This window comes from Pseudovibrio sp. W74, from assembly GCF_001623085.1.
In the GTDB taxonomy this organism is placed as follows: Bacteria; Pseudomonadota; Alphaproteobacteria; order Rhizobiales; family Stappiaceae; genus Pseudovibrio.
On sequence record NZ_LMCJ01000025.1, the window covers coordinates 1 to 52,843 of the forward strand.

A 52,843-nucleotide genomic window follows, 5' to 3' on the forward strand; every position below is an offset into this window, starting at 1 on the left:
GCGACCTTCAGAATTTTTTGGATCTCAGCATCGTGCTGCGAGTAGGTTTCCCGGACGGCTTGAGTCAGGGCTGTGGTGGATTTGACCACCTCATTCAGGCTTTGTGTCAGGCTCATTGCAACTGATCCTTTTCAATAGTGTGGCGTTGAATGGTGAGAAGTGAGGATGCAAGAGACGCACCCAAAATAAGCTGCTCGGTGCGGGTGTTCGTTTGGTGGTCAGCCATGCCTTCCAGCACCTCAATCCGGCGCAGCAACTCGGCCTGACCAGTCTGAGCAATGGAAAGCGCCTTGCTCAGACTGCGCACGGTATGATTGAGCTGAAAGTTTTCGTGTTGCAGAGCAATCATAGAGGTGGCTGTGCCCGCAAACTCCTCGCCAAAGAAGAGCTGAAGGTCCACATCACCGGATACTTGAATGACGTTTTGCGGAAGCCCAGTGAGGGCAAGCACAAAGGAAAAAACAATCGGTACGCCTGGGGTGTATTGAGCTAATGGCGTGTCAGGGTCTGACCATACGGCCAGCAAGGTGCCGTCCTCTAACATCACACCAAGCTCAGCCAGTGTGAGCCCGGTGTTCCCGTCAATCTTGGCCGTGATCTCCATCTGAAAATCATCCAGATAACGAGATCCAATTATCTCGGTACGGGCTTTCTCTGATTTTAGACTGTTCTCATTGCCTGTTGGCGTATAACGCGAAGTGCCAAAGGCCAGGTGTGTGATCCTGGCATGAAGGCCAGCGTCTGAGGCATCAAAGATGGATCGCATGCCAGCGCGCGTAAGTGTTGGATTAATGGCCTTAAGGCTCATGTCAAAAGCTCTCCATGAAGTGAAAGAAAGGAATGCCCGCGACCAGTTGCGGCACAACCAAGAACGGCCCCTATTTGCGGGAGAACCGGCTCAGCTGTTTGCGCCACGAAAGCAACACCACGCGCCATTGTGCCTGCGCTCAGCGTTGCACCGCTTTCGGGCAAAACCGTTGCGCCCATCGGTTGTGTGAAGGCGTTGGAACGGCCCGCTAATCCAAGATTGAGCGTACTTTCAAATTCCGCACCAAGCTCAAAGGTGGTGCCCTGTGACCAGCGCTTGGTAGCGTCCACCATGGTCAGAGCAGCCCTCTGGACCTTCTCATTGAGCAGCACTGCTTCATCTTCAAACAGATGCTCATTGGCGTAGACGGTCAGGTTGTGGGTATCGTGCGGGCCTTCCGGCTCTTGTTGCCACCAGTGTTCAAAGTGCGGGCGAATGCCAATCAGTGACAGGCCGAGGGCCACACCATCGTCGGTGCCTTTGTCCTCGTGCAGCTTCCACACTTCATCAATCAGGCGGCGCACCGCTTCCTCCGGCAGACCGTCTTCTGCAATGAACTCGTCCAGTGAGCGGTCATGGATTGCCAACGGCAAGGCTTCTGTTGAGACCTCATCGGAGTTGCGCTGCATCAGGACAGAAAAGTCGAATTCCGCCGCCATGGCCTCCAATGCATCCACAAAGGCACGGGAGCGCTCTTCATTGATACTGGAGGAAATCAGCGTGTGCGGGAAACGGCGATCCGTCATGATGCCTCCGCCACAAGGTCCACATCGCCAATCACGGCAAACTGGGTTTTGCCAAGCTGGCGAGAGGCCAAATTGCTCACATGCAGATCCACATCCACCACGCCTTCTATGAGCCGAACGGCAGGTGTTAAAGCAGACAAAGCCAGATAGTCACCCAAACGCTGCGACCAGATGAGACCGGCCTTACGAATGGCCTCCTCTGAGGCAGCGTGGGCGGCTTCAAAATCTCCATTGACCTTGAGTGGGCCGGTGATGTGAATCCTTACCAGCTCGGCTGGATGAACGCTCAGTTCATCGCCTTGCGGGCGTTTGCTTTGTGGGTCCAGATAGGCTTTAAGGTCCGCGCAAAACTGGACACCAGGCACGCCGGAGGTCAGCAGCACATAAAGCGCAATGCGTCCCGGTTCTGGTCGGATCACTTCCACATCTGCAATGTCCGGAGAAAAGGCGCGGGCCTGCTGACGATAGCTTTCCTTTGGTCCGGCCTTGGAGATACGATCATGAGCTTTAGCGGCGCGGTAGAGTAACGAGCTGTCGTCTTCTGCTGTTGTGCCGCCTGCGCTGGTCGTCGTGTTGGTCACGCTCACATCGGGATAGCCTGCAGAGATTTGCGTGATCTGGCCGGGGAGCAGGCCATTGGCCTCCGGCCCCGGTTGTGTTGCCGTGGCGCGGCCACTTAATGCGACTTTGCCTGCCTTCAATACCTGCTGGTCATCCAGCGCAAATGAAACTTCTCCGGCGCTGATTTCCAGCCCACGGGGCAAGATAAGGTCGGTTCCTCGTGGGGTCTCCAGTGTGAAGGCAAGCTCCACCCGTGCAGGTTTGGATTTGAGACGAAACGTGCCGTTGTTGGCGGCGGCCACATCCAGTGAGTGCCCCTTGGCAAACAGCAGCCAGCGCTTGTCGGCGGCATCCTGGCCTTCTTTGCCCAGCAGCGACAGGCCGTAGGAAAGTAGGTTGATGAGCAGCATCTCATAGTGAGCCGGATAGAGCTTGCGCTGTGGCCCGTCCGGGTGGGTTTCCCACCACGCCACCAGCTTTTCCTTCCAGGCTTTGGCCGAGGTGGTGAAGTGCTGCGGTGGTCCGCGCCGGATCAGCTCATCAGTGGTTAGGGTTTTGATGAGGTTTACCATCACTCAGCCCTCATCAGATCAACATCTGTGCGCTGAATATCGGAAAGTACATCAGAACGTGGACGCCAGAAAATGGAGGCTGCGAAATAAGCAAGGCCGAGTTGTTCAACGTCTACGCGGTCAAGCAGAACACGCGGCTCCCAGCGGGTAATGCCCTCCCAGATCTCTTTGGAAATGCCCGGAATGGCTTTTGCTGGCACGCGGTCAATATAGCTCAGAGCATCGCAGAATTGCTCAGGCTCAGTAGGCACAGAGAGCTTGGGCGTCAGGCAGATAATGCGGATGGCCTGGGCCAGATCATCAAGCCCTTCGACCGCTTCATTCCACGGCGCATCGTCTTCCTGCGCTAACTTAATCTGCCAATGGAGGGGATCTAAAACCATCGCCCGCAAACATCCTTGCTAAAACTTCTCGTTGTAGGCAAGGTATCGTGCGGGCGTGGATCAGGTTACGGAAGTGTTCCGTAAATGGAATAGAATTAGTTAGCTGAATTACTAAGACAAAGATTAGCCAGCAGACTGAGCAAAACCGCCTACGAACCCACCGATTAGCGCTCCAAATTTTCCATATTTTTCTGCACTAATATCGCCATTGCTATTATCAATTTCTTCTTCAATAGTGCTTTTATCTAATGCATCAAACTTCTGGGTTTGGATCAACGATATTCCATATGATGTCAGTTGCACACCGATATGATGAAATGAGCCGCTTAGCGTTTTATTGTTCGAGCTCATAGAGATTAACCCCTCTCGTTCCATCCAATCGAGAACATCAGAAAAGATTTGAAATTTCGCTTCACCCTCAAGAGAGGTACCTTTGTAAAAATCCTGAGCTTGGTTAGATGAAATATCGGTCTTTGAAAGGCCTTTTTCATAAAGAAAATGGAGTATTTTACCAACCAATTGCTGATGTAACTTCAGGTTTGACATAATAATTCCCCTATAACAAAATATTTACTCTTTTAGCACGTTAACTTTAGAGATAATCGCAATGGAACTCAAAGAATTTGTGACACAAAGTCTTCAGCAAATACTAGAGGGGGTTCGAGAAGCCCAAACTGTAGAAGGCGGTGACAACATCAATGCAGGACTTCAGGGTATCAAGCTCGACGGTAATTTGATTAACGGAGGTACATACGGTGTCTTTTCGGTGGTTGAGTTTGATGTTGCAGTTAGTGCTGAGCATAGTGGAAGTGGAAAAGCAGCCCTAAAAGTTTTTGGAGTTGGTGTCGAAGGTGGTGGGCAAACCGCCGCAAGCTACGCAAATAAGATCAAATTTAGTGTGCCCGTGAGATTACCAGATGGTGATCCATCGAGAGTGCAGCAACAAACCGCAAAACGGGCTGCGCTACCACGACAAACAAAAGCACTAAGCGGCAGAAATAGGTAGATTAAACCACCACTCCCGTCTGCGCAGGCCCCGGCGTAATATCCTTATGCTTATGCGTCTCACCCACTTCTTTGCCGTTGTGGGTGACGCTGTCACCTTCCATCTTTATCGTGCCCTTAAGTTCAATCAGATCCGCCTCAAAAGTGATCTTAGGCGCCCCTTTGACCCTCATCTCACCAGTGGTCTTGTTGTAAAAAATCTCCAGCGGCCCGAATACTTCATGGACGACATTCGGATCATTTGAAGGTGGGGCATCTTCATCAGACCAGACAGCCCCACCAATCACGCCATCCTCACCATAGGCATCCAGCAGGCACCAGACTTGAGTGCCGACTGCGGGCATATCGTAGCTCTTCTGCCCTTTGGTATTGCGCTGGCTGACAGAAAGCCAGGCAGATGCATTGCCGTCTTCGTCCTGAAACTCAACCTGTGCCCGCCCGTCTTTTCCGTGCTTGGTTAGCGTGCCACGCTTAAACGGGCTGGAGCTTTCACCGTCAGTTATCCTCGACATCGAAATTTACACCTTTGTCTTTTCTTCGAAAAAATCGTCTTAAGTCAGGTACTAAGAGCACGCCGATAACTGCACCAATTGCCGCGAATAATGCTGTGCCAGCGAAGGCGGTCCCAAGCATTGCTACTCCAATGCTGCTTCCTAACCATGCTCCGACACCACCACCGATAGACCCGCCCGCAATTCGCCCCTTGGACTGATAAGCTTTAGATTGGAGCGGTCGGGCAAAACGGCTTTTAAAATACTCCATTTTCAGGAATCCTCTCTGGCTATAGGTTGCACTTAGACCTCTTGCATATCTGGATTCCTGAAACTGCGAACTACTCAAAACAGGGTTGGCGAGAGTGTCACAGAAACCTAAAATGTCTGTCCTTGCGGTTTCGAAAGATCCTGCACCGGCTCATCAAACAGCCCTGAATCACTACCGGACTTCGTGCCTTTAGCAGAAGCCTTGCGCACCTTGCCGTCCTGGCGGATCGCCTTCAGTTCCAGCTGGGTCGTGTACTTGCCGCGTGAGATCTTGTGCACGGCTTTGTGCACCAAATAAAGGGCCGCGTATTTTCCAAAGGTTGCACCCAGAGCGACAACTTGTCCGGCAATCATCAGAGGATCACCTACCACAGTGAGGCCTGCTACCAGGCCATCTTCATTGGCTTTGGCAAGGCGAGACTTTGCGATGGTTTTAGCTTCTGTCTCATCTTCCACGCGTTCATCTATGGTGAGCGTATCGCCGGACTTGATGGAAAGATCCTGCGCCTCTCCCGTGATCAGTTTCTTTTTTTGGCCGTGAGTATAGGCAACCTTGGCTTTGCTGTAGGTCTGGTGCGTTTTATCGGTGGCCTTCCAATTGATTATGGTTGTGCCATCCGCCAGCTCGAAAGTGATTGTTGCCTCACGCTTTTCCAGATCATCGCGTTTATAAAATACCAGCTGCTTGTCTTTGATGGCAAAGAAATAGCCGTAGTCTTCAGCAAGGCGCTTGAGGAACTGGAGGTCGCGCTCACGGCGCTGGCGCTTATAGCGAAACTGAATCTCTTCGATCTTGCCTGAGACCGTGTAGCCAAGCCCCTTGGCAATGTCTTCAATCACCTTCTTGAGCGTGGTTTTCTCAAAGGCCTTTGATTTTTTGGTGCGCTGCTCGGAGCTGTAATAAGCTGAGGTGGCTTTAAAACTGAGACGGTCATTCAGCCGTGAGCCTTGCGCTTCAGGAATGTCCACCTCAAACTCGCCGCAGGGCATGGGTGGAAACCCTTGATAACCAATACTTGCGATGACCTTATCGCCTTTCTCCGGTCGCCATGGACCACGCCACAACCCGCTGTCGTCGCGCAAAGTGACGGATACCTCATCCGCTTTGCCATGTAGGTTATCTGTCCAGGCAAAATCAATCAGATGCGGGGCAAGACTGTCTGCCACTTCCACGCCGTTGATCTTGAGAGAAAGAAATGGTTCACGCAGATCCATAACCTAGCCCTGCGCGGTGCCGCGCTTCCAGGGCGGCAACAGGTTTGTGTCCAGCGGATCTTGTTCAATCACTGGAATACGCAAGGTCAGACGCGGGGGCAGGATTGCAGGGATCTTTGCGATTTCCTCCGGGAATAAGTGACGGTTCTCTGTGATCAGAAGGTCCATCATTTCCGGGTCACGATAATAAACCCAGGCGATGGTATCCCAGCGCTCTCCAGGCTCGCTCACATGCTCCAGATAATCACCGGTTGTTATTGCCATCACCTGAGCCTCTTAATCAATGGGTTCAGCAAGGCAACGGCTGCACCGGCAATGCCAACACCACCAAGGCTTAAGGCGCTGCCGGGAACTTCCACCAGCTGAATACTGGCAGAGATCCGCACAATGCGCCCGCTCTGAGTGGTCTTATGGGTGGTGCCTTTTAGCTCCTTGATAAAGTAGTGCTTACCCAGAAACCCTCTGCCGCCTGGAATAAACGGCAAGATATTGCCAGCGACTTTAGCAGCAACTAAACGAGCATACTCAGCTTCAGGCCTACAGAAACTCTCATCAAAGAAGAAGGAGAACGAACGGCGGTCTAAGGCTTCTCCGCCCTTCTGTGGTACGGGTTTGCCCCGTACCACTTTGTGCTCGTGGAAATCATTGGCAAGGGTTTCATCTGCCGCCGTGGGGCCTGTCATCACGCTGGTAGTACCCAACTGAAAATCTCCAAGGCTGGCAAAAATCATCTAAAACTCAAGCCTCTTTTTCTCGTCCATCTTGCGCAAAAGAAGGTCCATGAATTCTTCCGCTTTATCTTCCATCACCTCGGCAATTTCTTCTTTGGTAATGGATGCTCCTGAACCTACTGTGATCTGAGGGGCAAAGGTGACGGATATGGTTCCGCCAAAGCCTGAAGCGCCAGACCCGCCCGAACCACCCGCCGCTTGCAGAGCTTGAGCGGGCGGAATGATCGCTTGCGGAGCAGAGGCAGCCAGAGAAGGTGAAACGGTTGCCGTGCTGAGTGTGGCGGCCGCCATGGTGGCAGCGGCGGCCTTGCGCATTGCCTTGACCATAGGCGCGGGTTTGATAGATCCTGCAATGGTCTCACCAAACTTGAGGCGGTGAATATCAGAAAGCGGCCCCATCTTTGCCGGAGAGGATGGCAGATGGTCGCGCAGGATCTGTGTGACCTGGCGCATCTCGTCCACCAGCAGATGAGCCCGTGAGCGCATCCCTTTAGCAATCGTCTCCATCATGCGCTGGCCGTGATAGGCAAAGTCCACACCGCCAAGCATGTTGTCGACTTGGGCAATGGCAGCTTTGCTGGATGCGTGAAGCGCTTCGACTGCCGCGCTGGCCTTTTCCACCTCCGCAAGACCCATGGGCGATTGCTCCTGCTGGCTAAACCCGGAGTGGCCCTCAAGTTGTCGCGATAGGTCCATCATCTTTTGTGCATGAGAGGCAAATTCACCGCTACCAGAGGCAATCGCAGCAAGTTTTTGCTGATAGGTCTCAAGATTCATCTGACCGGACTGCAGGGCCTCTGTGAGCGCCAGACCTTCTACAAAGTCATCAGACCAGCCGTTTTCGGCAACTTCGGTCAGCTGATCAATAAAGCGATCGGCACCCTCCGGGCCGGTCACTGCCGACCAGAGCGAACTTGCCATATCAGCGAGGGATTTAAGGGTCTCTCCAACAGTGGTCGCAAGCGTTTCACCTGCACTGCCGATAGCATCAAAAATGACAGACAATTTCTTCCAGGCAGTGTCTGCAAAGCCTGTCAGTTTGCTCCAGAAGTTTGAGAAGACATCCATCTTTGGCAGCCATGCCCCAGTAAAGAAGGAGATAAGCCCTTCTTTCATCTCCGCAAAACTGGGGAGCTTGAATTCTGGCAGGTTGGGCCAGACCCAATCTGGCAGCCAGCCCAGCTTGAAGAAATCAATGAACGCCTGTTTGATTTCAGTGAAACTTGGCAGCTTCAGGTCTGGAAACTTCGGCCACTTCCAACCTGTAAACGTGGCCTTGATTTCAGCCCACTTGCCCGAGATTTTGGTTTTAAGACCTGTCCAGAACTCGTCAAACCATGCCGTGATCTTGCTCCAGTTGGTGATGATCAACCCAAGAGGCGTCCACTTAAACAGCTGCTTCAGCCCCTCCCATGCGTCTGAGGCTGTTTGCTTGATGCCTTCCCAAAGTTTGCTGAGCCAGCTTTTAATGGTGCTCCAGTTGGAAATGATCATGCCTAACGGCGTCCAGGAAAAGACAGTTTTAAAATGCTCCCAAAGGATGCTTGCTTTGTCTTTAATCCACTCCCAAGCATCCACCAGCCAAACAGAGACCACGTCCCAGTTGTCATAGATAAGCCACGCGGCTGCAGCCAGAGCGGCTACCACAGCCACGACTATCAATATAGGCCAGCCAACGGCGGCAATACCGCTCCCCAACGCAACCAATCCAGCTCCCAGTTGTACAAAACCGGTCACAATCCCTGTAAGCGTTGAAATAATTGGAATGGCAATCATAACAGCTGCGAGATTATTCCAACCGCCCAACATATCTGAAGCCCACTTAAGACCGCGACCAATACTTTTAAGAACACCCCAGAGGGCCACGCCAAAGGTCCACAAGGCTTCCAAAGTTGTAATTATGTTAGCGCTGACTTCATCGGCTAGATCCTGCATAGACCCGCCCGATTTCATAGTCTCGAACCCGTCCAGAAACCCTTGTAGTTTCTCTTTGGCCCAGTCAAATACCCCTGCGTCTGCAATCATAAGCCGGAAATCCAACCAACGCCCCATCAGGTTAGAAACCGTGCCATCCCATGTTTTGGAGAGTTTTTCTGAAGAACCTGAAGCTCTGGTTCCCATCAATTCAACGAGTTTTGAAATCGCCTCTCGGCCAAGTTCTCCATTGGAGGCCATTTCCATTAGAGTAGCAGAGCTTTTGCCGGTTGCTTTGGAGAACATATCCCAGACTGGAACACCACGCTCCATCAACTGATTGACTTCTTCGGCTTGTAGCTTTCCCTTAGCCCATGCTTGACCAATAGCAGTAACAATGCCTTGCAACTGCTCAGCGCCACCGCCACTCATAGCCATAGTATCTGTTAACGCCTGAAGGCTTCCGTTGGTGGGCTCAATTCCAAAGTTTTTAAGCTGCTTATAGGATTCAACAACATCGGGAAGCAATAAGGGGGTTTTATCTGCGAAGGTTCTAATCCACCCCAAGGCCTGTTCAGCTTTGGCCTCAGAACCCTCCAACCCCTCAAGCTGAACCATGTAATTTTCCATCTGTGCAGCTGGTCCAACCACAGTCCCGGCAGCTGCTCCTGCAATCGCACTCGCCCCGGCAAACAAGCCGGTCCCGACCGCTGCCCCACGCGCAATCTTCCCACCGCCGCCTTTGACAAGCGCACCACCTTTTTGAAGACTGGCACTCGCTGTTCTTACTTTTTTGATTGCACGGCTTAAAAACCCGACCTTGCGCACCGCTTCACTTGTCTTACCAACAAAGCGACCCATGGCATCTCTGGCTCGGTTTGTTTGCCCAGCCATGACACCGGCACCTTTAGCAACCGCGTCAGTGGCGCGGGCGGCTTTCTGGGTTGCCTGAGCGACTTTATCTGCTGCCTTAGCGGTTTTGCCCGTCGCTTTTTCTAGTTTTTGGGTGGCTTTGGCTTGTTTGCTCGCAGACTTAACCTGACCCTTTTGCAGTTTGTCCTGGGCTTTAAGTTGCTTTGCCATAAGCGTGTTAAAACGCAGAAGCTTGCGCATCTTTTTCGATGCACGGTCCTTAAATTCAGCGGTAATTCCAAGGCGCATAGCTGTTCCCCGACATCACCGCCGAGAGGCAGCCTCGACGGCTTTGCGCTCAGCCTCAGCCCGCGCCTCATCCAGCGCTACCTGCTGGTCAAAGTGAGATAGGAATTCAATTTCCAGAAGGTCATCAAGGTAACCGGGGGACCATCCCCGGTTGACCATGTAGGTGTGGCACTCAAGCGTTGACAGCGCTAAGCCGCTGCCGTGCTCCCGTTTCCCTCATCATCCTCTTCAAGCTCCTCATCTGAGCCGCCAAAGATTTCGCCCATAAGCTCATTGGCATCTTCCATGGGGATGTAAGTTCGCCAGTCGGCTTCAGAAAGCTTCTCGCCGTCAAAGGTACAGACCTTGCAGATGTAAAGAATTTGCGCCTTGGCGATCTTGTTCTTCGCCATAGCAAGAACCTGCGTCCATGCACCATGCTTGCGGAACTTTGGGAACTCTACGATCACTTGAGTTTGCGGCAGCGTGAACGTTGCATCACCCTGATTGGCTGCCCGGTAGGCCTTTAATTTGCCAATAACACCGGTGTCTTTTGCTGCCTCAGGCTGGGCCGTTTTCTTATCGCTCTGGTTGTCCATGGTGCACCTCTTTCTAAAATCAGGGATCAGTCCTTAAAACGCAAAAAGCCCCCGCGCGATTAAGCAACGGGGGCTTTCAGGTCGCGGTCTATGAAGACCGTTATGAACTTATCTGCGCCACATCTCGCCGGAAGAGTTCCGCACTGAACTGGCAAACACGTCCACCTCAAACAGCGGCTTGTTGCTGTCGTGGATACGCTGGACCAGACGCGAGATAGACAGCTCATGGGTCATCTCTTCTGGATCGCCGTTCTTGCTCTCGCCCAGCTCATGAGCAAAGAAACGAACCTGCAAGATAGTGACCAACGTATAGGATTGCTCCAAATCCGCCCCGTCCGCACTGTTCACGTCCACATACTTGTGCAGCTGGATAGTCTGTGTCTTCGTGGGGTTTAAGAAGGCTTCCTGCAACTCCGGATCCACACTGCTCATGGTGATTTCACCGGTAAGCGCTTCCAGCGTTCTGGTTGGAGCCTTATAAACGGCCACCTGACCCAGTGTTTCAATATCTACCGTCTTCCATTCAATCTTGGGCATTTTGAAAGACTTGGCGAGCCCCACAAGGGTGTTGTCGCCCAGATAAATATCAGAGTTGGTAATCTGCCCAAAGCGACCGCGATAATCAGCCATTGATCATCCCTTTCTTTGCTTAAGCCGCGTCTGACTGGGAAAGCCCCAGTGCATCGGCCAGAAGGTTGATGTTGAGGGAGCGGCGCACGGTGATGGTCTCCATGATGCCGGTCGGGGCAAACTCAAGCGTATAGTGGAACCAGCCGTCAGCTGCATAAGCAGCGCTCATCTTCTCCCGGTCAAAGGCAAACCGGAAACCGGAAAGCTCAGGATCACGACTGCCCGTCTTGCCAATCCCCCAGGCATTGATGGCATCTTCTATCTGCTCAATACGGGGCAGAGAGCCCACGCGATCCTTTTTCTCATCAAGGAAATGCAGAACCGCTTCGTCCAGGACGTCTTGCGTGTACTGGGCGTGGAAGAAGGTCAGCATAGAAGTCTTGGTGGGATAGCCAGCATTGCGGTTACCAGAGGTATGCGGGCCTTTACCAAAGCGCTCTTCAACGGAGATAATCCCGTTAGAACGGGTGACCTGCGTATCGCTGGTGCCGTCACCGGGTACATAAAGCACCTCTTGTGCAGCGCCCTCAATGCCTTTGACAGGCCGGTTGGAGGGGCTGTGGTGATAGCCGTATTCCATCACACTCATGAGCACGGTACCCATCAAGTAAGCAGAGTAATGATCTGCAATTACTTCACCGGCTTGAGCCGAGGTATCATCCAGGTTGACCGTTTCCATCATTGGCCAACACAGGTTGACGCGGGTGTCGTTGGTCTGGAAATCAAACGACCCGCTCGGCCCGCGTGCTTCCACAAGCTGCTGCAAGGTTGCTCCAAAAGGCGCGTCCCAATAACAGCGGGCGCGAATGCGTGCACAAATTGCCGCCATCTCAGCGCGTACACCCGTTAGACCGTCAAAGCCGGGAGCCCCAATGTTCTTCGGGAACCAGCCAAAACGCTGATAACAGGAATAAGCCAGCTTCAATCCGCTTGGATTGCCCATGGCATCAAAAGCACCAATGATATCCAGTGCACCAACCTTGCTTGGGTCGGGCTTGCCTGCCTCATCTTTATGGGTAGCCGGATCAAACACATTGACCACGCAAATGGTGCCGATACCGCGTGTTTGGGACTGCTTGAACATTGCCCGCAGTTTTTGCGGCAGCGTATAGCCATCGCGAAACGGGCCGAAATGCTTAGCAATATCCTTCTCACGCCGAATGATAATAGGCTTGTTGATGTACTTGGCCTGCTTCTCGGGAGCGTCATGCACTTCGTGAATGGGAGCAGTGCCAACCAGAAAAGCAGTCGCCGCCTTCAGCTCACGAACCAGGACACCATCTTCATTGGCATCAACAACCTCAGGTCCAAAAATACGCTCAGCCATTGGACGCCTCCGCAAGTTTTGTCAGGATGCCACCGCAGACCCACGCTGCAATTGTTGGGTGGTTTGATGGCAGCGTGTAGGTTTTACCGGGAGAGAACATGCCCTCAAAGAACACAACATGTTCTCCGGCAGTGTTTTTTGCTTTCAGCTGAACCGATTGCACCGGGCCGCTATAAGCATAATCGCAGAAATGCGCGGGAGCCGTGTCTGTTGCACTCATGGCTCTGGTCCTCCTATTGTGATTGAGATTGTCGTGAAATGGGTAGAACCGGACGACGCGGTCCCTGATGGTCAGAGATACTGCGTGCCTGACAGCTCACTTCCATTTGCCAGCGCCACATGTTCGGGGCGTGCTCCACCAGATCCTCACGCTCAAGCATGAGAGCGCTGGCCCCGACTAATGGGAAATTCTGCAAAGCGGTCCGGCAGCGCTCTAACGCTGTATAGGCTCCATGCTCTCCCTCCAGAGAGGTAAGGCTCAGCGCGATTGCAAAGCGCATGGCACGCGATTGTGTGGTGTGGTTCAGGTTGTTGTCGCTGGCGTATCGTGCCCCGGAATAGTGGACCAAGGCCGACATCTGGAAGTTAGCAAGATCAAATTCCTCCGGCTTGGAGGGAAACCCGCCCACATAAGCAATGGAAGGCAGATAGAGTTTGAGGCGCTCAACAATCTGGTCCTGAAGGTTTTCAATCTGATTCATTGATACCCCTCCAAAACACTGCCTGCACGGCCTTCGTCAAAAGAGGCAGAGACACCGCCGGTTGCAGGCTCTAAGCCTCCGCTCACTTCAAGCCCCAGATCCACGCGGCCTGCTTGAACATCCTTTAGCCAGGACAAACAGTCCCGGTAACGGTTGCGGGTTTCTTCTTCGACCGCGTTGGAGTGATGACGCCGCTCGCGCAGGTAATAAATACCAAGGTCAGAGACAACGCCCTTTAAGGCTTCTGGGGCATCAACGGGTTCAATGGTCTTCAGGGCAGCAAAGCGACCATAAAGATAACCGCCCGCCATAGCTTCAGCTCGGCCAAGCTGCGCTTCCACACGAGGGCGGTCGATATGTCGGCCACCCGCAGAGTTCGGTCCGCCAATCCCGGCAACAGCAAGCAAGTTGCTTTCTTCATGCCTTAAGATGAACTCATCCACCGTTAGGAAGCGCAGCTTTGTCATGGCTCTAACGCTCCTGCTTAAGCCTGTTCGCCGTTTGCGGGCGCTTTGGCCTGCAAGTCGGCATGAATGGCTTTAATCTCATCTGCTGACACATCAAATTTGGTGAGCAGCTCAACGGCCTTCACTTTGGGAGAGCCGTCCTTGGTGAAGTCGGCCTCGGATGTAAGTCTGGAGATGGCCTCAAGGATTGCTGCCTTGCGCTCGTCAGTGGATACTTCAATGGCAGCCGGGTCTGGCGCTTCGGCCTCACTAAGAATGCCAAGGGCTTGCAAGGTCTCGGCCTGTGCTTCTGTCATATCGACGGTGTCGCCCGGTTCATAGCGAGTGCCGTTGTGGCGCAGTGCTGCCAGCACCGGATAGGTGTTTGTCTCAGGGTCCATCTTGGTTACTCCCGATTGTTACAATTGAAATGGAGGGGGATGGGGCTGCATATCGGCCCCACACAGATGCAGGAGCTTTAAGCCGCCGCCGCGTTTTGAATTAAGAACCCGGCCCGTTTGGCGACGATGATCTCTTTGACTTCTTCACCAGAGCGCACCAGCTTACCGCCGCGCAGACCCATATTTGCAGGCAAAGTACCTGCCACCTTTTTGCCAAACTGCGCGGTGAAGCCGAAGGTCAACCCGCCGCTGCTATCAGCTGCCCTGTTGATGAATTGCCCGGCCACGATATTGTCCCACACACGAGCAAGAACCGGGTTTTCACCAGGCCGCTTGATGTTGACGCGGCTTTCACCGACCAAAATCCGTTTGACTTCCAAAAGCTCAGCAACTTGCTCTTTGGTCGCGCGGCCCTGATCGCCCGAATTGCCATGTATTGCTTTCACGACTTTGGGGTGTTTGCGAAATGCCCGCCAGGACACATGACCAAACGCCAACTGGTTTGGTTTTTGCCAGCACGTTGACATCATATCTTCAATGAGAGTGATCGGGTCACTGTCAGGGTCGTTAAACAGATCTGAGCCTGACAAAGCTTCCACATGGTCGGGGTGATAGTTCGCCGGGTCTTTGACCAGGTTGGCACAGCGCACCTCCCGGTCGAGCATAACGATATCTGTAGCGCGTTCGGTTGCCCGGTTTTCGGGGTTCCATTTGTTGCGTTTGGCTTCTTCAATGGTCACATTGTCAAGCGGCACATCAATGCCAAAGGCATCAACTGAGGCATCTTTTTCTGTGCCGCCAATTTCAACCTGATTGGGAGCAGAGCGACGCCCTACACGGGTATCAGGGAGAGAAAAGTCCTCGCCCTCGCTATACTCTTTGTATTTGAAAGAGCGGGAGGTTGGGACACGCGGCAACACCTCGTCACCAATCAAAGTGTAGTCCGGATTTTTGTAGGCAATGGCGATGGCCGTCATCACCGCGCTTTCGGTAAACTGGTCAGTGGCAGACATAAAAGATCATCCTTAAAACAGATCAATACGAGGGAAATGAGCTGGAGACTTAGCCGGTGATGTAACCGGGCAGCACGTGCATGTCGGCCACCACACCAGCCTTGGCTGAGCACATGGCATGGCCTGCAATGGGAACGGTTTCGCCATCTGCTGGATTGGCCTTAACGGCGCGACCTTGCGCATCTGCGATCAGCGGATCGCCAAAGGCCACATCGCCGCCAAACTTCACAGCGCGAATGTCATCGTGATAAACATCAAGGCGAGCTTTATCCTTTGCCCCGCGTACGCCAGAGACCCCGAGGATCTTGTCCCCTACAGTGGCTTGTTTGACGTGGCCGTCCTTAGTACCTGGCGCAATCAGGCAGTACTGATCTGCAACGCCCTGACTGGTGTAGTTTTTGATGAGCCCGAATTGCTGCATCTGAAATCTCCAATAAAGTTGAAATGAGGAAGCGGGTTAGAGCGGCTTAGACTGCAAAACCGTGCTTCTTGCGCACATGCAACACAGCATCACTGGTGGAGACCTCAATCCCGGCCTCGCGCTGACCTGCTTGAAATTCAACAGCCTCACGAGCAATGGTCTCAGTATCAGTCGTACCATCAGCGGGCGGGTCGCTAAGGTCTGTCTCGCCAAACTCAACGATTTTGGGCTGGACTTTGAAAAGGTCTTTGGTCAGACCAAGCAAGTCTTGCGTTTTGGTGGTATCACCATCGGCAAAATCTACTGAGCCCGCATAGTTACCCGCCAGACCATCAAGAAGGGCCACCACACGGGGTTTGTGGCTGGTTGCCAGTCGGCCTTCATTGATAAGGTCTTCTGCAAAGTCCCCATGCTCTTTGTGGCGGGCCTCACTCTCGCGCTTATTCAGCTCATCTTCGCGGGCTTGCAGGGTTGCTTCACGAGCGGCAAACTCAGCGCTCTGGGGTGTCTTTGGATTGGGCACCGGGTCATCCTTTACTGGAGGGTTTGAAAAGTCATCTGTGACGGGCTCAGGGGTGGTTCCGGCATCATCGATCCAGCTGATCTCCCAGTCTGAGATCACTCTGTCGGCAGTCTCCAGGCCGTGCTCTTCAATGAAAAAATCACGGATACGGCGAAACACGCTGGCCACGTCCTTAAAGGCGCGGTCGCCAAATTCGATTGTGAGCGTGTCGTCATCACCCTCTGCAAACTCGACAGGCTTGAGACCAGAGACAGCAGGTGCGGCACCGCCTAAGAAGCCCACATGGCGCGGGTAAAGCTCATCGCCTGCTGGATTGCTGGAGGCTCCGGGCTGGAAGAAGCTCATGGAGATTTTCTTGTAGCGGCCTGTTTCCACGGCCTCGCTAAAGTCTGGATCAAGTTCGCCCACTTTCGCAATCAAGCGCTCAGCTGCGTCATCGTAGGAAAAGCTCTGGACCCAGCCATAGGCCGGATCGTTGGTTTTGGGGTGACCCACCACAACCGGCACCGGGTTGGCGTTGGCATCATAACGCTTGGCCAGAGCACTCAGCTCGTCTCCGGTAATGGAAAACGATGTACCACCCATGCTGGTAAACGTTCCCGGACGAAACACTTCAATCTGTTTGGTTGTGGTCTGCTGGCCGCGTTTCGGCATTTGGGCGCTCTCCAACGAGTAATCTCAAGTTGAAGGCAGTTTCGCAGGTAGAACTAAAATGAGCGCCGGAACTGCATCCGAAGCTCAGCGCTTATCACTGTTCTTAAAGTGGCGGTAAATCATAGAGGCAAACAGCGCATTCGCCAGCTGGCCGCGACCGGGTAGCTCCTCGACCGGTCAAATACATCTCAGACAGGTTTCTAACGGGCATCTAACGGGCCTTGCTATGAAATTAGGTGTGGTTGATGCAGCCAAGCCCGTCAGGGCATCACAGCCGCCTTAAAGCGGGCGCGGACATAAACACGATTGGAAAATGAAATGGGCGGGATCAGCGACCAGGTAGAAGAGCGCTACTATGACCAGCTCCACCGCAGCAATGAAAGCGCCCATATCAGTACGGTGGTCAACGCCTTCAGCCATAACATGCGAGCCAGAATGTTGGCGAATATTGACAAGAAACACGGCTGGGATGATCCGCATCAACTTAGGCCAGCGAGCTGAAGAAGAAGCTACTGGTGGCGGTTGTTGATGAGGATTGGATCAGCGTGGGCAGCTACGCCATGATGGTGAGTGGGCGGGGAGGGAGATCCTATGCAGATAGTTAAGATTAAAAATAACTATGTTAGCTTTCTAAAAAATTTGATTGCAAAGACAATGTATATAAATATTACTAATTTTCATCTCAAGTAGTAATAAGTACCCGATATAAATTACGCGCACTTTTTAGAGTGTTTGCTTTTCAATTGTTCTAAGAATAACGGAAGCTCATGTTCCATTGCACGGTTGAAACTTCTATGACCATTGAAAGGGCGTTCATTTTCTTTGGTGTTCGCGTGGTGGTACTTTGAAAGTAGCCAGTGATAGAAGTGGATAAAACCCTCAATACAGACATCAGAGAAGTACTTTCCGACAAAAGCAGTATTTGACAGACCATCGTTCAGAGGCATCTCATCGCCGTGTACAATATCGCCTCTCTTGGAGTAAAACTCATCAACTTTTCCATTTAGATTAGGACGCCAACCGGAATATTCGAGAAATAAACGTGACCGTGCTACTAGTTGGTGTTTCTTACCTCCTTCACTTGTGACGAAGAGTGCTTCCATGCAGTTAGAAAAAGCAACGACCCTCTCGGCGCTGCTTATCGGACTGTTTCCGATGTCCAGCCATATCATTGCTGTAACGATCTTAGATTCAAGATAATCCCATTGACTAAGATTTACTATTTTTTCAATCAATCGCCCAAAGGCAATGAACCAAGAACGAGATGCTGCAGATAATAAATGCTCAACTTCCTCGTTGTTACCATTTAATATAAAGCGGCGTCCCCATCCTAGGTTTATTTTTGAAGGATCTACTCCTTCAGGCTCAGATGTAAGTGCGTAATTGGTGAGACCGGGCATTGATTGCTTTTCAGTGCCGAGCCATTGTGCCGGTTCTTGCTCCAAACGCGATTTGATTGAAGCAATTGCCAAGCGTACACATAAAAATGCCCGTTCCTCGGCAAGTTTCTTATCAAACCCTGATATTTTTATGCAGGCGACCCAATTTTGTACTGCATAAAAATCTTCAAATTTACTAAATTCCAGTGAATGATAGGCTTCAATTCGTTCAGAATGACTGGCGGCGAAACTCTCTTTTTCTATGAATGTGACGGGGCCTATTTTGAATTGTGTCATTCCTTGAAAAGCAGGGACAATACACGGAATATAGTATTCTCTGGGCGCGCATAGATTTGCGATTGCTTTCTTTATGCAAGTTTCGATCACAAAATCTTCTTTATATTCTTCTTGCTGCCAAATTATGCGACCGAGTTCTTTCTTTAGAATTTCAAAGAATGGATCTATTCTTACCCGACCGAATAAACGCTCATCATCTGCGATAATCTCTCTTGCGAGAGTGATTAGTCTTTGGTGCGCGTTCTTGCCGATAAATAGCTCCCGTCCGTTAGGTAGGGGAAGTTTGCAAAGCCAGCCACCATCTTGCAATGCTTGTCGGTACTTTTCTTTATCTTTTACGATTGCTTGGTGACGGATCAACTCACTCTTAACATAATCAAATACACTACGTATTCGACGTTTTTCTTCCCTGTTCACCTAACACTCCAAATTCACCAAAATCTTTTTCTACATGCCTCATTTGGAGAAGCGACTGCGATCACCTTGAACCGCTAAACAAGCAGTTAGGATGTCGACTGAGTTCTCCAAAAAAATCTACTATGAATATTGCTCTTGCGACTTATGTGAAATACTCGTTGCAACCTATGCGTGGTAGGTCCATGGGGCGATTATGAAGAATCAATTTAAAGGATATTATGGTCCGAGTGAAGAAGTTCGTAAAGAAATTTGGAAGCAAGGCACCTTCGTTTTCGATGCCAATGTCCTTCTCAATCTCTATCGATACTCAGAAGATACTCGCGATCAGTTTATCCGTCTTCTCAAGAATGAATGTTTGCGATGCTGGCTCCCAGAGCAGTGTGGAGCAGAATATCTTTCAAATCGCTTAGCAGTTATCTCTGAGCAGATAAAAAAGTACTCTGAAGTAAACGATAATCTCAATGGTTTACAGGCTTCCTTTGACGGTCAAAAAGGCCACCCTTTCCTAAGAGCAGCTTCGTTAAAAAAACTAAAAAAAACCATCTCTGACATGAAGACAGAGTTGGATGAAAGCAAACAAAACATTGCTGATTGGATCAACGATGATCCAATCAAAGAGGCATTTGCCGAGATCTTTGAAGGTAGAGTTGGAGAGCCATTTTCTAAAGAAGAATTAGATGGGATTTTTGATGACGGTGAGGACCGTTATGAAAGGAAAATACCGCCCGGCTACAAAGATGCGAGCAAGTCACCAAACGCAAAAACCATCGAAGATAAAAAGAGAAAATTCGGAGACCTAATATTCTGGAAGCAGATCATCAAAAAATCTAAAGCGGACGGGCAATCAATCATTCTAGTGACAGATGATAACAAAGAAGATTGGTGGCTGTCAGCTAATGGTCGTACTGTAAGTCCGCGTCCAGAATTACTAAGTGAGTTCTTTGCTGCAACAGAGCGTGAGATACTTATCTACAATCCATTCCGATTCTTAGAGCTTGCGAAGAAGAACCTCAATGAGAAAATTACTGAAACTGCGATTGATGAGGTCAAAGAAGAAGAGCAAACGCGCGAGTATTTTGTAAATAAATGGAGCCAGAATGTTATAGAGCATTCTAATAATAAGACGCAGTTAGAGTTTTATGGGTTGGAATCTTCTAGGCAAAATCTAATAGGAGTGAGTGGCACAAAAGAAGGGAGTGCCGCGGGTGAGTATCAAGAAAATCAGAGGCAAGTCACCGTTGAGCAAGTAGGCTTTCTTTTAAGAGAGTATTGGAACGCATTATCTTTGTTTCATACCTTTAAATCTGACCCAAGTATTCTATCTGCGAATGACGTTTACACCAAAATTAGAGAACTGAGATCTGGTCGCTTGAGTCTAGAGTTGGACACGCTTGGGTTTGGGGCACCGAAAAATTTAATTGATGAAATTAGAAGTTTGCTCCGAGATATTAAAAAACTTGAAGAAGATGTCAGAGATTTTTTATCACATATAGGGATGAACATTGATGAATGATGGAGGCGTAGTAAACGAAAGCGTTGAACTATTTTGAGATTATTTAAATCTCCAGATACCCTTCTAGCGTCTCCCTGACCAACCCCTCATCCCCACGCCCGATGCCGATGTAAGGCCGTGCTGGAATGGTGACCTGTTTGGCTGCAAATTTGCCGCCCATGTAGGGGATCAGCAGGAATGGCACGCGGCGCGGTTTGATGGTTGCGCCGTACTGGTTCACCCAAACCTTAGGGTGGTTGAGATTGGTGCCCACTTCCGCTTTATCCGCTGAAGCATTCTTATGGATAGAGCGGAACAGTTCCCCAGTGTCGCGGAGTATCCCAGATTTGGAACGTCTGTTGTCCAGTGTGACAGGGTGAAGCGCGGGCCAGTTTGAGCCGTCAGGAGTTTTTTCCTCCCGGATACGCTCCTTGGTTTCATCCAGCAGCACCTCGCCAATGATGTCATGAACAGTGGCCGTATCTTCAACGCGGCCTGCCGTGTCTTCAATGGCCGCTTTAAAGCCCTCGCTATCCAGAGATAAGGTAATCATTGAACTGAATGCCTTCTGTGCTTATATTTGAAAAGAGTGATGACAGCGCTTGCTGATGTATGCCCCCCGGCGTTGAGGTGGGATCTTAAAGATCAGCGAAAGCGCGGTTGTGGACCGCCTTAAGCAACCCATCACTTTTTCTCCTCAGATCGTCTGTAAAGCAGAGCGCCCGCACGGTGATTTTCAAGGTACTTGGTATCCCGCTTTTCTTGACGCCCACGAGTTGGAGTAAATGCTGTCTGGCCTTCCCAGCCTTTGCGTGTGTAGCTGAAGGAGACGAAGCCTGCCGCGTCTTCAAAGTACCGCAAGTAACGGCGCACGAGGATGGGTTGCCCCAATTCATTGACGCTCCAGTCCACCCAGATCTCATCGGGATCGGTTAGGCTAGCAGCCAGATAGGCCACAAACACCTCACGGCCAAACTTTTTTACCTTCCACGCACCAGCCCCGTTCTTAAACAGATCATCGGAAACGGTTATCGTATGGCCCGATTTATCGCGCACCAGCTTCGCTTTGCCTTGTTCAGCTCCAAACGGCTTTAAGAACGCCTCCACATAGTCTTCCTCGGTAAGGTCTGGCGGCAGCGGCTTCAGATCCGGTGCAGGCTTTGCAATCTCGTCAAGTGCAGGCAGGTCAGGTTCCGGCACCGGTTTGGGGCGAACGGGCTTAACGACCCCAGCCTCATCAGGAACCAGATCTGGCAGCGCTGGTTTAGGCTTTAAGGGTTTTTGCAGCTCTTTGGGCACAAGGCCCTGCGACCAGCTTTGTCCCGGCGCATAGCCCCAGCCCATGCCAACGTCCTTGGGGTAGTTGATCAGCTCGCCGGTCGCCGGGTCTGTTGTAATCTTGTATTTGATGCTTGGCGCAGTGTCCGGGCCATCCTTGCCAAGGCGTTTCAGTTTAGCTTTAGAGACCGTGCGGACACCGCAGCTGCACAGCCAGTCATTAGGCGGGTAATAGGTATTCCACCACGGATCATCAGCCCGCAGCACCATGCCGTCCCACGCTTTGTGGGAGACACGGGCGGTTTTGGGAACACGCTCATAGGCGTGAACATACTGCCAGTACGGGAAGGCCTTAAGGGTGGCCGGGTCTTGCATCTGCTTATAACGGCCCGCCGCATGGGCACTGCGCAGGTTGGTGTCATAGATCACCCGTGCCCGCCACAAACGCTCGCCGTTATGGTCCCAGCCATGGCGTTTGACGATCTTGTCAAACTCATCCAGAAAGCCGGGATGGTAGGTGTCATCCTTATCCAGCCAGCCCTTAAAGGGCTTGCCCTTGGCAATAGCATCATCAATCGCCTTTTGAAAATCTTCCAGCAGCGCATCTTTTGTTGCGCCTGCAACGACAAAGGCCCGGTCGTGGCCCTGATGAAGCATATCGCTCCAGGCCTTTGTTGGAAGGCGCACCTTTTGGCGGTGGAACGCCAGCGCTTCTTCAAAAGGATCTGCAAACTCAGCGCTGTCGTTAGCCTGATTTTCTATTTTTTTTTTGAGCCGCCAGACTGAGGGCCGGTTGGAGTGTTTCCGGTTTCTTCAATCACCTCCAGACGACCCGTGGCTTCAGAAAGTGCAATGGCATCGCCCATGAGATTGCCAAGCGGATCAACCTCAAGCTCGGCATAAGCCTCCAGCAGAGCCTCGGAAGCTGCCTGATAGTTCTCCGCACCGTCCAGCTTGTCTTTAATGCCATCAATCCAGTTATGAATTGCAGGCCCGGCCAGCTCTTCCAGTTGCCGGGACAGATGATCAACAGGACTTGTTTCACCTGTTGCAAAGTCAGTGCTTTCCTGCTTGCTGCCGCCTTTCACGATTGAGCCTTCTGGCGTTAACGGGAGCGTGTATTTGACAACTTCCGTACCCAAAACATTGCCCAGCCATTGGTCAACGTCTTTGGGCTCATAGCCCTGCAGGCGGGTAGCTTCCAATATCCGCAGTGCAGATTGTTGCACCCAGCGCACCTTACGCTCAACATCGGCTTCATCGCTTTGATTGCGAGGTCGGGGCCGCCAGACCTTAGGAGGGCTGGCAGCAGGCCAGTTGAGTTCGCTGATCCATGTAATCAGCGTGGAATTGAGCGTCTCACACAGCTGGTCACTGTCATCATCAACAATGCCATCGGTTTCATCGGCATGGGTCTGGCTGGCAGCACGAGAACCCTGACCCTTTACACCCGTTGCAAGGGTTGAACCTAAAACCACTTCTGCTGTTTGCTCATCCCAGTAACGGCACCAGGATTCATATCCAGCTTCCCCAGAACGAGTGGCTTCCAGAAAATCTACCTCAGTCCCAATGGGCGCGACCAATGCGCCTTGACTGACCATTTGGCGAAGCACGCCAAGCAGCTTGTCCTGCTCTTGCTTGGAGGTACCGTGTGCGTATTTTCCAAATGGAATTGGACTTGCGAACTTGTCCATAAACTTCATCCAGAAGGCGACACCTTCACGCTTGAACAAAACATGCCAGAACAACACAGACCCAAGCCCGTGGCCAAACGGATTGTTCGCATTGGCATCAAAGCGGTGCACGATGAACTTGCGCTCTGGCAGTTCTTCACCTTCCTCCCGGTTATCAACGGTGAGCAGCCTGAGACGCCAGTCCGCATCAAATGTAAACCGGCTTGGGTTGTGGTCTTTAATTTTGAGCGGAGCGATCAGGCCCTCCGCATTGCGGAACCACACAATCTCACCAACGGCAAAACCCTTGAGGATCGCTTTGAGAAGAGCTTTGCAGATCGCATCAAAGGGCAAGACTTTCAGGATAGCTTTCACGCCTTCAGCAGCGGTGATATCAATTGCCTCATCACTTGCAGGCTCAACCTGCCATTCCCGCCGTGTGACCTTGGATATACGTTTGGACAGCGCTGTGCGTGCCCGCGCATCCTGCAAAACTTCATCATAAAGCTTGAGGCCTTTTTTCTCGCCCTTGGCTTCAAGTGTCGGGTCTTGCGGCTTTAAGATATCGGAGTAGTTTGCGATCGTAATATCGTTTTGCGCGGTCGCAATCAGTTGCCCGCCCTTGGCTGGAACACTGGCCGGAACGGCCTGCTGTGCAAGATTACTTTCAGCTTTACCGGAAGCCTTGTTCTTTTTCGTTTTTTTACTCATAGGCGAAATCCTTCAAGCGGGCTGGATGAGGCAAGCGGCGCAGTCTTAATGGTGCTCGCATTCAAGGTGGTAAAGGCCATGGAAAGGGTTTGGGTCCACAGCATCTCAAGACAGTCTGGGCCGTCATCATGAGCAGCGTTCGGCCATTGCTGAAGCTGGTCAATCAGGGTTTGATGGGCTTTGTTAAAGCGGATCAGACCAGCTGCTGCGGGCGGCTGCAAACGCTCAATGCGCAGGTTCTTATCTGCAATGGGCGTGACCGCAAAACACGGCATGGCAAGACCCGCCTTGGCTGCTGCCTTCATTAAGTCGGTGCGCAAGAGTTCCTGGAACTGAACGGTCTCCACAAACCAGCCCTGACAACCGTAGATACGCTGTAAGGCAATGGCGTCCTCAATGATTACATCAGGAAGGCGCTTGCGGATGGAGGCTTCCACCACGTCCAGCGTCTGTGTCTCTTGATCAAATCCACCAATCAGGATCGCGCTTGGGTCACGGTTCTTGTTGTGCTTGCCAAGCGAGGGATCAATCGCGCCAAAGTGCAGCCAATCGCGTTTGATCTGCACATAGTAGGTCAGAGCACGGAACGGATTGCCCTCACTCATCGGCTTATTCTGGTATTCGCTTTCAAAGGCGGAGTGTGATCCGGCGCGCTCCTTCATCAGAAAGTCTAGAGGATGCAGCTCCGGCCAGTTGAGCACCGCGCCCTTGTTCATCTCCTCACGCTGTGCAGCATAAAACGCATCTGCGGCGGGCTCGCCGTCATTGAGATAGATCTCTTCCCACTTGTCCCATAGATCCATGCGGTCCGGCCATTTGAGAAGGGCCTGGTATTCTGCAACCCGCCAGCGCGGCTTTTTAGAAACCCGCACGATCACCGCATCAAAGTGCAACACCGTGCCCGCATAAAGCACGTCCATACGTCCATCGGTGGAGCCCAGTTTCAGAACAGCCTTCTCAACCCAGTTCTCAAGCTTCTGCCTTTGCTTAGGGCTTTCAACGTTTTCATCGTTTTCAATGTCGTCCAGGATCACCAGATCCGGTCGATGGGGACCATGACGGCGACCGCGTAGCTTCTTGCCGGTGCCAAAGCCTTCCACCTTGATATTGTTACGGGTGATCAAATCTCCTTCACGCCATGTGCGGCCCTGACCGACAACCTTGGGAAAGTCATAGGCAAGGCGTGGGTTGCTCTCCAACTCGGCCTTCAGCGCTTCCACCATGACAGCGGCCTGCTCAAAAGCATCCATAATCAGCATGATGTAATGCTTCAAACCGCGCACAATGCACCACAGCGGGAAGATCAGCGATACATGGGTGGACTTGGCAGAGCCGCGTGGGGCAGTGATCAGCTCACGCTCGCCCTTTTCAGTTGTAACGATCAGCGGCAAGTTTTGATAAAGATCCAGATGCAGCTTGCTCGGCGGGCTGGTCAGGTAATGGGGAAAATAGGTTTCGGCAAAATAGCGATAGCCGGTGGCCGGATCAACCACCGCCCTGATACGCTCTTGCCGTGCGCTCTCGTCAATGGGGAAGGCATCAACGGAAAGCTCAATTTGCAGACGCATACTCTCTGCAAGCTCGGCCAGTTCTTTCTTAAAGTCCTTCCCGGAAAGCTTTTTAGGCTGTCTCATCCGTAGACCTCTGCCAGATACTCGCCAAACGGCTCCAGCACTTCTAAAAAGGTCTGCGCATGGTCAGGGTGATGTTTACGGATGAACTCAGCAAAGCGCTGCAGCACATCTTGCGCCACTCCAAGTTCTGAGAGTTTGGGCGCAACCCGTCCGGCAGAGGCCACCATCTTGTTGAAGGCATCAGACAGGGACGCCATCAGCTTCACTTTTTCAGGTGGCTCAATGGTTTCAGAGACTTTGATCTGCTCGATGGTTGCCTGGAACATGGAGACAAAGTCTTCAACCACGGTTGCCACCACGGCCTCCAGCCCTTCGCCTGCAAGAGCGTTGGCAGAGCGGGCTGCATCCCAGTTGTCACCACTCGTTGCCGCATCCTTCTTCCAGCGCCGTAGGGTGCTTTCAGACACGCCAATAGAAACCGCCACGGTCGGGATTGCTTGCCGGTCGAGAACAAACAGCCGCCGCGCCAGTCGCTTTTGATCTGCCTTGGACGGTTTCTTACTCATTCAGGCACCCAACTTGTTTTTGACAAAGGCAATGGATACGGAAACAACAGAAGCCGTAATGACACTGTTGACCACGGACTTAGTCTCCACGGCCCGCAGGCGCGTGTCCTGTTTCTCAAGGCGCTGCTCAACACTATCGAGCTGCTTGGCCATGCCCTTCAATAGCCCTTTAATCTCACCCAGATCCTGTGCAATCTTCTCAGGCATTATCGAGCCCTCCGGGTAGATGCGCCGCGAATGGCTTTTTCAAAAGGACGGGTGAGGAAGTACGCGCCGACGATCCAGCCAGCCCACGTCCCAAGAGGATCTGGCAGCTTGGCTACATCCCACTCAAAGTGAAACAGGCTGTCAGCCACAATCGCCCCGGAATGAATCACAATCGGCCAGGCAAAGGCAGGCCGGATCATGGCTGTTACCCACCAGCCTTGCTCGGCCAGCACAATGTCACGGGCTGCACGGCGGCTTTCCAGCTCGGCTTTCAGCTCTTCAGCAGCAAGGCCTGCGCTGATACGCTCGCGCTCATTATCACTATCAGCGCGTTTTTCCAGATGGCTCAAAACCCGATCGAGGGCACCTCCACTGAGCCAGCTCAATCCTTTGGCCGCAATAGAAAGAAGGAAACTCATCCTGCGTGCCTCCAGTTCTGTGCATCTTCAAGGCGGCGTTGTTTGATGTTTCGTGCCAGATACCAGATCCCCAGCCCAACCCCGGCAATCAGGAGCCACTTGTTATCGGAGGCAAGCTCCATCAGCGGGGCAAGCTGGTGACGAAGCTGGCTGAGCTGTTCAGCTCCCGTGCCGAGCTGATCCAACAATCCTTGAGAGGTCTCTCCAAGTGCGCCCGCGCCGACACTGGTTCCGACCAGAACCTTTGCAACACGCGTCAGGTCATCTGCTTTTTTAACGGTTTGTGAGCCCGCCGCCCGCAAGTCGCGGAGGGTCATGTCGGCACGGGCCTCTTCGTGTCGCTGAGCCAGAGGCACGGCCTGCTCAAGAGCAGTTTCAGTGTTGCCTCCAACTTTCCCGTCTGGCTTTAGGCCGTGCTCCACCTGAAATGCCACCACAGCGCGCCGGGTGGCTGGACCAAAATCACCATCTGGGCGCAGAGGAAACCCAACTGTTGCCAGACGCTCCTGCAAGGCTTTGACCCGGTAGCCGGAAGAGCCAAGGCTTAAGATAGTCTCAGAGGAGGAGGCCTGCGAAGCGCCAGAGGAGCCGGTCGCAAAGTTGTAAGTCGTACCAGCAATGCGGGCGTAGGCTTCAGCAAGCAAAGCAGCATAATAGTCCACCTGACCTTTGCCGTTATAAATCCGGGCGATTGCCCGCCAGTCTTTGGCTTTTAATTCTTCGCGCAGACCAGACGTTTCCAAAAAAGAGACAAAGGCCTTAATCTGGTTTTCGCCGTTTGCAGCAAGCGCGAGAACAAAATCCTGCACGCTGTCATAACCGCACATGGAAAAGTTGAAACCCATGATCTGAGCAAGGCCGTAAGAGCAAGCTTTCAAAGCTGCCGTCTCATCAAGCTTTGCCATCTTTCTCAAGCGGTCCCAGCGGCGATTTGAGCCAGAGCCTCCAAGCCCTTTGTAATTCTTTTTCTTCCAACGCTTGGCAGCAAGGCCGAGAGTGACGGCCTTAAGCCGCTTGGACTTAGGTAGTTCGCGGTAAAATACGTGCTTTTCTGGAAGCAGGATCAGGCGGCCCTGATCATCAAAAGGGGCTCCCTTGCTTTCCACTTCCAAAACAGCCTGCAAGACGGCCATTTCGCAGCCAAGCCGGGCCGCTTCCTGTTTAAGCAGTGGCTCTGTGGAGGTTTGAGTACCGCGTGCACGGCGCAATTTTTCTACTATAAAAGACATGAGGCCCGCCTCAGCTAACAATCACTGGGGCGAGCCTCATATATTTTGGGATCTCGTGCGACGGAAGCAGTTCCGCAAGGGGTAAATCATGGAGGTTGCTCTTTTAGCAAATCCTCCAGGTCGATCTGACGTGGGTCAACCGGTTTGCGCCTGGGTAGTTTCTTGCCCGAGACCAGGGTACGGGCATAGCGCTCAGAAACGCCAAGTTCCAACCCAATTGCGAGTGTTGTCATGCCATCTTTGCGCATTTTTAACGCCGCTTCTCTGGTCTCCCCCCGGCCCACATGGGTTGGGATATAGATTTTGTTGCCCGGTAATTCCGCAATCAGTAAATCGGCAAAGACACGGTCAATGAGCGCTAAAGGATTGTTCTGGCTCCACTTGAGTGGGATTTTCACTTCCACCCCCGGCAGCTTGCTTAAAAGCTCCTCAACCACCTCCTTGCCGCAGATGTCATAGATATCACGCATGTCCTCAGTTAGATGTTTTGCTTCAACCATGACGCCCTCCAGACCGGTTGGAGGGAACGATCGTAACTGGGTGAAACTCAGCCATGAGCGCCTCCCAAGATTGCAAATGGCCCACCAGACTGATTGAATGTGCACATCACATTCGATTGTTTTAAAAGGTATTTACTATGAGATTTGCGCTTGCTCTGTTTGTCCTGTTGTTTGCTTCCAGTGTGCAGGCCGAAACAAACCCTGAGCCATGGCAGGAGGATGCCATCGAAAAAGTTCTTGAATATAACCGGATTGATCACGCTCAATGGAATAGTGAACACATCCTGCAGCTGTTTTCTTCTGCAGCGTGGATTGACTGGTACCTTGTTATTGACCAAGTCATTTGCAAGCAGTTTCTCCGCGACATCAAGAAGCCGAAGGACCACAGCTTTGTAGTGATAGTATTTCAAACTGGTACAGAGAAATCGCTTGAAGTTGGCCGCTGTCACTAAAATCATTCTGATAACCTCCCTTCAATCTTTTTCAGAGCTTCAATCAAAGGGGTGGCCTGATCATAGGTCAGCCACTCGGGATCATCGACATCACTGCGGTTTTTGACAAAGGCGCGTAAGGCATCTTTGTAAGGTATCTTCCAGTAACCAAGATCATCCAAGCTTTTAGCCAGAGCGTATAGCTTACGCACATAGCCCTTGCTGGAGGCAGGGCGGAACGCGCCGCCCTGCTTTTTTGGCTCCCAGCCTAGACATTTGAACTCGGTTACAACGCGCAAACGTTGTCCCTCACTCAAACCCTTTGCACTGCGCTTGCCCGTTACCCGCTCCAGCACATCCCGGTAGCTGTCCTCGTCAAGCCCCAGATCCTTCTTCGCAATATGAATTTGTGCAAGATACCGGCTCATTGAAATTCTCCTTAAGAAACCGGTCCAGCCATGCCGAGCGCATGAAGGTAAAGGTCGAGGATGCTTTCTTCTTCCTCCCGTTCGTGCGGCTTGCGTTTGCGAAGGGAGATAATCTTACGCATCACCTTCACGTCAAATCCGTTGCCCTTCGCTTCTGCGTAAACATCCTTAATGTCGTCTGCGAGGACCTTCTTTTCCTCTTCCAAGCGCTCAACACGCTCTATAAATGCGCGGAGTTGATCGGCTGCTACGCCACCTGCGTTACTCATAATGCGGCTCCTGTCCGGTTAGCCGGATGCCCGACAGGGCACCCATTCTTCATATCTGTGGTTGTGGTGTAAATCTGGGTTGGGCCATCCTCATGGTTTACTGAAACGATTCCGCAGATTTGATGACCACGGCGGTTCCAGTACTCCTTGATAATATTGAAACGCTCATGCTCACGGCGCAGGTCGTATCCCATTTGCTGATTACTCATTATGGCCTCCTAGACAGCTGCAAGATCGAGAGAGATTGGGGTTTGCGTGCCTGTCATCGGGTCTCGTTGGTAAATCCGCAGGTATGTCTTAGATCCGGTGACGCGCACAGCGTCCGAGATGGCATCCATCGCACTTTGCCAATCTTCATCTTCGATATTGGAGCGGCGCAGTGCCAGAACGCGAGAGGTTGAAATCTTGCCCTCTTTGTCCACCTGAAAGGCATCATCCACCAACACCCGCAAGTTCTGGTTCGCACCTTCGCTCCATTTGCTGATGCACTGGTCAATAAGCGACTTAGCTGCTTCAAGCTCGGGGCCAAAACTGATGTGTTCTGAGATTGCGACCTGAACAGCCAGAGTTCCGTCATAGGTCAGCAGGGTCATATTGCCCTTCTTGCCACCACGCTTAGCACCGTACTTCTCGGCAATCAGATCACGGAAAGCCTGCACATCCCCAAGTGCATCGGCTTTAAACTTGGCAAGTCCTTTATTTAAACATCGGGCAGATTCAACGATCTCCTTTACCAGAGCATCTTCTTCCTGGTGCTCAAGCTTGATTGTCTCCAGCGGAACATAAGCACCTTTCGGGTTCTTCCAAAAACCTTCCGGGATTGTCTGAGCGTTAGTTTCATGTGTCATGGTCAATTCCTTTTTGAATACATTTTGTGTCCCGGCTCAGGGTCGGGAACACAGCAATTTTGGGGTCGTTGAAATGGGAGGCTTCCAGAGGTGTCACCTTGCTTTTTGCAAGGCGTTCCAAATGCTCAGCCAGTTCGGTTCCCGTTAGCAGGGATTGGGCAAATAGCTCATGAGCTTTAGGCTCCATAACCTCATTGCAACGTGAGGCTAGAAACAGAACGCGCAGCTCTTTCAGGAGGCCGCTTAGCATGCTGTTTCCTGACCTGTTCGGGAGGCGTTCAGGGAACAGCGCTGACAGGCTGCCCAATGGCGCAAGGCTGCCGGGTCACTGGTTGGTATGGCGCGATCACAGTTGCTCTGACAGCTTTCCCGGCTAATGTCTGACCCAAGGTATGGGCACAGCACGCGGTCACAAAACCGCTCAATGGCACGGCTTTCAAAGCGATCTACTCGTCCACCATTGGCCTCAAGTTTTCCAGCCAGATAAAGACTGACTGCCGTACGTGATACGTCCAAAGCATCTGCAACAGCTTGTCTGCTTCCAAGTGTTGCCACCTGTTCTTCAAGGAGGCCGCGTACATCTATTTGCATGATACGACCTCCCCGGAATTGCCCAGGTTATGGTCAAACAAAGTATCGTTGGAACGTCTCCATACGGGTGCTATTGGTCCGGTATCATTTAAGAGGCGCCATCGTCTGAACCCATTTGATGTTGGTTTTGTGCTTGGTGCGCAGCGGGGCAACACGATCAAATAACCATGCTTCACAAGTGTACGTAGGTAACCGTGCAGATTGTTTTCTGCAGTTTTCTCTCCGCCTAGTTTTGTGGCCATCAATAGGTCTGCAATCGAAAACGAGTTGCCCATTCGCATGAAATTCCAGGCTCTCTGGCGTAGAGTATCTTTATGAGGAACTCTGCAAGCGCCACGGTCCGGTTTTATTGGTCCGCTTGTGAGCTGAACACCATCCGCAACAGCTTTCTTACCTTCCGTGGTGAGTTGAAAGCAGCCGATCTCAACTCGTTCTGCGAGACCTCGGAATATGAGCTTGGTTGCGCCAAGAGAGATCTGTCTGCGATTTAAGTGTAGCTCGTTATCGAGTTCATCCATTGTCTTGCAAACACCGTCGCAAAGACCGTAGAGAACAGCGGTGGGAATGGCTCCTGGTAGGTTGCTCATTACAGCGCTCCTGGAACCATGACAGGTCGGTTGGAGGAGCGATCATTGATGATGGCTACCCCAGCCATATCAGCTAAAGTCAAACCACTTTGACCGGGAGGGTTGAGGATGCCATGGCGTTCGATGTTGGCAATGGCCTCTAAGATTTCGCGGTTGTAGCCACCAGATACTTTATGAACGAACTTCAAAAGGTCGTCGGCCACGGGCACTTCACAGCGCCCGTCGATCAGAGCCCTTACATCGTCTTCAGTGCATTTTTTGAAACGAACTTTTTGAGAAACACGGGAGGCGACCTGCGGAAAGCGCGTCAGGTTATCATTCACTTTGCCCATGCCCACCAAAATGACTGGCAGCTCAATCATGTCGGAGATATCGCGGATGGTCTCCAATATGGCTGATTTGCCGGAGACGTGGTCCGCCTCATCAATCACCAGACCAAAGGCCTTATTCTCAATGCCTGCAGAAGCTTGTCGTCCAGCCAATTCCTCAAGAGCTTTGCGGTACTTTTTCTGGAATGCATGAGGTGGGTGCACCCGTAAGGATTCCAACAACTCGTTCATGAACCAGCTCGGGGTCCATTCTTTCTTGGCCCGCAGGTATATGCTGCCTGTTTGGGCAACCCACTTTTGTAAAGTGGTTGTTTTGCCAAGTCCCGGTAGTCCGTCCACGACTACCAGACAAGCCTCTTGTGCACCCCGCTCATTCAGGGCAGTCAGCGCATTCAAAAAGCGCTGCACGTTGGAGGTCTTTACAAAGTCATTCCGCATCTGTTAGTTCCTTAAGTGCGTTTATAGGGGCGTCAGGCAGCGGCACGGAGGAGAGTTCGAAGGCTCTCCGTATCGATTGCAAGCGCTTCAAAAAGGTCCAGATAAGTCCTGTTGGTCAGACAGTCCGACAGGATTTTTTTGTCCAAATCAGTCATCTTTTCAGGATTATCCAGGACCCAAACAGCAAGCTCTTCCTTGGACTTAAATACTGGCCTGCCGGATTTGGTTGTGGGTTGAGGGCGCGGTTCATGAACTTCAATTGGTTCCGCCATGTGAACCACGTTGGTGTCGGACTGAGCCGACTTCATCACCATTGAAACAAGATTGTCGTCGGCGCGTTCTTCAAAGCCGGGGGCTGAAGCAAACACTTCCATGGGCTGCTCGCCAGAATGTTCCATGAGATAGCCCGGTCGTTGCTCCTGCTCGACACGGCGCAGCTTGTCTTCCAGCCGTTTGGCCGCTGTCTTCGCCTTTTTCTCGCGGGCGCTTTCGATAACCGGTTTGGGGAAGTAAGCTTGGCTGTTGCCTTCAAACTTGGCAGTGCAGATCAGCGCACCCGGAGTTTCAATGCCGTCCACATAATCAAGCTCGCGCACCCATACCTGGCTTGCATCCAGCATGTCATAACAAACCATGACTTCCCGGCGGTCATAACGCTCAAGCTCCAGAGCGAAGTAGCGGTTCTTTTCAATTGTTATGAGGCCACGGGAAACCTTGCGACGAACTGCCGGACGAGACAGGTCGTCACTGTCTTCCTTGTCAAGAGTGACGGCCTTGAAACCGTGAGATTCAAATTGAGCCCAATATTCATTGGGAGACATATGGCGAGTGTTGCCGGTGATGCTTCCACGCACCTGTGGCAGCGCAGAATGAGGTCGATCATTGTAGTATTGCAAAGCTCCATCAAAAATTTTGAGGAACTCGTTCCAGCTGATGAGTAACTCGGATGCGCCGGTTTCTTTAAGGTCATTCTTGATCTTCTTGTGTAGCTTCAGCGCGGCTTCCCGGTCCAGATCACGACCAGCATAGCTTGGCAGCGTTTTGGCAAGGCGGGTGTAAACTGATCCGTTAAACCGCTCAATAATACCGCGAGCCTGCGAGTTGTAGGCTATGCTGTGTTCTTTGTGTGTGCCAAGGCGGCTCAGCATGCCTACTGCAGCTTCATCCAGCAGCAGGTTTTTGTAGCCCTTACCGTTGTCTACGTAGAAAATCGCAGCAACACCGCTTGTCATGCTGGCATTGCGCAGGGCTTCAGAAACATCGTAGGCCTTCTCATTCAGTCCGATGGAATAACCAACGCATTTGCGGGTCACTACGTCCAAAATGCTGGTGATCTCAGGGCGGATCGGATTGCCGGAAAATGGGTGCGCGACAAAAGCGTCAAAGGTCTTGCCGTCTGCTGTATAGATGTCGGTTGGTTCCAACCCTTCAGTTGACCGGTTCACATAGACTTTGCGGGCCTTGAGCGCCAGCAGACCTTCGCGGCCTTTATAGGCGGCAATCGGGTCGGCCTTCTTCAGCTTGGTTAGATAGCGTTTGACCTGGTCGTAACTTGGGGCCTGTGCAGGATTTTCCAGACTGGCGCGATACTGATCTAGTGCCAGTGCCACAGTTGGTTTACGTGGGTCCGCATAGAACTTCAGAAAGCCCGGAGCCCACTCGTAACGGGCAGCATTCAGCGCATCTTGTTTGCGTTTGCCGGGGATCAAGCCCGCAAAACCGCTTTCCTTAAATGCCTTGCGCCAGTTGTAAATAGCACGGCGGGAAATCCCAGTGCCCTTGTCCTTGGCTGTCCGCACCAGCTTAAGCAGCTGCTCCTCGTCTGGCTTGAGAACCTCTTGGCCCAGCAACCCTTTCACCTTGGCGGTGAACCCACACACAGCTTTGTCATAAGCCATGCCGCGCATGACCAGCTGTTCCACCATCTGCAAGATCTGCTTACGAGCTTCCGCAGCGTGACGTTGTGCGCCGTCAGCATCCGCCAAAGTCACAGCTGTTTTTGCGGGCGCTTTAGCCTGCACAACAGGCACGTCTGCGTTAAGACGCTCAATGTTGAACCGAGCTTCTAACGCTTTACGAGCTGGCTCTGGTAGTAAGTCAATGTGGTACTCCCAGCCGCCGCCTCGACCTTTACGTTTGCGGGCAAGGGAAGTAGATTGCCAGTCTGAGCGTTTTGCTATTAGCTGAACAGCACGTTCTGTCAGTGGGATGTTAGGCAGCCGAAAGTCAGCAAATTCAAGCGCCGTAAACCACTCACGCTTCGTACCGTTATCCGATAGGGCTGGAACAGTTCCGCTCATTTCAAACCCTTCCATTCTTTGTCTGCTTTCTGGATCATTTTCTTGATGCGCGTCTGCGCTTCTTCCATCAGTTGCCGTTCAATGAGAGGGCGATACTTCCGATCCACCACAATCATGTCAGTGCGAGCCAGAAGCTCGTTAAGCAGTTCTTTTGATCTCAAAACGGAAACGAGGCCGATCAGGCGGTACCCAGCAATATTGCTGGCTTCCCTTGCTTCGCTTGCCCATGCATCCAGACTGTCCCGGCTGATGGGCTCCCCAAGATGTTCAGACAGGGCTGCTGCGATTTCCTCGCGGCTGCGGCCATCCTCTTTCATGGCCTCAGATAAAGCCCGACAGACTTTGCCAGAAGGAGTTGCCGAGCGAACCCGCATCGGTTCAAAACGGGCCTCCACCTGTGGAGGCTGCCAGCTCAGTAAATCGTCAGTATGTTGGCAGCGGCGGGCTCTCATAGTGGGTATCCCACTCTGTAAGACGCGACTGCTACGCACAACATCCAAACCCAAAGCACAAACGCAGTGGTGAACATCCCAAGGGCAATCGCACTGGCAAAGTCTTTGAGGAGATTGTCTTGTCCCGCGTGATAATCAAAGCGCCGATAAAACCGCAGGGCAACACATCGTGTTGCGCGAGCCGTTCTCATGCCGCCACCTCTGCCTCGGTAAGTGGAGTGTCAGCGAGAGGTCGGTTTTTCTGACTAGCGCTTGGGCCGTGTTTGTCGCTATTGTAGATGACATGGGCAGAGCGCTTGCGCCGGTTAGGCCAAAGCTCTTCCAAAGGAATATTGAGATATTTGGAGATAAGCTCCGCGCCACGTCCGGTTCCGGTATCCAGAGCCTTGGTCAACGTGGTACGGTGCATGCCTTCTCTGGCAGCGATTTCGGTGAGCGTCCACTCTTTGCGGTGTAACTCAGCCTTGATTGAATGCTTGTCCCACTTCATTTGGGGTGTGCGTCTAGCCATTGTATCTCCTTAAAAAGCGGACTGTTGCAGCAGCCGCTTTTTTATTCACCGTGCAGCTCACCTTGGTGATTTGCATTTGTTGGTAACGAATGAAGATAATGTAACTCCATTTATGGACATTTCAACTCCATAAACGGATTTCGGAATTAGATTTGCGGTATTGATCGTAATTTCTAGGCTAAGTTATTGGTTAAATTAATGATTAGCTGAAGTCCGAAATGTGGATACATTTCCGAAAATGAGTTCGGAGTTTTGATTTTGAAGTCCGAAATAGAAATTAATTTTCAGAAACGGTTACAGGAACTGATTTCGGAAACCGGCAAAGATCCATTTGTCTGGGCAAAAGATGCTGGTATACCAGGGGCAACCTTTAATAGGATGTGGAACGAAGCCAAAATTCCGAAGTATGATCATTTAATTCGAATTTCGGAGTTTTCAGGTGCATCTTTAGATTGGTTGCTCACGGGTAAAGAGTTGCCGAGCCTTGGGGGAGTAAGCTCTTCCTCAAGTGGGGGCTTCACCATCATCCCGCGCGTAGATATTCGTCTCGCGGCGGGCAGTGGCGCTTTTAATGGCGATAGTATCGAGAGAGTGGAAGATATTCCGTTCACCAAAGAGTTTTTAGGCGGAAAACTGGGTAGAAGCAGCTCAGACGGCCTCATTATCCTTACCGCAGGCGGCGATAGCATGGACCCGCTCATCGCTGATGGCGATCTGGTGATGGTCGATAAAAAGCGTAATGCACTACAAGATGGAGTTTATGCCTTCGTTTATGGTGGGCTGGCGCGGGTCAAGCGTCTGCGCCCAACAATACAGGGTGATGTCGAGCTAATCAGTCAGAACCCCGAGTATAAAGACGAGCTGCTAAACCGCGCTGATCTTGAAGATTTTCATATCATCGGCAAAGTAGTGTGGTGTGGTCACCGCTTCAGTTAAACTGATTTTAGAGCGACCCAATTCAAACGCACCATTTTCTTTTGCGCATTAATGGCCGTTATATGCACACTTAAGCGCCCATTTTGAATGGGTTTCGCGCAACACTGTGCAAAATGCGTTTCCCTGCCCAAAACGATATAATTTAGAAGTTTCAACGGGTTCATACAATCTTACCCGTCTATACCTCTGTGCAGAATAACAGTCCCCCCCACAAGTGATTTCCTTCTCAAATCGGACAGGAATATCCGACATGCTTTTGCGCAAATCAGCACCTTTGGCATAAAGCCGTGCCATGGCTTCTGTCTCATGCCCAAGCGCAGCGGCAAGATCTCTGTCGTTCAAGCCCAATCTCCCGCAAAATGGTCGCCACTGTATGCCGCAGACCATAAAGAGTAAGGCCCGGCTCAATCAGGTTCTGTTTCTCAAGATGGATGCGTAGTTTGCGCCATGATGCTCTGAACCCCGAGACAGTCCATGGTTGCCCTCTGGAGTTTGCACAAAGCGTTGGCGCTTCGTGATCTGGCGCATCATCAAGAGTTGATTTCAAAGGTGCAATGACAGGCCAAAAGACCGGGCCCCTGTTTTGGCGCGCCGGGTTGAGATGAACCCATTTTGGTATTGCTGTTTGGAAAGCGTGAGTGCGTCTTGTGGGCCAAGCCCCGTATACATCATCAAGGTAAGGGCAGGGATCATTTGAGCCGGGGCGTGTTTTAAAACGACCCTGCGCTCGTCATCCGTCCAGGGCCTGTTGGCGATTGGAGCGTTCTTAGGTTTGCGAATGGACTTAATCCCAAGAGCAGGGTTTTCTTTGACGAACCCACGTTCCTTACCCCATGAAAACAGAACGGAAAGCACTTGTTTTACATAGTTTGCAAAACGCCGCTTACGCTGCTCCTCTGCCTTGTCTCTGAGTTTGACAATGAAGGGTGAGGTAAAGCGGGTGAGGGGTGTGTTGTTGATTGGCGCCAGATAATCAAAGACCTTCTGGTAATCCGACTTAGTGCGCTCAGCCAATTCAAGAAAGGCAGAGCCGGCGCGATATTTGTCAATCAGATTGCCGAGCGTACCCGGTCTGCTGGTATCAGCCACTGACATCAAGCTTGTCAGTCGCTCACATTCCGCCAGAAAGGCAGCGCTGCCAATTGGCGCTTTTTCCAGATTGATCGGTTCACCAGTCTTGCGATGATAACACCGCAGCTTGCCATGCTGGTCATTGAAGATCTTGAAGCCCTTGACCCGGATTATCGCCATATCAAGCCCCCAGCTGATTGAGGAGATCATCATCTGATGGACGGCTGTCTTCCTTTAAGCCTTCAATCCAACGGTCCAGATCCTTGACGTCCCAGACCTTGCGCCCTCCGGGAAGAAGAACAGCGGGAACCGGACAATTGGCCAGGAAGCTGGTTGCACTTAGTCCGCAATAGGAAGCCGCATCAGCTCTCTTCAGCATGCGATACGGCTGGATACTCAAGTTCAACTGCGCTCTCGCCATATCGATCCCCTCTTGATCTTAAGGCTATAGATGTTTTGATGCCGATAGCATGGGCCTGTGATTTAATGAGCCAAAGCGGTTATTCGCTCTCCTCACAAACCTTGGTGTAAGATACGAGCACTTTCAAAAACAAAGCTCCGCAATCGACAATATGATAGGCAGGCTGACGTTTTGAGCTTCGCATAATCTGAGTGATCGCCTCCAGAAGCTCTTCCAGTCCGACATGCATCTGTAGCTGAATATTTTCCTCATCCATTGCATTGTTGCAAAGGCAGAAAACACTACTTTCTGTGCCAAGAATACCAGACCATTTGTTGGCGAGCTGCTGTGAGACAGTCCCGGCAATCAGCTCTGCAATCGTATTTGTGCAGTGAGAGCGTACCATGTTGTGGTAGGTGGCAACGGCCATCAGATCATTAAAGGTATATCGGGTCCAGCCTTGGCGCTCGCCCTCAAGCACCAACTGCTTCCGTCGCCTCCAGACCCGCAACGTCTCAATATTCATCCCAACGATCTTGGCAACTTCGGAAGCCGTATATGTACGGCTATAAGTGTCACTATTCCCAATCATGCTCGACTCATTTTTTGAATTGGGTCAAGAGTACCATTTTATTTAAATGGGTCAAGTGAAGCGAAAAATATCTTCTAACTGATTGTTTTAGATGAAGTGTTGTGCGTTGGGTGTTATGAAGAAGCTTAAGAAATGGATTGAATGCTTCGTTTGCGATGTACCACTAACCAGACGTTCGTGTATTTCTATCAAGGATTGAGGCAACGTCAGGGGGCAGGCGACTGGTTTGTGGGATAGGAAGTTCTCTACTCGGTATTAATACGCTCATTGCTGACGTTGGTCAAAGCACAGAGCCTCGCTGGTGTAGCAAGTCGCTTGTGACCAATGGACGAAGCCGCTCGGCCTTAATCTAAACGCACCCGGCCAGTGCGTGACTTCAACCATAGGTCGATTTTGGTCAGCTGGTTGCTGAGTGAGGTGGATTCAACGGGTCGCGGCAACACACTGTGAGAACTTCTCAGCTGGGGTTTGATATTGCAAGGTCTTGCGGGGTCGTTGGTTGAGTTGCCTTGCTATTGCATCAAGTTCAGGCTGCGTGTGTACAGATAAGTCAGTGCCTCGGGGCAAATACTGCCGCAGCAAGCGGTTCGTGTTTTCGTTTGATCCGCGTTGCCACGGTGAATTTGGGTCGCAGAAGTATACAGCAACATCCGTTACTAATGTCAGGCTTAGATGATCTGCCATCTCCTTGCCTCGATCCCAAGTCAAGGATTTGTAAAGCTCTTTTGGCAATTTGTGGGTGTGTTTGATCAACCCGGAGATAACACTGCTCGTGTCTTTGTTGGCAACCTTGATCAACATGACATAGCGTGTTTGCCGCTCAACAAGAGTGGCGATGTAGCTATTCTTGGATCCTCCGATCAGATCTCCTTCCCAATGCCCCGGTATTGCACGGTCTTCGACGCAAGCAGGCCTTTTGCTGATCGAAACGGCATCCTTAATTTGGCCTAAACTATTCCGGTTGAGGCTTGCGTGTCTGGACCGACGTATCGTGCGTTTACCACGCAGATGGTCCAGCAGTTCTTTCTTCAATACGCCGCGGGCCTGTATGTAAAGGCTTCGATATATCGTCTCGTGAGACACCTGCTTGTTTACGTCTCCTGGAAAGCTACGTTTGAGCCAGCCGGCAATCTGTTCTGGAGACCACTTGCTGCGCAGCTTCACAGATACTGCGTGGCTCTTCTTCGGTAGACTTCATCGTTGAGATCATTGGCGCACCATTTATAGTAACTCACCGCGCTCAAACCGTGTTCCGGGCACAGCTGAGCAACCGGAATGCCGCTGTCGCCCTGCTTCAAGATTGCAATGATCTGCCTGTCGCTGAAACGAGATTTCTTCATAAAATCAGACCTCAATATGAGGCAACAATATCTCTACTTTTAAACTTGATCAAATAACGGGGGGATTACCCCAACATATGGCCTTGCTATATCCGAGTTGAAAGCAGAAGGAAAATGCCCCACGGACACTGAACATCGCCAAGTGGAGTATCTGAACAATATCATCGAAGCTGATCACGGCAACTGAAACAGCTCATCAAACCTGTACGCGGGTTCAAAACCATGAAGACCGCCTATGCGACGATCAAAGGCTTTGAAGTAATGCGGGCACTGCGCAAAGGTCAGGCTGGTGCCTTCAACTTCTCGAAGGATGTTCTGGGTGAAGCCCGCCTCGTTGAGCGGGCCTTCGGAATTGGCCCAAGTGCTCTATCTGAAGCTATGACCATGCTTGAAAACCATCTTCAGAGCGATAAAATCTAATAAGATAGCCCTGAAGTCACACAAATTGCGCTCTAAGACACGTTTGCAACAGAGCCGGATGCTTTACACACGTAATCGCGGCAATGCTCAAATCCCGTAAGTTTGCAATTTAGAAGTGATGGGCAAATGTTGACGTTGCATATCTTAAGTAGAATGCCCCTCGCATATCCTGCGTTCTAAGGCGACATTGCGCCCGAGTTCAATACGTTGGGCAAACTGAAATTTGATTTACGAGACACCGACAGCACGATCATGCTCCTATGAGAAATCTATTTAGAAACTGAACTTTTGGGTTTGTCGCCAAAACTTATAGCAAGGCGGTTCAAACCATTCATTGCGCATACGATGAATGTCAAATCTACGGCTTCTTTTTCCGTGAAGGTCTCCAATAGAAGGTTCAAATTGCCCTCAGATTCACGTTCCTCAGAGATTCTCGTGACGCTTTCTGCCCAACTGAGGGCAGCGCACTCTCTTTGTGAGAAAAGGTTGCTCTCCTTCCACACCGGTAAGCAATCCAGTTTCTGTTGATGAACATGAGCTTTTCTAGCTTCGTTTGAATGCAAATCTACACAGTATGCGCAGCCATTGATTTGTGAAACACGCAACTCCACCAAAGTTTTCAGGGTTTCCTCAATTGCAGGGACCTGCTTTTTGATAGAGAGGAGTGAATTTACGGCATCTGCGTTTATCTCAAAATAATTTAATCCCAATTCCATTTCTCCAGTGTTGATCATCTCTATATCTAAACTGTCAACTGGCGATAAAACTAACGCTCAGAATGGATCGAATGCGAACATAGTTGAAGTCTTTTCAATGCCTTCGATATCGCTCACCATTTTGGAAACAAGGTTTGGTGCTTCGTTGAAATCTTCCAAATATGTTTTTGTCATGATGTCATATTCACCGTTGATCGAATAAATCTCGGAATGTAGTTCTTTGATGGCAATCTCATTTGCGATACTACGCCACGATCCTGGTTTGCATTTTATCTGGACAAATAAACACCGCATCGTTGTAAGGCCTCCAAAAGGACATTTTAGAATTGGGTTTGCAAGTAAGAATGTGAGGCAAGTAGAGATCTCTTTCCTTGATTTTATTCTCCTATAATACGTTGCCCAGAAGCGGATCCCTCAACACTTTTCGCATAAGCTGCGGCGACAATTTTTGAAGAAACTGGTTCGTGCCCCTTGAGGGTTTTTCCATAGCGCTCATAGGAAATGTCCATGAGGCCTGGACTCACGACGTTCAGTCTAATGTTGCGAGGCATTTCAATCGCTGCAGCTGTTGCAAAACCAGAGAGTGCAGCATTTGCTGTCGCAGCGCCAACACCATTTGGAACAGGATGTTGATCCAATAGCCCGTTTGTTAGGGTGAAGGATCCACCATCTCTGACATAACTCATACCTGCAAGAACAACGTTCACTTGGCCCATGACTTTATCGGAGAGTGCATACATAAATTCAGCTTGAGAAATTTCCTGCAATTTTGCAAATTTAACAGAGCCTGCTGTCACTACGATAGCGTCCACTTCTCCAATCGCATTAAATAGCTTTTCAAGAGATGTCATGTCAGTCATATCAGTCTGATAGTCACCAGAACTGCGGCAAACTCTAATAACTTCGTGTCTCTTGCTGAGCTCTTTACAAACCGTTCGACCAATATCTCCACTTGCACCAATAACAACTATTTTCACCTCATTCCCTCCTTGGTAGTGATCTAGACTTCAACTTGCCTCAGAACTCGCGTTTGAATTTAGATTGGGACAAATAATCAGGCGAATGAATGTTTGGATCAGTAGCGGTATCTGGAATCGGTGTTTCAAGTATTGTGCGAATTGGAATTGTTCCTGTCCAACAGTGGGGGTTTACACCTTCAGGACCATACTCCTTAAGTGCGTTGCTCTGCTGCCTTCTCAAAATATCCATGACAGAGTTGTCGTAGCGATGCTTTACGGATACTTCCTCAATTGGCAAACGCATGAACTTAACCTTTTGGATTTCTTCTTCTTTATGCTCACGCAGCTCTGAGCGGCGACCAGGAAATAATGTTTCGACGAATTCAAATGCGACATCCATCTTCTCATTACTGTCTTCAACCAGCTCTGATTTGCCATGGATCGTGACCGAGCGATAATTTACAGAATGGTGAAAAGCTGAGCGTCCTAAAAGCAGCCCGTCCAGGTGACTTACATTGAAGCAAACATCAATTTTTTTGGCCTGTTCAAGCAACATCTTGCTGCCAGCTAGACCATGCCAATAGACGTAATTACCTTTGCGCCAGTAAAGTGTGGGATTTAAGAAGGGCTTGCCGTCGAGTACAAACGCAATCGTACACATATACCCGCTATCCAATATATCGTAGACTGCTTGCTCGCTGTAATCTGCGTATTCAGGGGCTCGTTTAATTGTAGACCTTTTGGTTTTTTCAAATACTTTAGTAGACGTCATATTACTTTTTCCAATTTTCTATGGCTCGCATGACTCAGAAAAAAACTGCGGTTTTGAGATGAAAATGTATTGTCCTGGCAAATTGTAATTTGGTGCCGATCAATATCTTAAAGGCGTGCTTTCAGCTGATTTGAATTTCTCAGGCAGGAAAGTGGACAAGTACGCCTGCCGCTTCCCGAGCAATTTGTAATAAGCCTGTTTTAGGTCACTGTGAGCTGAGCGTTGAACGTTTGCGTCAGCCATTAACTGGTTGTTGACTCTGCAAATATTGCTATGACGTACTTCGTCAAGAAGACCGGGGGCTATTTCGTCAAGATAACTCAAGCGAAGAAGTAATGGCGCTACTGCGGCTTCTACGAGCGAGAATGAATCGCCAAAAAGGTACTTCCCACCGTGCGAGGCAGCTTCCAGTTCATCGAGCTTTTTATGAAGCGTTCCTACAGTTGAACCGTATTCTTCCTCACTCCCCATTACGGAAAGATCATACAGACTCCACATCAGCTGGTTAATGAACTGAATCCACGCACGGTCACGGGATCGTTCAAACAAGTCCGACGGATATGTCTTTTGCTCAGCGTAATCCTCAATGAACTCGATTATTGCTATAGATTCAAACAGCACCTGATTTGTACCAGCGAAAAGAACTGGCACTTTTTTTAGCGGGGAAACTTTTGTGAACCACGTTGGAGGGTTCGACAAGTCGATATATTCGATGTCAAAATCGAGGCCTTTCAACGACAGGGCTATAAATACCTGCTGCACAAAAGGACATAAATTATAGCTTACGAGTTTAAATTTCAAACTTTGCCCCCCCCCATGCAGCATTGCTTTCAAACACCTTAGTCTACGGTCACCAGTTGTCCGTTAATGCCTCCCTCAACGCACTTAAGATAGGCATTTGCGACCCTTTCTGATGAGACTGGAGTATGACCAGGAAAAACGCTTCCATATCGTTCGACGGAAATGTCCTGGAGCCCCGTGCTAACAACGTTAATCCGAGTGTCACGTGGCATTTCAATCGCCGCACTCTTCACAAATCCGCCGATAGCACCATTGGCAGCAGCTGCACCGCTTGCCATTCGGATCGGGTCTCTATCCAGAATACCGCTTGATAGGGTAAACGACCCGCCGTCATTGAGATAGTTTAGGCCTGCGAGTACGCAGTTGATCTGGCCCATTGCCTTGTGCGTGAGGTTAAATAAAAATTTATCTTCAGGAAATTGCTCGAGAGGGCAGAAATGAACCGCACCAGCAGCCAGAACAACAGCGTCTACTTTTCCGATCTCTTTGTACATGGCATCAATAGAGGATCTCTCTGAGATATCTGCATTTACGTCACCACTGTTACGTCCAACTTTAATCACATCGTGATGGTCCGGTAACGCAGCACATATCGTCGTTCCAACATGTCCTTCTGCACCAATTACAACAATTCGTTGAGCCCGACTTGAGGTGTTCATTTCCGCTAGATTGGTCGTTTTTCGTACATGGCTCATCAGTCACCCTCGGGGTTTATATCCACATATTACCGTAGAGTTTCTAAATTAGAATATTCGAATTTAAAAATGAAAACATTTCATTTATTTGGTTCTTGAAATTTGATCATAAAAAAACAAGTATTATATCGATAACGATAGTATTGAATTGATCTTATCAAATCTAAAATATATATTTTACATAAGAGTAATATTATAAATATTATTATTTAGGAGGCTGATGAAAATGTTGCTTGAAACCGGGCATGTTGACGAATTTGTCAACAATAATCTCCCAGTAACTGAACTACAGCCAGAATTTAAAATTGATCTTTACCCATATCAAAAGAAGTTAAACGTAGGAGTTGAACTAGTTGATGCCTTAGTGGAGCGGGGGTTCGGCGAACATCCGGCTTTAATCGGCTCAAATGGTACATTGACGTATCAGCAGCTTAGAGATCTTTCAAATCAGATTGCTAGAGTTCTCAGTGAAGATTTCGGCGTCATGCCTGGGAACCGGGTCATGATTAGGTCGAGAAACTGCCCAATGATGGTGGCGTGCTTTTTGGCAATCTTGAAGGTTGGTGCAGTTGCTTTCAATACCATTGCGCTCATGCGTGCGGGCGAACTGAGCATCTTGATCGATAGGGCTAAGGTAGATTTGGTTCTTTGCCAAAAAGGTTTAGATGAAGAGCTAAGCCTGTTGGATAGAAACACACGCCCTGATCTTAAAATTGCGGAATTTTCGGCAATCATTGACGACAAAGCGACTGTGAATGCTAAGGCAATCTTCAAATCGACTAAGTATGAGGCAGCTAAAACCTCTCAGAACGACATTGCACTGCTAGCTAGTACATCCGGCACGACCGGGAAGCCTAAAATCACCATGCATCGCCATCGCGATATCCTTGCAATTGCTGATGGATTTGCAAGGCAAGTCCTAAAAATTGTGCCAGGTGATGTCTGTATAGGTACACCTCCGTTGGCATTCACTTTCGGTTTGGGCGGTTTGGCGGTGTTCCCGTTACGCTTTGGCGCAGCTGCCGTTTTGTTGGAGCAGACGTCACCATTCAATCTGGCAGAATTTATCGGCCAGTATGATGCAACTGTCTGCTTCTCCGCACCAACAGCATACAAAGTTATGCTTTCTGAAGAAGTTAACTGCAAACTTCTCAAGACTTTACGTTGCGCTGTATCCGCTGGTGAGAACTTACCGCAACCAGTGTTAGAACACTGGCAAGATCGTATAGGCGTTCCAATCATAAATGCGATGGGGTCAACCGAGGCACTACACACATTCATCTCAACCCGCCTGGAAGACTTTCAGTCAGGCTCTGCTGGCCTCTGGCCAATTGAGGGGTACGAGGTTGAAGTATTTGATGATGGTATGAAACCTGTCGGGATTGGGAAGCCGGGCTGGTTGGGTTTCCGTGGACCAACAGGTTGTCGCTATATGGATGATGACCGACAGGCCGAATATGTCAAAGATGGTTGGAACATCACCGGCGACTTCTTCCGCAAAGATCAGGATGGAAAGCTACACTTCGTTTCTAGAGCAGACGATATGATTATTTCGTCTGGCTACAATATAGCTGCTGCTGAAGTTGAAGAAGCACTGCTTTCACATCCATCCGTTCGAGAATGTGCAGTTGTAGGTATACCAGATCCAGATAGAGGAAGTATCGTCCGCGCGCATGTCGTTCTGGCCGATAAGAATAGCAAAGCACCGAGCTTAGTTGAGGCGTTACAAGAGCATGTGAAGAACACTATATCACCATACAAATATCCAAGATCGATTATCTTTGTTGACAGTTTGCCCAAAACCGAAACGGGCAAATTAAAACGGCACATGTTGCGCAAGGCGGAAAATACAAACGGCGACAGCGCTGAGGACAAGGATTCTCTGATAAGTGAAATAGCTAATGACCCAACGATAGGGGCTGGAAATTTTCTTTTTCGCGTCCACGAGTTAGCAGTAGATAATGAACGTACAGCAGTCACTCACATTGATATTGAGGGACAAGCTTGGGCATTTTCCTTAAATGACCTGGTAGCGAAAGCAAACCATATAGCATCTTGCTACTGGCATTTGGGTATACGGGCGAAATCCATTGTCGCATTATATTTAGATGATAGCATTTCCTATTATCTTCACTACCTCGCTTTAACGAAGATCGGAGCTATCCCTGCATTTTTAAATGGCGGAGTTTTGCCGGAAATTGCGAGTAAGTATCTATCAAAGATCAAGCCTGAGTTGCTTGTTTCTGAAGGGGAAAGGCTGGGTGAGATCCTCACCTACAACGCCAATTTCGAATGTCCAACAACAGATATCATTGAGGTGGAAAAACAACCTTTCTCGCTTCCCTGTGAAACCTATGATCACTTGGATGATGATACTGTTCTCATTAGTCATACTTCCGGTACGACGGGTCTTCCCAAGGCGGTTTCTTTTAGTCAAAAGTCGATAATTTACGGGGTCAAGAAGCAGCTTGGTAAGAAGCTCGGCAATGCTATGTTATCGGCTGCACCGATCTCACATGCGGCTGCCATCACAATGCTGATGAGCAACATAATGCGTATGAACCATCTGATTGTCACTTCAGATAAATCTCCTGAAGGGATAGCGGCGGCAATTGAGACTTTTGAGCCGTCAATAATGTTCGCATTCCCTAGTGTTTATGTTGATTTGTGTCGGATTGACATTGATCCAGACCGCCTCGCCTCCATCAATATATGGATGAGTACTGCGGATGCATGTCATGAGCCTCATGTCAGAAAAATGCTTCAATACGGTCATCGTTATGAGGATGGAAAACGCGTAAATGGTGCTCTGTTTATTGATAACTTGGGCTCTTCGGAATTCGCTTTTGGGATCTTTCGAAACATCCACACGCTTAAGACCAACAACTACAACCGCTGTGTGGGTAAACCATTTTCCTGGATCGAAGTCGCGCTCTTTGATGAACAGGACAAAAAAATCACCGATTATGACGTAGTCGGCAGGCTTGGAGTTAAATCACCGAGTGTGACTTCAGGGTATTGGGAGAATCAAGAGGCGACCGCAGACGCCATTCTTGACGGCTACTGGCTTACTGGAGACCTAATCTACAAAGGCGAGAATGACCTTTACTACCACGTTGATAGAACAAGCGATTCGATGCTGCTGGGCGGCAAAACCTACTATAGCTGCCAGCTCGAAGAGGCCTTTTTGAAAAATATTCCTGAGATCTTCGATTGTACAGTGGTCCAAGGCGAACTTGAAGGAACTTTAAAGGTTGAAGCAGAAATCAAAGAAGGCCTGCCTTTCGCAGATATCGCGCAGAGAATATTCGTATATTCCAACCAGAATAACCTTCCGGATATCACTGAAATCAAGCAGGTTTCTCCCGGGTCTAACGAAGGGGTCACAGGAAAAAAACTAAAGCGTGTCATCCGCGAAACAGCTTGATTGGATTGCATAATGCTTAAAGACATTGAAGTGTCATCAAATGCGAAGCTGTTTTCTGTTTCCAAAAATGTAGAGTTTTGCGAAACAGACATGGCAGGCATCGCGCATTTTTCAAATATCTTTCGATATGTAGAATATGCGGAGACGAGGTTTTTCCAGCAAGGCGGAATGAGTATCTGCGATCCGGCCAAAGATCAAAAGTGGCCGATCCTCTCAGTGAACTGCGATTTTCTGCGACCAATGACCTTTGGCGATGAGATACTCATCGCCATAAATGTTGGCCGGATTGGCACAAAGTCACTGGTGCTTAATTTTTTCATCTGTAAAAAGCTGAGCGATGGCCGCGAAGAAGATGTTTCCAGAGGCCAGCTGACAGTCATTCACGCCAAAGCGTCGGGCGAACACGGCAAAATTGCAACTGCCGAAATTCCACCTGATTTCAAAAGCTACCTCCGTGAATATCTGGCAGCGGCAGATTGTGATTAAATAACAGCTGGTTAACCTCTTATTCAATCACGGAAAGCGAACTGGAAACGAATATATGCCTCCACGCCAAAGACCGAACCCGGCGGTAATTGCTAATCAGGTTTTACCGCTGTTGTTCGTCATTCTTTACAGTTCGGGGTATGTGGCATCGAAAATCGGCATCGCATATACAGATCCGTTTACGTTTCAAACCCTGCGATTAGCCGCTCCAGTTCCGCTTTTCTTAAGCATCATTTTTTTAATCAAGGCTGAGTGGCACAATAAACCGATAGAAGTATTCCATGTCTGCGTGACCGGAATTCTCATACACGGATTTTGCTTCACAGGTATGCTGATCGCATATGAATGGGGGATGGATGTAGGCACAGTTGGCCTGATTATGGCACTGCATCCAGCACTCGCCTCTGTGGGGGCAATCGCTTTTCTGGGCGAAAGATTCAGCTTCAAACTGATACTGGGCTTGTTGCTCGGGACAATAGGTGTCCTGCTCGTCGTCAATCAAAAAGCCAATTTAGATAATAACACCTATAGCGGGGTGTTGCTTACAGTCCTGTGTCTTTTCAGCATGGTCGCAGGCGTGCTCTACCAAAAGCGATTTATAGCGCACATGAACCTGATGACAGGGTCACTGATCCAGCATTTAAGTGCGCTCATCCCCGTGTTTGGACTAATGCTTGCCTTCGAGCCAATGGTCATCAACTGGTCCGTCCCTCTGCTTGGATCATTACTTTGGCTAAGCGTTGTTCTTTCTCTAGGAAGCTGGGTGCTTTTTTATATTCTCATACGAAGCGGCGATATTTCACGTTCGCAGAGCTATTTTTTCTTAGGCCCACCCATAACTGTATTGCTGGCATGGATATTCTTCGATGAAGGTTTCGGATCTTATTTCATGTTCAATCTCAGCCTGATCGTGGTGGGCATATTGATTGTCACCAGGCATAAAGCACCAAAGGTGATTGAAACCCAAACCCCGGAGGAAAGCATGGCACGAAGCAGATGAAGTCCGCTCAACGTCCGTATCACCCAAACATCTAGCAGGTGGAAGAGTGCTGCCCGCACCATTGTTTGGGAGTAGTTGGTTTATAGAACATGGAGATTTGGAATGTCTTATAACGAACCGCGCATCTTTGTCGAAAAGATCATTGACGTGGGTGAGGAAAAAATCTTCATAAACCCAAGAATTCTGATGATCCGGGCCTTCATGGCTGGCGCAATTCTGGCAATTGCTGCGGTCTTTGCAATCACCGTCGGCGTGCAAACCGGCTTCCCCATCGTAGGGGCTGTCCTGTTTCCTGTTGGTTTTTGCATGCTATATCTCATGGGGTTCGATCTTGTTACCGGAATATTCGTTCTTGCCCCGTTGGCCTGGATTGACAGGCGGCCCCACGTCACTCTTAGCGGTGTGGTAAAGGCGATCACGATTACTTTCATCGGCAATTTTTTAGGCGCCCTGCTGGTCGCTTTTCTAACTTCTGTCATCTTCACCTACGGTTTCTCAGCACCAGTCAATCATGTTGGCGAGGTCATCGCGAACATCGGTAAGAACCGCACGGTGGGCTACAAGGAACATGGCATGGGCGGCATGATGACTATCTTCATCCGCGGCGTCCTGTGCAATTGGATGGTATCCCTTGGTGTGGTTGGCGCAATGGTCTCCACCTCGGTCAGCGGAAAAGTCATCGCAATGTGGATGCCGATCATGCTGTTCTTTGCAATGACCTTCGAGCATTCGGTAGTCAACATGTACCTGTTTCCAACGGCGCTGATACTGGGTGGAGACTTTTCCATTCTCGATTATCTGATCTGGAATGAGATCCCGGTCGTGATCGGTAATCTGGTCGGAGGACTCGCTCTCACCGGGCTGCCGCTGTTCGCAGCTCACATGCGTTCCGCTGACATAAAGGAAACGTACTCGCGCGCGCGCTTGGTGAACACATCAGCTTATGAACGCGACATGCTCTAAGCATATGCCATTTAAACGCTTGATACATTTAGAAACGAAATTATAGATCCGACGCAATATTAGCGATTTTCAGGAGAAATTTATGACAAATCTTGATCAAGAGACAGTGGGTACACAGCGTCGCCCAACAGGCATGACCGGCATGGCTGGCGGCGGTTTTTATGATGCCAACTCCGCCCCACAGTGGGAGCAAATCGCAGCCGTCCTACCCTGGTTAGAAGACACTCTCTCAAGTCTGCCCTTAGAAAAAAGCTCAGGACCAGTTACCTTTGCAGACTTTGGGTGTTCTGAAGGACGCAATTCTATTTCTGTCATGCGTCACCTCATCGGCAAGACAATGCAGCAGACAGACCGCCCGTTTCTGACGATCCATTCTGATTTGCCGACAAATGATTATTCTAAGTTATTTCTTGGTTTAAGACCTGACGGACAATCAACATTCGGCTCACAGCGGGTCTCATCAGCAGCCGTTGGCGGATCGATGTATGATCAATTACTGCCAGCAGACAGCGTTCATGTCGCCACTACCTTCAACTCAATCGGCTACTTGTCCGAACGCCCGCTTGATAAGTTGCCCGGATACGTATTGCCAAACGGTCCCAGCAAAAGGCGGGCAAACGGTCACGTCACAGAAAAAGAGAGTAAGATATTTGCGAAGCAAGCCGAAGATGACATGGCAGCCTTTTTAACCGCCCGGGCGAACGAACTTGTATCAGGCGGCAAGCTTATGGTTCAGGTCTTCGGCTGTACAAATGAACTCCGCACCTGCGACGGCCTGTTCGACCTTCTCAACGACGCTCTTCTAGCGCATGTCAAACTCGGCAATATTTCCTCGCAAGTATATGAGAGATACTATCAGCCAGTCTATTTCCGCAGTCTGGAAGAGCTGACATCCCCTTTAACGAACTCAGCGTATAATCTGGCCGGTCTTTACACGCTGGATCGAACAGAAAGCTATGAAGTGCCAGTCCCCTTTGTTGAAGCTTACAAGCAAGACAAAGATCTGGATCGCTATGCTACCAATTATGTCAACTTCTTCCGGGCATTCACTCAAGCAGTGTTGCGTGGAAATCTCCCCGATACACCATCAAAAGCAAATCTGTTAGACCAGATCTACAAGACAGCAGAAACCCTTTTGAAGACCACTCCGGAAGATTATTCATTCCGGAATATCTCTGTAGCAATGCTTCTGACACGTAAATAACCGCTCTGTTGCAAAGTCTAGCGCAGATAGATAATCATACTGCGCAGCATTTTGCCCAATAACCGAACTTGACACTATGCAAGACACAAATGTTGCAAGAACTAACAGCGTTGGTTTCTTCAAATCTTCTTGCTTCAGTGGCACAACCGTCGAAGCCGGGGTACAACGCACTTGGGGGCACCTCAGATTCCGATAAATACCAATATAGCTCAGGAACTTCTGAGTAGTTCAAGGTATGACACTCTAGGATGCTGCTGGGTGAGGCAGGCAGGTGGCAATCCCCCGCTAACTGATCGAGTTTAAAAGTAGAGATGTTGTTGCCTCATATTGAGGACTCACTTTAACGAAATCTCGTTTCAGAGCTTGCGTAACACTTTACCTAAGCTGTACTCAACCCTTGATGGAAACGTCCGAAGGTCCGGTAGTGGGATGGACCGCCTGCTCCCCTAAGGGGCAGGCTCTATAGTGATCCTGTTCTCATGAAACCGGAGCAGTCCCATGATCACAGAACTTCTTTCCGTCGGCATCGACATTGGCAAAGATACATTACACATCGTTGGGTTCAATGACGATGGTAGCTACGCTTTTCGGAAAAAGATCAGGCGTCTGTCCCTCGTGGCTACGTTCGAGAAGTTGCCGCGCTGTATTGTGGGCATGGAAGCGTGCATGAGTGCGCATTTTGTTAGCCGAACATTGCGCAAACTGGGGTTCGATCCCCGTATCATCGCCGCCAAATACACCAAGCCTTTCGTCAAAGGCCAGAAGAACGATTACAACGATGCTGAAGCTGTGGCCGAGGCCGTGCTGCGGCCCAATTTGAATTACGTGCAGGAAAAGAGCCAGGATCAGCTCGATCTGCAAGCTCTGCATCGAGTTCGATCCCGATTGGTCTCGCGTCGTACCGCCACCATCAACCAGATCCGGGCCTTCCTGTTAGAGCAAGGAATTGCGGTGCGCACAGGTAGTAGCAGTTTGAGAAACTCTCTGTTCGCCATTCTCGACAATCGCGCCAATGAGATTTCTTCGCGCATGCACGACATCCTGATCGGCCTTTATGAAGACTGGCTGTGGCTAGACGAACGCATCGATGCGACCAGTACCGAGATTGAACAGATCAGCAAATATGACGTTGGCTGCCAACTGCTGATGAGTATCCCCGGCATCGGACCCATCATCTCCACCGCGCTGGTGGCCGCCATCGGCAACGGATCTGCTTTTGAACGCGGACGAGACCTTGGCGCTTGGTTGGGCCTGGTCCCGCGCCAGTACAGCACAGGAGACAAGCCCATCCTCGGCAAAATATCGAAAACCGGAAATCGCTATTTACGCATGCTGTTGGTGCAAGCGGCACACGTTTTGATGATGCGACCGAAACTTTGGCAGAACTTGAGCTTTGGAGACTGGCTGGAACGGGCATCCAAGCGACTGCATAAGAATAAACTGGCCGTCGCCCTGGCTAATAAGCTGGCAAGGATTGCCTGGAGCGTATTGTATAATTGCACGGAGTTTGACAACCATACAACTGATATGGAGGCGATCTAACCAGAACCTCCTTAAAAGTTCGCGACAGAGCATAAGCATGGA

General features: G+C 50.4%; 63 protein-coding genes and 3 pseudogenes. 13 read left to right on the forward strand and 53 right to left on the reverse strand.

The features are described 5' to 3' along the window. Positions 1-112: 112 nt before the first annotated feature. From PsW74_RS18170 to PsW74_RS18190, 5 genes are all read right to left on the reverse strand, one after another. Positions 113-808, reverse strand: coding sequence for a phage tail protein (locus PsW74_RS18170; RefSeq protein WP_063288048.1), 696 nt, complete (start codon positions 806-808; stop codon positions 113-115). Then, positions 805-1,554 carry a phage tail protein gene (locus PsW74_RS18175; protein WP_063288049.1) on the reverse strand — a complete coding sequence of 250 codons (750 nt, stop codon included), beginning with the start codon at positions 1,552-1,554 and terminating at the stop codon, positions 805-807. Before PsW74_RS18175 ends, PsW74_RS18170 begins: the two co-directional genes overlap by 4 nt. After that, complete coding sequence (locus PsW74_RS18180) at positions 1,551-2,687, reverse strand: baseplate J/gp47 family protein (RefSeq protein WP_063288050.1); 1,137 nt, start codon at positions 2,685-2,687, stop codon at positions 1,551-1,553. Before PsW74_RS18180 ends, PsW74_RS18175 begins: the two co-directional genes overlap by 4 nt. Then, on the reverse strand, positions 2,687-3,070 hold the full coding sequence (locus PsW74_RS18185) for a baseplate (RefSeq protein WP_208988057.1): 384 nt from the start codon (positions 3,068-3,070) through the stop codon (positions 2,687-2,689). The genes PsW74_RS18180 and PsW74_RS18185 overlap by 1 nt, the downstream gene beginning before the upstream one ends. Positions 3,071-3,193: 123 nt before the next feature. Further along, complete coding sequence (locus tag PsW74_RS18190) at positions 3,194-3,616, reverse strand: hypothetical protein (RefSeq protein ID WP_063288051.1); 423 nt, start codon at positions 3,614-3,616, stop codon at positions 3,194-3,196. Between the two features lie 61 nt (positions 3,617-3,677). On the opposite strand from PsW74_RS18190, the gene PsW74_RS18195 reads away from it, so the two are divergent. After that, positions 3,678-4,076 carry a hypothetical protein gene (locus PsW74_RS18195; protein WP_063288052.1) on the forward strand — a complete coding sequence of 133 codons (399 nt, stop codon included), beginning with the start codon at positions 3,678-3,680 and terminating at the stop codon, positions 4,074-4,076. Position 4,077: 1 nt separating this feature from the next. Here the strand turns inward: PsW74_RS18195 and PsW74_RS18200 are convergent, their stop codons facing one another. The 17 genes from PsW74_RS18200 to PsW74_RS18275 form a co-directional block, all read right to left on the reverse strand. Then, on the reverse strand, positions 4,078-4,587 hold the full coding sequence (locus PsW74_RS18200; protein ID WP_063288053.1) for a hypothetical protein: 510 nt from the start codon (positions 4,585-4,587) through the stop codon (positions 4,078-4,080). Next, complete coding sequence (locus PsW74_RS18205; protein ID WP_063288054.1) at positions 4,571-4,837, reverse strand: hypothetical protein; 267 nt, start codon at positions 4,835-4,837, stop codon at positions 4,571-4,573. Before PsW74_RS18205 ends, PsW74_RS18200 begins: the two co-directional genes overlap by 17 nt. Before the next feature lie 107 nt (positions 4,838-4,944). Then, complete coding sequence (locus PsW74_RS18210; protein WP_063288055.1) at positions 4,945-6,051, reverse strand: contractile injection system protein, VgrG/Pvc8 family; 1,107 nt, start codon at positions 6,049-6,051, stop codon at positions 4,945-4,947. 3 nt (positions 6,052-6,054) lie between these two features. After that, on the reverse strand, positions 6,055-6,315 hold the full coding sequence (locus tag PsW74_RS18215; protein ID WP_063288056.1) for a hypothetical protein: 261 nt from the start codon (positions 6,313-6,315) through the stop codon (positions 6,055-6,057). Further along, positions 6,315-6,782 carry a phage tail protein gene (locus PsW74_RS18220; RefSeq protein WP_063288057.1) on the reverse strand — a complete coding sequence of 156 codons (468 nt, stop codon included), beginning with the start codon at positions 6,780-6,782 and terminating at the stop codon, positions 6,315-6,317. Before PsW74_RS18220 ends, PsW74_RS18215 begins: the two co-directional genes overlap by 1 nt. Further along, positions 6,783-9,857: a tape measure protein gene (locus PsW74_RS18225; protein ID WP_063288058.1), complete on the reverse strand. Its 3,075-nt coding sequence runs from the start codon at positions 9,855-9,857 to the stop codon at positions 6,783-6,785. Positions 9,858-9,872: 15 nt separating this feature from the next. Continuing rightward, positions 9,873-10,016 carry a hypothetical protein gene (locus PsW74_RS28890; protein WP_193775939.1) on the reverse strand — a complete coding sequence of 48 codons (144 nt, stop codon included), beginning with the start codon at positions 10,014-10,016 and terminating at the stop codon, positions 9,873-9,875. Positions 10,017-10,045: 29 nt separating this feature from the next. After that, positions 10,046-10,435, reverse strand: a complete 390-nt coding sequence (locus PsW74_RS18230) for a hypothetical protein (protein ID WP_063288059.1) — start codon at positions 10,433-10,435, stop codon at positions 10,046-10,048. Positions 10,436-10,543: 108 nt separating this feature from the next. Continuing rightward, positions 10,544-11,065: a phage major tail tube protein gene (locus PsW74_RS18235; protein ID WP_063288060.1), complete on the reverse strand. Its 522-nt coding sequence runs from the start codon at positions 11,063-11,065 to the stop codon at positions 10,544-10,546. A gap of 19 nt (positions 11,066-11,084) precedes the next feature. After that, entirely contained in the window at positions 11,085-12,392 is a 1,308-nt protein-coding gene (locus tag PsW74_RS18240; RefSeq protein WP_063288061.1) for a hypothetical protein, read from the reverse strand. Beyond that, entirely contained in the window at positions 12,385-12,612 is a 228-nt protein-coding gene (locus PsW74_RS18245; protein ID WP_063288062.1) for a hypothetical protein, read from the reverse strand. The genes PsW74_RS18240 and PsW74_RS18245 overlap by 8 nt, the downstream gene beginning before the upstream one ends. A 13-nt stretch (positions 12,613-12,625) precedes the next feature. Next, positions 12,626-13,093: a Gp37 family protein gene (locus PsW74_RS18250; RefSeq protein WP_063288063.1), complete on the reverse strand. Its 468-nt coding sequence runs from the start codon at positions 13,091-13,093 to the stop codon at positions 12,626-12,628. Then, positions 13,090-13,560 carry a DUF1320 domain-containing protein gene (locus tag PsW74_RS18255; RefSeq protein WP_063288064.1) on the reverse strand — a complete coding sequence of 157 codons (471 nt, stop codon included), beginning with the start codon at positions 13,558-13,560 and terminating at the stop codon, positions 13,090-13,092. Before PsW74_RS18255 ends, PsW74_RS18250 begins: the two co-directional genes overlap by 4 nt. Before the next feature lie 17 nt (positions 13,561-13,577). Beyond that, positions 13,578-13,940, reverse strand: a complete 363-nt coding sequence (locus PsW74_RS18260; protein WP_063288065.1) for a hypothetical protein — start codon at positions 13,938-13,940, stop codon at positions 13,578-13,580. Between the two features lie 77 nt (positions 13,941-14,017). After that, positions 14,018-14,953 carry a hypothetical protein gene (locus PsW74_RS18265; protein WP_063288066.1) on the reverse strand — a complete coding sequence of 312 codons (936 nt, stop codon included), beginning with the start codon at positions 14,951-14,953 and terminating at the stop codon, positions 14,018-14,020. 49 nt (positions 14,954-15,002) lie between these two features. Further along, the gene (locus PsW74_RS18270) at positions 15,003-15,374 is read right to left on the reverse strand and encodes a DUF2190 family protein (protein WP_063288067.1); all 372 of its coding nucleotides are present in this window, start codon (positions 15,372-15,374) and stop codon (positions 15,003-15,005) included. A gap of 46 nt (positions 15,375-15,420) precedes the next feature. Beyond that, the gene (locus tag PsW74_RS18275; protein WP_063288068.1) at positions 15,421-16,551 is read right to left on the reverse strand and encodes a hypothetical protein; all 1,131 of its coding nucleotides are present in this window, start codon (positions 16,549-16,551) and stop codon (positions 15,421-15,423) included. A 318-nt stretch (positions 16,552-16,869) separates the two neighbouring features. Here PsW74_RS18275 and PsW74_RS18280 point away from each other — a divergent pair, with 318 nt between their 5' ends. Beyond that, positions 16,870-17,052: a hypothetical protein gene (locus PsW74_RS18280; protein WP_063288069.1), complete on the forward strand. Its 183-nt coding sequence runs from the start codon at positions 16,870-16,872 to the stop codon at positions 17,050-17,052. 209 nt (positions 17,053-17,261) lie between these two features. Here the strand turns inward: PsW74_RS18280 and PsW74_RS18285 are convergent, their stop codons facing one another. Beyond that, positions 17,262-18,644, reverse strand: a complete 1,383-nt coding sequence (locus PsW74_RS18285) for a hypothetical protein (RefSeq protein ID WP_063288070.1) — start codon at positions 18,642-18,644, stop codon at positions 17,262-17,264. Positions 18,645-18,837: 193 nt separating this feature from the next. Here PsW74_RS18285 and PsW74_RS18290 point away from each other — a divergent pair, with 193 nt between their 5' ends. After that, positions 18,838-20,157 (forward strand): PIN domain-containing protein, encoded by a 1,320-nt coding sequence (locus PsW74_RS18290; RefSeq protein WP_063288071.1) that lies wholly within the window; start codon positions 18,838-18,840, stop codon positions 20,155-20,157. A 43-nt stretch (positions 20,158-20,200) separates the two neighbouring features. Here the strand turns inward: PsW74_RS18290 and PsW74_RS18295 are convergent, their stop codons facing one another. The 9 genes from PsW74_RS18295 to PsW74_RS18335 all read right to left on the reverse strand — a co-directional run bounded on the left by PsW74_RS18295 (position 20,201) and on the right by PsW74_RS18335 (position 28,293). Further along, positions 20,201-20,689 carry a phage virion morphogenesis protein gene (locus PsW74_RS18295; protein WP_063288072.1) on the reverse strand — a complete coding sequence of 163 codons (489 nt, stop codon included), beginning with the start codon at positions 20,687-20,689 and terminating at the stop codon, positions 20,201-20,203. Positions 20,690-20,820: 131 nt separating this feature from the next. Then, positions 20,821-22,071: a PBECR2 nuclease fold domain-containing protein gene (locus PsW74_RS18300; RefSeq protein ID WP_153041690.1), complete on the reverse strand. Its 1,251-nt coding sequence runs from the start codon at positions 22,069-22,071 to the stop codon at positions 20,821-20,823. Between the two features lie 101 nt (positions 22,072-22,172). Beyond that, positions 22,173-23,798, reverse strand: a complete 1,626-nt coding sequence (locus tag PsW74_RS18305) for a DUF935 family protein (protein WP_063288074.1) — start codon at positions 23,796-23,798, stop codon at positions 22,173-22,175. Further along, complete coding sequence (gene terL, locus PsW74_RS18310) at positions 23,795-25,432, reverse strand: phage terminase large subunit (RefSeq protein WP_063288075.1); 1,638 nt, start codon at positions 25,430-25,432, stop codon at positions 23,795-23,797. The genes PsW74_RS18305 and terL overlap by 4 nt, the downstream gene beginning before the upstream one ends. Continuing rightward, positions 25,429-25,938: a DUF1804 family protein gene (locus PsW74_RS18315; protein ID WP_063288076.1), complete on the reverse strand. Its 510-nt coding sequence runs from the start codon at positions 25,936-25,938 to the stop codon at positions 25,429-25,431. The genes terL and PsW74_RS18315 overlap by 4 nt, the downstream gene beginning before the upstream one ends. Then, on the reverse strand, positions 25,939-26,145 hold the full coding sequence (locus PsW74_RS18320; protein WP_063288077.1) for a hypothetical protein: 207 nt from the start codon (positions 26,143-26,145) through the stop codon (positions 25,939-25,941). Next, positions 26,145-26,564, reverse strand: coding sequence for a hypothetical protein (locus PsW74_RS18325; protein ID WP_063288078.1), 420 nt, complete (start codon positions 26,562-26,564; stop codon positions 26,145-26,147). The genes PsW74_RS18320 and PsW74_RS18325 overlap by 1 nt, the downstream gene beginning before the upstream one ends. Beyond that, positions 26,561-27,793 carry an N-acetylmuramidase domain-containing protein gene (locus tag PsW74_RS18330; RefSeq protein WP_063288079.1) on the reverse strand — a complete coding sequence of 411 codons (1,233 nt, stop codon included), beginning with the start codon at positions 27,791-27,793 and terminating at the stop codon, positions 26,561-26,563. Before PsW74_RS18330 ends, PsW74_RS18325 begins: the two co-directional genes overlap by 4 nt. Before the next feature lie 86 nt (positions 27,794-27,879). Continuing rightward, a complete protein-coding gene (locus tag PsW74_RS18335) occupies positions 27,880-28,293 on the reverse strand; it encodes a hypothetical protein (RefSeq protein ID WP_063288080.1) in 414 nt (137 codons plus the stop codon). 137 nt (positions 28,294-28,430) lie between these two features. On the opposite strand from PsW74_RS18335, the gene PsW74_RS18340 reads away from it, so the two are divergent. Continuing rightward, complete coding sequence (locus PsW74_RS18340; RefSeq protein WP_063288081.1) at positions 28,431-28,745, forward strand: hypothetical protein; 315 nt, start codon at positions 28,431-28,433, stop codon at positions 28,743-28,745. A 2-nt stretch (positions 28,746-28,747) separates the two neighbouring features. Here PsW74_RS18340 and PsW74_RS18345 read toward each other — a convergent pair whose 3' ends face one another. From PsW74_RS18345 to PsW74_RS18370, 6 genes are read right to left on the reverse strand one after another with little or no spacing between them, the layout of a single operon-like run. After that, the gene (locus tag PsW74_RS18345; RefSeq protein WP_063288082.1) at positions 28,748-29,152 is read right to left on the reverse strand and encodes a regulatory protein GemA; all 405 of its coding nucleotides are present in this window, start codon (positions 29,150-29,152) and stop codon (positions 28,748-28,750) included. 11 nt (positions 29,153-29,163) lie between these two features. Next, positions 29,164-29,421, reverse strand: a complete 258-nt coding sequence (locus tag PsW74_RS18350; RefSeq protein WP_063288083.1) for a DUF2312 domain-containing protein — start codon at positions 29,419-29,421, stop codon at positions 29,164-29,166. Continuing rightward, entirely contained in the window at positions 29,418-29,630 is a 213-nt protein-coding gene (locus PsW74_RS18355; RefSeq protein ID WP_063288084.1) for a hypothetical protein, read from the reverse strand. The genes PsW74_RS18350 and PsW74_RS18355 overlap by 4 nt, the downstream gene beginning before the upstream one ends. A gap of 9 nt (positions 29,631-29,639) precedes the next feature. Then, positions 29,640-30,269: a DUF3164 family protein gene (locus PsW74_RS18360; protein ID WP_063288085.1), complete on the reverse strand. Its 630-nt coding sequence runs from the start codon at positions 30,267-30,269 to the stop codon at positions 29,640-29,642. Continuing rightward, positions 30,259-30,519, reverse strand: coding sequence for a hypothetical protein (locus tag PsW74_RS18365; RefSeq protein WP_063288086.1), 261 nt, complete (start codon positions 30,517-30,519; stop codon positions 30,259-30,261). Before PsW74_RS18365 ends, PsW74_RS18360 begins: the two co-directional genes overlap by 11 nt. Then, on the reverse strand, positions 30,513-30,860 hold the full coding sequence (locus PsW74_RS18370; RefSeq protein WP_063288087.1) for a hypothetical protein: 348 nt from the start codon (positions 30,858-30,860) through the stop codon (positions 30,513-30,515). Before PsW74_RS18370 ends, PsW74_RS18365 begins: the two co-directional genes overlap by 7 nt. Positions 30,861-31,174: 314 nt before the next feature. Between PsW74_RS18370 and PsW74_RS28895 the strand changes: the two genes are divergently transcribed. Next, complete coding sequence (locus PsW74_RS28895; RefSeq protein WP_193775940.1) at positions 31,175-31,351, forward strand: hypothetical protein; 177 nt, start codon at positions 31,175-31,177, stop codon at positions 31,349-31,351. Positions 31,352-31,446: 95 nt separating this feature from the next. Here PsW74_RS28895 and PsW74_RS18380 read toward each other — a convergent pair whose 3' ends face one another. From PsW74_RS18380 to PsW74_RS18400, 4 genes are all read right to left on the reverse strand, one after another. Then, the gene (locus PsW74_RS18380; protein ID WP_063288089.1) at positions 31,447-32,214 is read right to left on the reverse strand and encodes an ATP-binding protein; all 768 of its coding nucleotides are present in this window, start codon (positions 32,212-32,214) and stop codon (positions 31,447-31,449) included. A 32-nt stretch (positions 32,215-32,246) separates the two neighbouring features. Next, positions 32,247-34,529: a Mu transposase C-terminal domain-containing protein gene (locus PsW74_RS18385; RefSeq protein WP_063288090.1), complete on the reverse strand. Its 2,283-nt coding sequence runs from the start codon at positions 34,527-34,529 to the stop codon at positions 32,247-32,249. Beyond that, entirely contained in the window at positions 34,511-34,888 is a 378-nt protein-coding gene (locus tag PsW74_RS18390) for a hypothetical protein (protein WP_193777962.1), read from the reverse strand. The genes PsW74_RS18385 and PsW74_RS18390 overlap by 19 nt, the downstream gene beginning before the upstream one ends. Before the next feature lie 265 nt (positions 34,889-35,153). Then, positions 35,154-35,477 (reverse strand): helix-turn-helix domain-containing protein, encoded by a 324-nt coding sequence (locus PsW74_RS18400; protein WP_082826815.1) that lies wholly within the window; start codon positions 35,475-35,477, stop codon positions 35,154-35,156. A gap of 258 nt (positions 35,478-35,735) precedes the next feature. Between PsW74_RS18400 and PsW74_RS18405 the strand changes: the two genes are divergently transcribed. Next, entirely contained in the window at positions 35,736-36,413 is a 678-nt protein-coding gene (locus PsW74_RS18405) for a S24 family peptidase (protein ID WP_063288094.1), read from the forward strand. Between the two features lie 543 nt (positions 36,414-36,956). Here the strand turns inward: PsW74_RS18405 and PsW74_RS18410 are convergent. The 5 genes and pseudogenes from PsW74_RS18410 to PsW74_RS18430 all read right to left on the reverse strand — a co-directional run. Continuing rightward, positions 36,957-37,664, reverse strand: coding sequence for a hypothetical protein (locus tag PsW74_RS18410; protein WP_193777963.1), 708 nt, complete (start codon positions 37,662-37,664; stop codon positions 36,957-36,959). A gap of 1 nt (position 37,665) precedes the next feature. Further along, a complete protein-coding gene (locus PsW74_RS18415) occupies positions 37,666-37,905 on the reverse strand; it encodes a hypothetical protein (protein ID WP_208609212.1) in 240 nt (79 codons plus the stop codon). A gap of 79 nt (positions 37,906-37,984) precedes the next feature. Further along, positions 37,985-38,476 carry a MerR family transcriptional regulator gene (locus PsW74_RS18420; protein WP_063287375.1) on the reverse strand — a complete coding sequence of 164 codons (492 nt, stop codon included), beginning with the start codon at positions 38,474-38,476 and terminating at the stop codon, positions 37,985-37,987. A 423-nt stretch (positions 38,477-38,899) separates the two neighbouring features. Beyond that, a pseudogene (locus PsW74_RS18425) lies at positions 38,900-39,646 on the reverse strand (IS30 family transposase); the annotation flags it as partial. 47 nt (positions 39,647-39,693) lie between these two features. Then, a pseudogene (locus tag PsW74_RS18430) lies at positions 39,694-39,816 on the reverse strand (transposase); the annotation flags it as partial. Between the two features lie 70 nt (positions 39,817-39,886). Between PsW74_RS18430 and PsW74_RS18435 the strand changes: the two are divergent. Next, positions 39,887-40,236, forward strand: a pseudogene (locus PsW74_RS18435) (DDE-type integrase/transposase/recombinase); the annotation flags it as partial. Between the two features lie 269 nt (positions 40,237-40,505). On the opposite strand, the gene PsW74_RS18440 reads toward PsW74_RS18435, so the two are convergent. The 6 genes from PsW74_RS18440 to PsW74_RS18465 all read right to left on the reverse strand — a co-directional run bounded on the left by PsW74_RS18440 (position 40,506) and on the right by PsW74_RS18465 (position 44,179). After that, positions 40,506-40,970, reverse strand: coding sequence for a carboxymuconolactone decarboxylase family protein (locus tag PsW74_RS18440; protein WP_208980643.1), 465 nt, complete (start codon positions 40,968-40,970; stop codon positions 40,506-40,508). 39 nt (positions 40,971-41,009) lie between these two features. Next, a complete protein-coding gene (locus tag PsW74_RS18445; protein ID WP_057462486.1) occupies positions 41,010-41,246 on the reverse strand; it encodes an Lrp/AsnC ligand binding domain-containing protein in 237 nt (78 codons plus the stop codon). Positions 41,247-41,329: 83 nt separating this feature from the next. Continuing rightward, entirely contained in the window at positions 41,330-41,929 is a 600-nt protein-coding gene (locus PsW74_RS18450) for a short chain dehydrogenase (protein WP_063287378.1), read from the reverse strand. A gap of 40 nt (positions 41,930-41,969) precedes the next feature. After that, positions 41,970-42,683 (reverse strand): pyridoxamine 5'-phosphate oxidase family protein, encoded by a 714-nt coding sequence (locus PsW74_RS18455; RefSeq protein ID WP_082830612.1) that lies wholly within the window; start codon positions 42,681-42,683, stop codon positions 41,970-41,972. Between the two features lie 99 nt (positions 42,684-42,782). Then, entirely contained in the window at positions 42,783-43,484 is a 702-nt protein-coding gene (locus tag PsW74_RS18460) for a glutathione S-transferase family protein (protein WP_193775919.1), read from the reverse strand. Positions 43,485-43,522: 38 nt separating this feature from the next. Continuing rightward, positions 43,523-44,179 carry a short chain dehydrogenase gene (locus tag PsW74_RS18465; RefSeq protein ID WP_208988059.1) on the reverse strand — a complete coding sequence of 219 codons (657 nt, stop codon included), beginning with the start codon at positions 44,177-44,179 and terminating at the stop codon, positions 43,523-43,525. A gap of 226 nt (positions 44,180-44,405) precedes the next feature. On the opposite strand from PsW74_RS18465, the gene PsW74_RS30230 reads away from it, so the two are divergent. The 6 genes from PsW74_RS30230 to PsW74_RS18495 all read left to right on the forward strand — a co-directional run bounded on the left by PsW74_RS30230 (position 44,406) and on the right by PsW74_RS18495 (position 52,801). Beyond that, on the forward strand, positions 44,406-47,606 hold the full coding sequence (locus PsW74_RS30230; RefSeq protein ID WP_153042353.1) for an AMP-binding protein: 3,201 nt from the start codon (positions 44,406-44,408) through the stop codon (positions 47,604-47,606). 12 nt (positions 47,607-47,618) lie between these two features. Then, on the forward strand, positions 47,619-48,092 hold the full coding sequence (locus PsW74_RS18475) for a thioesterase family protein (protein ID WP_063287381.1): 474 nt from the start codon (positions 47,619-47,621) through the stop codon (positions 48,090-48,092). A 55-nt stretch (positions 48,093-48,147) separates the two neighbouring features. Further along, the gene (locus tag PsW74_RS18480; protein WP_063287382.1) at positions 48,148-49,092 is read left to right on the forward strand and encodes a DMT family transporter; all 945 of its coding nucleotides are present in this window, start codon (positions 48,148-48,150) and stop codon (positions 49,090-49,092) included. 102 nt (positions 49,093-49,194) lie between these two features. Then, positions 49,195-50,055: a formate/nitrite transporter family protein gene (locus tag PsW74_RS18485; RefSeq protein ID WP_063287383.1), complete on the forward strand. Its 861-nt coding sequence runs from the start codon at positions 49,195-49,197 to the stop codon at positions 50,053-50,055. A gap of 82 nt (positions 50,056-50,137) precedes the next feature. Then, positions 50,138-51,259 (forward strand): hypothetical protein, encoded by a 1,122-nt coding sequence (locus tag PsW74_RS18490; RefSeq protein ID WP_063287384.1) that lies wholly within the window; start codon positions 50,138-50,140, stop codon positions 51,257-51,259. 498 nt (positions 51,260-51,757) lie between these two features. Beyond that, complete coding sequence (locus PsW74_RS18495; protein ID WP_063305849.1) at positions 51,758-52,801, forward strand: IS110 family transposase; 1,044 nt, start codon at positions 51,758-51,760, stop codon at positions 52,799-52,801. The last annotated feature ends 42 nt before the right edge of the window (positions 52,802-52,843 follow it).

Excerpts from the sequence above, each read along its gene's own strand:
- PsW74_RS18170 (WP_063288048.1), bottom strand. The coding sequence starts at position 808 with ATGAGCCTTAAGGCCATTAATCCAACACTTACGCGCGCTGGCATGCGA.
- PsW74_RS18175 (WP_063288049.1), bottom strand. The coding sequence starts at position 1,554 with ATGACGGATCGCCGTTTCCCGCACACGCTGATTTCCTCCAGTATCAAT.
- PsW74_RS18180 (WP_063288050.1), bottom strand. The coding sequence starts at position 2,687 with ATGGTAAACCTCATCAAAACCCTAACCACTGATGAGCTGATCCGGCGC.
- PsW74_RS18185 (WP_208988057.1), bottom strand. The coding sequence starts at position 3,070 with ATGGTTTTAGATCCCCTCCATTGGCAGATTAAGTTAGCGCAGGAAGAC.
- PsW74_RS18190 (WP_063288051.1), bottom strand. The coding sequence starts at position 3,616 with ATGTCAAACCTGAAGTTACATCAGCAATTGGTTGGTAAAATACTCCAT.
- PsW74_RS18195 (WP_063288052.1), top strand. The coding sequence starts at position 3,678 with ATGGAACTCAAAGAATTTGTGACACAAAGTCTTCAGCAAATACTAGAG.
- PsW74_RS18200 (WP_063288053.1), bottom strand. The coding sequence starts at position 4,587 with ATGTCGAGGATAACTGACGGTGAAAGCTCCAGCCCGTTTAAGCGTGGC.
- PsW74_RS18205 (WP_063288054.1), bottom strand. The coding sequence starts at position 4,837 with ATGGAGTATTTTAAAAGCCGTTTTGCCCGACCGCTCCAATCTAAAGCT.
- PsW74_RS18210 (WP_063288055.1), bottom strand. The coding sequence starts at position 6,051 with ATGGATCTGCGTGAACCATTTCTTTCTCTCAAGATCAACGGCGTGGAA.
- PsW74_RS18215 (WP_063288056.1), bottom strand. The coding sequence starts at position 6,315 with ATGGCAATAACAACCGGTGATTATCTGGAGCATGTGAGCGAGCCTGGA.
- PsW74_RS18220 (WP_063288057.1), bottom strand. The coding sequence starts at position 6,782 with ATGATTTTTGCCAGCCTTGGAGATTTTCAGTTGGGTACTACCAGCGTG.
- PsW74_RS18225 (WP_063288058.1), bottom strand. The coding sequence starts at position 9,857 with ATGCGCCTTGGAATTACCGCTGAATTTAAGGACCGTGCATCGAAAAAG.
- PsW74_RS28890 (WP_193775939.1), bottom strand. The coding sequence starts at position 10,016 with ATGGTCAACCGGGGATGGTCCCCCGGTTACCTTGATGACCTTCTGGAA.
- PsW74_RS18230 (WP_063288059.1), bottom strand. The coding sequence starts at position 10,435 with ATGGACAACCAGAGCGATAAGAAAACGGCCCAGCCTGAGGCAGCAAAA.
- PsW74_RS18235 (WP_063288060.1), bottom strand. The coding sequence starts at position 11,065 with ATGGCTGATTATCGCGGTCGCTTTGGGCAGATTACCAACTCTGATATT.
- PsW74_RS18240 (WP_063288061.1), bottom strand. The coding sequence starts at position 12,392 with ATGGCTGAGCGTATTTTTGGACCTGAGGTTGTTGATGCCAATGAAGAT.
- PsW74_RS18245 (WP_063288062.1), bottom strand. The coding sequence starts at position 12,612 with ATGAGTGCAACAGACACGGCTCCCGCGCATTTCTGCGATTATGCTTAT.
- PsW74_RS18250 (WP_063288063.1), bottom strand. The coding sequence starts at position 13,093 with ATGAATCAGATTGAAAACCTTCAGGACCAGATTGTTGAGCGCCTCAAA.
- PsW74_RS18255 (WP_063288064.1), bottom strand. The coding sequence starts at position 13,560 with ATGACAAAGCTGCGCTTCCTAACGGTGGATGAGTTCATCTTAAGGCAT.
- PsW74_RS18260 (WP_063288065.1), bottom strand. The coding sequence starts at position 13,940 with ATGGACCCTGAGACAAACACCTATCCGGTGCTGGCAGCACTGCGCCAC.
- PsW74_RS18265 (WP_063288066.1), bottom strand. The coding sequence starts at position 14,953 with ATGTCTGCCACTGACCAGTTTACCGAAAGCGCGGTGATGACGGCCATC.
- PsW74_RS18270 (WP_063288067.1), bottom strand. The coding sequence starts at position 15,374 with ATGCAGCAATTCGGGCTCATCAAAAACTACACCAGTCAGGGCGTTGCA.
- PsW74_RS18275 (WP_063288068.1), bottom strand. The coding sequence starts at position 16,551 with ATGCCGAAACGCGGCCAGCAGACCACAACCAAACAGATTGAAGTGTTT.
- PsW74_RS18280 (WP_063288069.1), top strand. The coding sequence starts at position 16,870 with ATGGGCGGGATCAGCGACCAGGTAGAAGAGCGCTACTATGACCAGCTC.
- PsW74_RS18290 (WP_063288071.1), top strand. The coding sequence starts at position 18,838 with ATGAAGAATCAATTTAAAGGATATTATGGTCCGAGTGAAGAAGTTCGT.
- PsW74_RS18295 (WP_063288072.1), bottom strand. The coding sequence starts at position 20,689 with ATGATTACCTTATCTCTGGATAGCGAGGGCTTTAAAGCGGCCATTGAA.
- PsW74_RS18300 (WP_153041690.1), bottom strand. The coding sequence starts at position 22,071 with ATGCTTCATCAGGGCCACGACCGGGCCTTTGTCGTTGCAGGCGCAACA.
- PsW74_RS18305 (WP_063288074.1), bottom strand. The coding sequence starts at position 23,798 with ATGAGTAAAAAAACGAAAAAGAACAAGGCTTCCGGTAAAGCTGAAAGT.
- terL (WP_063288075.1), bottom strand. The coding sequence starts at position 25,432 with ATGAGACAGCCTAAAAAGCTTTCCGGGAAGGACTTTAAGAAAGAACTG.
- PsW74_RS18315 (WP_063288076.1), bottom strand. The coding sequence starts at position 25,938 with ATGAGTAAGAAACCGTCCAAGGCAGATCAAAAGCGACTGGCGCGGCGG.
- PsW74_RS18320 (WP_063288077.1), bottom strand. The coding sequence starts at position 26,145 with ATGCCTGAGAAGATTGCACAGGATCTGGGTGAGATTAAAGGGCTATTG.
- PsW74_RS18325 (WP_063288078.1), bottom strand. The coding sequence starts at position 26,564 with ATGAGTTTCCTTCTTTCTATTGCGGCCAAAGGATTGAGCTGGCTCAGT.
- PsW74_RS18330 (WP_063288079.1), bottom strand. The coding sequence starts at position 27,793 with ATGTCTTTTATAGTAGAAAAATTGCGCCGTGCACGCGGTACTCAAACC.
- PsW74_RS18335 (WP_063288080.1), bottom strand. The coding sequence starts at position 28,293 with ATGGTTGAAGCAAAACATCTAACTGAGGACATGCGTGATATCTATGAC.
- PsW74_RS18340 (WP_063288081.1), top strand. The coding sequence starts at position 28,431 with ATGAGATTTGCGCTTGCTCTGTTTGTCCTGTTGTTTGCTTCCAGTGTG.
- PsW74_RS18345 (WP_063288082.1), bottom strand. The coding sequence starts at position 29,152 with ATGAGCCGGTATCTTGCACAAATTCATATTGCGAAGAAGGATCTGGGG.
- PsW74_RS18350 (WP_063288083.1), bottom strand. The coding sequence starts at position 29,421 with ATGAGTAACGCAGGTGGCGTAGCAGCCGATCAACTCCGCGCATTTATA.
- PsW74_RS18355 (WP_063288084.1), bottom strand. The coding sequence starts at position 29,630 with ATGAGTAATCAGCAAATGGGATACGACCTGCGCCGTGAGCATGAGCGT.
- PsW74_RS18360 (WP_063288085.1), bottom strand. The coding sequence starts at position 30,269 with ATGACACATGAAACTAACGCTCAGACAATCCCGGAAGGTTTTTGGAAG.
- PsW74_RS18365 (WP_063288086.1), bottom strand. The coding sequence starts at position 30,519 with ATGCTAAGCGGCCTCCTGAAAGAGCTGCGCGTTCTGTTTCTAGCCTCA.
- PsW74_RS18370 (WP_063288087.1), bottom strand. The coding sequence starts at position 30,860 with ATGCAAATAGATGTACGCGGCCTCCTTGAAGAACAGGTGGCAACACTT.
- PsW74_RS28895 (WP_193775940.1), top strand. The coding sequence starts at position 31,175 with ATGAGGAACTCTGCAAGCGCCACGGTCCGGTTTTATTGGTCCGCTTGT.
- PsW74_RS18380 (WP_063288089.1), bottom strand. The coding sequence starts at position 32,214 with ATGCGGAATGACTTTGTAAAGACCTCCAACGTGCAGCGCTTTTTGAAT.
- PsW74_RS18385 (WP_063288090.1), bottom strand. The coding sequence starts at position 34,529 with ATGGAAGGGTTTGAAATGAGCGGAACTGTTCCAGCCCTATCGGATAAC.
- PsW74_RS18390 (WP_193777962.1), bottom strand. The coding sequence starts at position 34,888 with ATGCGGGTTCGCTCGGCAACTCCTTCTGGCAAAGTCTGTCGGGCTTTA.
- PsW74_RS18400 (WP_082826815.1), bottom strand. The coding sequence starts at position 35,477 with ATGGCTAGACGCACACCCCAAATGAAGTGGGACAAGCATTCAATCAAG.
- PsW74_RS18410 (WP_193777963.1), bottom strand. The coding sequence starts at position 37,664 with ATGGCGATAATCCGGGTCAAGGGCTTCAAGATCTTCAATGACCAGCAT.
- PsW74_RS18415 (WP_208609212.1), bottom strand. The coding sequence starts at position 37,905 with ATGGCGAGAGCGCAGTTGAACTTGAGTATCCAGCCGTATCGCATGCTG.
- PsW74_RS18420 (WP_063287375.1), bottom strand. The coding sequence starts at position 38,476 with ATGATTGGGAATAGTGACACTTATAGCCGTACATATACGGCTTCCGAA.
- PsW74_RS18440 (WP_208980643.1), bottom strand. The coding sequence starts at position 40,970 with ATGATCAACACTGGAGAAATGGAATTGGGATTAAATTATTTTGAGATA.
- PsW74_RS18445 (WP_057462486.1), bottom strand. The coding sequence starts at position 41,246 with ATGCGGTGTTTATTTGTCCAGATAAAATGCAAACCAGGATCGTGGCGT.
- PsW74_RS18455 (WP_082830612.1), bottom strand. The coding sequence starts at position 42,683 with ATGACGTCTACTAAAGTATTTGAAAAAACCAAAAGGTCTACAATTAAA.
- PsW74_RS18465 (WP_208988059.1), bottom strand. The coding sequence starts at position 44,179 with ATGAGCCATGTACGAAAAACGACCAATCTAGCGGAAATGAACACCTCA.
- PsW74_RS30230 (WP_153042353.1), top strand. The coding sequence starts at position 44,406 with ATGTTGCTTGAAACCGGGCATGTTGACGAATTTGTCAACAATAATCTC.
- PsW74_RS18475 (WP_063287381.1), top strand. The coding sequence starts at position 47,619 with ATGCTTAAAGACATTGAAGTGTCATCAAATGCGAAGCTGTTTTCTGTT.
- PsW74_RS18480 (WP_063287382.1), top strand. The coding sequence starts at position 48,148 with ATGCCTCCACGCCAAAGACCGAACCCGGCGGTAATTGCTAATCAGGTT.
- PsW74_RS18485 (WP_063287383.1), top strand. The coding sequence starts at position 49,195 with ATGTCTTATAACGAACCGCGCATCTTTGTCGAAAAGATCATTGACGTG.
- PsW74_RS18490 (WP_063287384.1), top strand. The coding sequence starts at position 50,138 with ATGACAAATCTTGATCAAGAGACAGTGGGTACACAGCGTCGCCCAACA.
- PsW74_RS18495 (WP_063305849.1), top strand. The coding sequence starts at position 51,758 with ATGATCACAGAACTTCTTTCCGTCGGCATCGACATTGGCAAAGATACA.